This is a genomic window from Candidatus Steffania adelgidicola (genome assembly GCF_020541225.1).
Classification (GTDB): Bacteria; Pseudomonadota; Gammaproteobacteria; order Enterobacterales; family Enterobacteriaceae; genus Steffania; species Steffania adelgidicola.
The window spans coordinates 1-57,671 of the sequence record NZ_CP045889.1 but is presented as its reverse complement, the minus strand read 5'-3'; the positions used below and the strand labels follow the sequence as shown (position 1 = coordinate 57,671).

Genomic DNA, 57,671 nt, shown 5'->3' with positions numbered 1-57,671 from the left:
TTTAAAAATCTTAACTAACTAATTAAGATAACAGACATAAGCGAATACACTAAACGTTCCTGTGTTAACTAATACCGAGAAGTTATCATTATCTTTTGTCTATGTATATGCAGTTTTAAAAACAAAAACATCACTCATTAATTTCTTAATATTCATTGATCGGCATGAGAGGATTTGAACCTCCGACCCCCGACACCCCATGACGGTGCGCTACCAGACTGCGCTACATGCCGACTCTTATAGAGTTTCTATATTACCTGTTCCTGCTATAAATACAACAGCCGATCTCAATGATCACTTTAATTTCCAATGCTTTATTAAAAATCAAATGTTTTCTATCTATAACTGAAGAATAAATTCTAGTTTTTACTAGTAGTAAGTTTTTTTAATTTTATGTAAAATTATATATTAACTTCCTATTTTTTATAGGATAAGGGTTTATGTCACCTATATTATAGCAAGCTAGGATGTGCCGATCCTGATTCATTACCTAACTAATACAGTTGTATGCATCATATAATGGATATATTTCAGCCTAATTACGTATTAGGCATGGATAATATCCTTCTTCCTTCGACGATATTTATAGCGGGAATCTGCTACGTAGACCACTTCAATATATACGAGGTTAACATCCCCATAATCCCTTTTCCTAAATATGGCGAGTATCTTCTTCAGAGTCCAATCCCAAGAGATTGGCGATTATACTGTCATCTTATCTATATGAGTACTATGATCTGGTATGTCGATTTTGTCTATCTTCTTATTAAAATCCAGCGTTTCCTTCTAAGAGTAGTTGCTAATATTTAGGTATTTCGAAAAATAGATACTGATATCGTTTTTATTACACAATATATAAACACACTAATATAAAGTGCTGATATCAACACTGCACTATGACCAATAGTAACTGATAAAGGAAATCTAGAGAAAAATCCAACAATACCCAACATTACTGCAATCCTCGATGAAGAAAAATTGAGTTGATATACATATTGAATCAAGATCTCTCTGTAAAACATTAACTAATGGAAAATAAAGTACTACTTTACATCTAACCTAGTAATGTTAAACTGCTTTCGATACTAAAACTGATAACTCTTCTTCTGAAGAGAATCCCAAACAATCACGATTAATGTTTCGCTTAAATCGAAACTTAATACGAAAAGTAGATCTTGTAAAATTTCAAGAATCCAATGCTCTCCATTTAATATTCTCTATTGTAAGCTTTGACAAAATAAAGAGTGAACTGGAAAAGTACTCAAACGTTAATCTTCGCTTGTCAAAAACGATTTTAGACAGGTTACTTACTCTCTATACCCATTAGAAAACAAATCTAAAGCTAGAGCTTGAACCGAGTTCATTAACCATTTCAAAAAATGCTATACGTCAAATAGACCGTGGCGTTCTAAAAAATGGCGCGCGGTCATTGGATAAGACAGAGGTAAATTAGCACGCTGCATAGTAATTGGGCGATAAAAATTTGCATCCGATAAAATATAAGCCATATGAGAGATACAAAAAGCGGATATAAAGAGTATAGTGACAGGTTTTCCGATCTTATAACGATTAAGACTGCGTAGTTTTTTCCAACTCCAAGTGCCAAATAAAATTTCTACTAAACATGTTAGTGGGATACCAATCAACATGAATTTCCAATCAGGAGCCAGCTCCGGCTGAGCCGGATGTGTAACTAATTGCCACACCATTGAGTTCATATGCATATGTAAACGCGTAAAAACTTCGCTATCTATTAGTAGTAGAGTTAATCCTCCCGTGGCTATAATCGCAGATAAAACACACAACAATCGCTGTGAGATTACTATAAATGTGAGGGGAAAGACAAAGAGAAGGTATAATGTAAAACCAAGAAAACTGAAGTGCCCTAACAAGCTAGTAAAAGCATATACCCGGCCAAGTAGAGAACTAGGCCAATCGGCGGCGAGTAAATAGCGAACACCTATCCCCAAGCTGAGGAGAATGTTAAAAAAGGCAAACCAGTGACCCCAGCTAATCATATCGGATACTTTATCGCGATAGCACTCACTATTTATGACCATAGTTCTGTTTTCACTTATGCTTAATACATGTCAGCAAGCTGCAACGAAACATGTAGTACTCCAATAAATAATTTTTTAGTCTATTATATAAGGAAGTTAATAAGCATTATTAACAATAATTTTTTAAATTTGTCAAAGACATATTGATTATCGCATGGTGTTCTTTCAAGACAACTTAAAAGATAATATGCAATATATTTATTAATTTATCATCGTAAATAATTACGTTATAATAATATTTATATTAGTCTGTTAAAATTAGATCCTAATCGCATTCTGCCACTTTTCTGTGTGTTTACCGCTCCTCATTCCCGTAATACTAGCACTTCTAACAGTCATGATAAATTTTAACTTCTGGCTTGATCACTGATAATCTATCAGTGATTAGACAAAAATTCTTGCTAAATATTCCTGCTCTTACATCAAGAATGTATAACTTTAAGTCGGATGTATTTATTAACTATGAGATCCAAGTTCAGAATATGAAATCTTTTCATTTAGCGTCACCTATCAGAGTAGATAATATCAATTATTATTAAATTAATTGTAAATTGAGGCACTTATCGCTCTATATGACAAAAAAGTAGAATTCCTATGCAGGGGATAGTTCAAAGAACTAGAGCATAACACCGTTTTATTAACAGGAAATATCTTTTCTAAAAAAATAGAGAGATACATCTAACAATAGTAGAATCTATGTATCTTTTAATATGTTTTATAAAGATTTTTAGTTACCATTTTATCATTAGTGAAATTAGTGTTATATTCCTCGATCGTTTATCGAGGATACGATAGATTTTTCTAGGCAACCTAACTAGCATCACTATGAAATATTTTCCATTTCTTCATAATCAGCTGATTTTTTATGCCAATATAAATAAAGCATTCTCTTAATGTAAAACACATATCATCAAAGATGCAATATAAAATCTTCAATGAAATACTAATTCATAGATCAACATAAAATTTATTCCAGAAATACTAATTAAAATCTTATGAAGCAATCTTATTTGAGACATAAGTCATACAAATCGATAAATTCAATTTTTCATTAAAAAATGAAAGGTATTATCTTATGCATAGCAATTTTTTTGAATCTTAAAAAGATAGTGTCATATATATCAATTGATTGCTAAAATCTTGTATAAATAGATTTATAGATCATTGTTAGCATAAAACGCATGGACGTAAGCAAATATAAATACAACCATTTTTCAATAAAAAAATAAAAAGTGTTATCCTTAAACACCATGAGATCTGTTCACATAGGATATGTCAAAATAATTTTGTAATCTATAAAAAGACTTCTACAACGTCATCATTTCTGTTTTAGTAAATAATTTCGGAAACATGAGAGAGATAAATCAAAACCTACCATTGAATATCGTTCAATCAGTATCCAAGACTAAACTGTATTAAAGTATATAAAATACCATATAAGAGTTAAACTTACTTAATTACAAGTAGAAATTTCTATCCCTTAACAACAAGCTTAATAGCCATCGAAGACGCTGAGTTAAAATCGCAAAATAAGTGTAGCAGATTGTTTAACGGTTTGATTTTCTACAAATAAATAAAAACCATAACATCACGTATCAACAATGTACAAAACATACCGTAGTTAGGGTACACTTTATCTTTTTATAAGACACTGTCAATAGACATTGAAATCATGAACACTGTAGATTTAAAAAATTTTATGCGAAAAAATTCGTATTTCTACTTCGTATTATATATATTCTATACTTCTTATGTATAAGAAGTAGAATTAAATTCGAATTAAGATGTAAGGCAGTAATAAATAAACATCTAAGAAACCCAAAAATCATTTAAAGATCGGAAAAATTTTTCTACGTTTTTTTTAACAACCCTCTAAATAGACGATTAACATCGTCTATAAGTAATAGAAATATCTAAAAAAATTTAACAACATCATCATTTCATTATCACACTCTGAAAACCATGCTGCTCTATTACTGGTCTAAAGTACTAAGTCGCTCTTAGCGAATCTTTTTCTTAGAGATAGAGTGTCGTATCAAATTTTACTCGATATTATATGTGGCATCGCTTGATTACTCTCAACCAGACTAATCGAGAAAATTTATATGATTATCTAGAATAGAATTCTAATAAAAAAATAAATAAAAGGCACTAGATATATATTTTAAGATAAAATAATAGTAAAATTTAATAAACAAAAATTCATTAGTTTTATGACTCAATTGATATAGATATTATCTACATCACAACTATTTAATAGAAAACTATATTTCAATATGAATACTAGAAAAATAAAAGTAAAACATATGTACTTTGATATAAATGCAAACAAATAATAAGTAATTCATTACTCACTTTTATTCATATTAATTTCAATATACTCCATGATTGAAAGAATAAATCATCATCTTAGTACTTCTCGAAATCATATAATGATATTAAATCATGTCTATTTTTTTTTGTAAAAACAACTAGTTTTCTCAAAAACCTCATAAAAATATAACAAATATGTTGAAAACATTATTCCCTGTTAATTTAACACCACATTATTCCGATATTGATATATCTACTATATGAAATATCTTTCATAAAGGCCAGACAATAAAGAGTCAACTAGTAATAGTTAAAACCCCAATCGCTTTAAAAAAACAAGTTCTCATTAAAAATACCTGAGTTGTTCACTGAAATGTGAACTCGATACACCATCCTACGCTTATTGGTGTGAGTTGTGAGTTGTGAGTATAAGAGTAACATACCTTGAAGTTATGTGGGAGAGAAGCTGCTACAATACGTAATCCTTTTTCTTCGGCAATTAAGATTGGATGAGTATTCATAAAGAACAAGATAACTACGCCTTTATTTAAAGGCTTTAAAAGATCCAGTACAGAATGTGAAGTGTCACTTAAAAAAAACTTAGCTTATTTAGATTTTTCTAACCAGTGTTTGTTTATATACCTAAAGGTATAAATTACTGTAGGCACATAGAATATGTATACTTTTATTTGAACTTTATTACAATTACTAATGATCTTAGCATACAACTCTAGAACTGTATAAACGATTTTTTATCGATGGATCATAACAACATACCAGTTATTGTTCATGTGATCATGATAAATCACAAGATTAAACGATTCCACTCCTTAGGAAAAAATATATCCATGATGCTAGTAAATACGATATTCATACAATGAGTATTGAAGAAATTCATAGTATCATTTACGATCGGTAGCGTCACTGCTATAAGATCAATGTTTGTATCCCGTTACAACCCTTTATTTTGTTACAGTACTCAAAGGATCTTAAAACCATAAAGTCTTGGTTATTACTCGATTAAAGATACTCTGCGAAATGCAAGAGCACAGCAATATTTTTTAACGATAAATAATAGGACATGCTCGATTAACGCTCCACTACCGGGTATATTACTTTTTTTACTTAAAAAATCAACGTGTTGAATTTATTATACTTGTAACTACAATCAAAAAAAATACCAGAAAACTATCTAATCTAGTAAAAACCTCTATTTCCCTTTATTATAATCGCATCTAAATATATGACATTTAACCCGTTTAATAATTACAATATATCCCTCTTAAGAAGAGGGTGATTTATGGAGCATCATACTGCTTATATCTATAAAAATCCGAGAGCAAACACTGTCTAACATTAATATCTCAAAAAGAATTGCTATAAGATTTAAAGCATGTCTTCACTGATTTCAGTATCTCAAAAATCATCGTCATCCGCTATAAAAACTTTGGCTTACGCCTAGATTAAAATAAACATCGAAATTTTATTTAACGGATATTTATTTTTATATTTTTTCCTTCGACTAATTAATACTGCATTAAGTTAAAATTTCGTCATATATAAGTCAATCTTTAAGAAAATACTTTTCTTGTTGAAGAAGAACATTCTTCGAGCATTGTGAAAAGAAATAATTAGAAAAAATTTTTTCGATAGGAACTCATATAACCCTAACATATTAATTCATAGTAACAGATATTATTATCAATAATCATATTACACAAGATCCCTTATTGATAAGCTTTTGTCTCTGATAAATGTTTTAATACTTAAAATGTATAGACTATTTTTCTAATATAGCATTAACTTCCCAAGAATAAGAGATTTCAATAAATTAATTATTTTCAATAAAAATAATAAAACTTCAGGATGTTTTTAGCAACCATTCTAATATGTTTTGTGTTTTTAAATTTTTATCAATGAATGTTTCATTCTCGTATGTTTTATTACTGTTCATCTATATGTTTTTTAAACAATATATTTTTATATGAAAGCTACTTTTCTGTTTCTCATAATCTAAAACCTTCTGTTTTCTATCTAGCAGATCTCTTTATTATTAAGCTGAATTAGCTAATTTATATACAAGCATATCATTGTAATTCATTAGTAGAGAGACGCCGAGTCAAGAAAATAATATAATGAGATGACTTAGGAAAAGGAAGATTGATTTCAATAAAATTTTATTTTTTCAATCTGTATGCTGTGATTAACATCAATTTTCTTTACTATACAAATTACTGTATCAGTAACAGGGGATAAAAATTTAAATACAGTTCTATTTATAGAGAGAACTGTATTTTCTCATTAGATATCAAGTGAATCTGTATATAAAAACAACGCATTAAAATCCACCACCCCCTAAAGAATTAAAAAAATAGATAACAGAGCTGGAAATCGTCGTTCTCTATAAAAATTAAAGGATAAAAAATTACCTAAATATAAAATTAGCATAATAATGAGACCACTTATAAAATCAATGCACTCTAACATTTAGAACATAGATAAAAAATCAAATAAATACATCACGCTATTTTTATAGCGCTCTTGGTTAGTTTTTCTATATGTTAGCTTATTTAAAATAAGCCGTAATTTTTTTAACAACAGTTGCTCTTAAATACGGTCAAATCCTGGTCTCGATAAATGACGGGGCTAAGAGGAATGACACCGCTATACCCCCCGCTTCTTAGCAGAACGTTGCTATACTAAGAATAATATTAGAATATATAAGTCATACCTAACGCAATAATATTGTCAGTGGAGATTTTTGCCTTATGAATAAAGTCACCCTTAGCTAAAAGATTAACGCGATAATTAACGAAACTTAATATATTTTTATTTAAATTATATGAAGCTCCTACCGCAATATATTTTTTGATATTCTGGGTTTTTCCTTCATTATTATCGGAAATTTGAGACTGCAAATATCCAACGGAAGGACGAAAACCAAAATCAAATTGATATTGTGCAACCACTTCAAGATTCTTTAATTTTTCAGCAAACCCGTAAATCTGTTCGCCGTTTTTATTACCGGAGAAATCACCATAAGGTGTCATATGTTTAGTTTCACTATACAACGCTGCTAGGTACAGATTATAAGCATCATATTTTAAACCAAAAGAATAAGCTTCAGCTTTTTGATTAGGATCAGACGAGATAGTCAGCGTACGCTGAGCGAGCGTACGATTACTGCTGGTATACGCGGAACTAATAGAAAGACCGTTGTTCAAATTATAGGTAAGAGCCAGACCGTATCCATCGCCATTTGCCTTCCGTGACAATTGGCGGATTTTATCTTTATCAACTTTGCTATCACTGTTACCTTGATATTGTAGTGCAAAATTAAAACCATCAAGCATTCCAAAGAAATCACTATTACGATATGTGAAGACCCCATTGGCCTGGCTGCTAAGGAAATTATCATTAATACTAGTATCACCACCAAATTCCGGCATAATATAAGTCCATCTACCTATATCATATAAGACACCAAAATTTCGACCATAATCAATACTACCTAGATCGCCCAGTTTAAAACCAACAAAACCCAGGCGGGAAAAGTGATTGCTCCTTTCTTCTTTTGGAGAGGAGGTTAGTTTAACTTCTTGCTCAAACGTACCAAAACCGATAAGGTTCTCACCAAATTGCGTTTCCCCCCGAAGGCCATAACAAACGAAAGAACCATCACCATTTTTATCTTCGTCAGCAGAGATATAACGAATACCGTTGAGTTCGCCGTATAGATCCAATCGATTACTATCTGTATGATAAACTTCGGCAGCTCCTGTACTACCGACCATAACCATAGCCGAAACAAGCACAGATAGAGACTGTAACTTCATGTTAATACCCTCTATATTTATTATATTTCTCAACTAATAACCAAACATTCACCCAAACATTTACATAGATTTCAATAGAAACGAGTGTTTAACAAATCTTAATATCATTGATAGTTAGATCGGACAATAAACTGACGGAAAAATCATATTAGATGAATTTTTATCTTGCAAGCTATTGCTTGTTACTACTAACTAACACGCATGAGAATACTGGAAATACAACAATATTTTCAGAGCTGATCAAGAACCACAATAAATAAAAAGATTTAAATAATATCTTAAAAAGAATACATCTCATATCAAATGCTATGAAATCATCTCAAACAAAAAAACACAAGAGAAATCAATAACACTAAAGCACTTGAGAGACATTCTCGTTCTATGAGAATCACTAAAGTAATGTTATACTAATGTTTTTATAAATTCTGATATCCATTTACTATTTTCAATTCCTTGTTACCATATATATCCTTTTCCTTAATGTGATTTATGACAATAATGAATAAAAATTCATACATGAATCTACTTTAGCTCATATTACATTTTTATTATTTATTGATGAATATCCCTGGCAATCTCGCTTCCACACACAATGTCTTTTCGCTCATCAATCCAAATTTATAAAAATTGTATGCGAATCTCATTCCCTACCTTACCGTACCTTACCTATATCAGACTTGATTTCGATTGTCCTAAAAAAAGGGGTAGATTTTGAAAAAATAGGAAACATGAATTGAAATTATAGTATAAAACACTTACAAATTACTGCATTAATTATCTGATATAAGATATCAAATATCTTGTAGAATACTTAATAAATATTATTAAACCACTTTCTCGTAAATATAGTTCTATAAAACTTATAATTTTTATCTGTACCTCTACACTAGGTAGAACTTGATATCCGGAAATTTTCTGATAGGTATTCATGGATACTTCCAGAAAGTGTTAACCAGATTCATTCTCTCAAAACATTAGCAATTTACTACGTGAACTCACTGTGCATCCCTTAAATATAGCTTATGAGAGAATACGCATATAAAAATTTATTATATCAGTACTTATAAGATTAAAGATGAATTTGAGTATATCACCATTTTACTCGTAGTACGTTACAATAAGACTACTGAAAATTATACCTATAATTAGTTAAAAAGAAACCATACTTTTTTTCTAAAAAAGATGCTTTTCCCTTCAGGAAGGCAAAGGCATCGACTGTTGAATACTTGGTTTACTGTCTCTAATTAAACGTTTCCATGCTTTTCAACACTTTTTACTTGATGGTCTAATTGTTCTTAAGGACTCATCTTTACATAAAGATGATCCTAAAACTTTATACAAGTTCCGCATACTCACCATGGTATGAAGTTATCGGTAAAAAATGATTAACAATGTTTGATTCTTTTTCTAACCTGTTAGAGACATCTAGTTAATTAATTTCCAGAAAAAAACCGCTTTTAATCAAGAAACCGAGGAAATACTGGAAAATTTTTAGCGAGAGATAGAATAGTGATTATTGAGAAGTGACATCTCTTTATTGCTATATCTACGATATCAAATCTAGTTAATATACGAGAACTCCCAGTTTCTCAGGAAACTATCTCCTTCTCCCTTTTTTGTTCCGTTAAATGTTAAGCTAAAAACCGCCCCTTTAAGACATCGTATACTTTTAACAATCGCTGATTGCGCCAATAATAACACCATCTCTAATAGAGATAGTTTTCCTCTTACTAATCATGCAGTTCTCCCTTACTCGGTAAGTTTTATAGCACTTGAAAACAACTTTAATTCAAGCACATATAGCACCAAAGATCACTTTCAGCATTAAGTCATAAGTATGATTATATTTATATACATACAATAACACGAAATTTATTAGAATTTATAGTGTCTATAGTATCAGTCTATCCAACTAGCCATCATCACCCCGAGAGAAAAGGTATCATCAGTACTTTCCTGACACAATAATCTTACCTAATTACCTAATAACCTAATAACCTAATAACCTAATTACCTAATTACCTAATTACCTATTTCCTAGAGAGTTATAACATGTTAGTCCTTATCAATTTGACTTCGCACAACACCTTGCTGATCGTGGTATTTGGCACTCTCGCGTCGATTATAAGGACGAGCCGCAGAACCACTAAGGGGTTCAAAGCTTAACGCAGCAATCAACATACCAGGACGGAGCGCTAGAGGTAACTTACCTGAATTATAGAATTCCAATACGATTCTACCCTGCCAGCCAGGATCAATCCGGTGAGCAGTAACGTGAACCATTAAACCAAGACGTGCAAGCGAGGAACGTCCATCAAGCCATCCCACTACATAATCAGGCAATGTGACGGATTCAAGGGTGACCGCTAACGCTAGCTCTCCAGGATGGAGGAAAAACGCTTCCCCCTCCGCTAACTGGATTTCATCGCTCATTACGCGCTCTAACGCGGTAGTAACGTCATTTTTTAACCCGCTAAGATCAATATAAGCAGCAGTATGCCCTTGAAAGACTCGAAACTGATTACCTAGTCTCACATCAACCGTCGCTCCGTTAATTCTTTCTATCGATGGGCGCGGTGAGATAGTTAGACGGCCTGTATCTAACCAATTCTCAATATCAGAGTCGCATAGTCTCATCGCGTTTCTCTCCATAAAATCTTGTATATCTAATGATAAATATATTGACACTGACTAGTGAGTTCTTAACTGCTACACGAGAATGATTTTAAAAAATCATAGTATATTCATACTTATCAGTATATAAGTAAGAACGATACTTTAACTATATGCTGTTTATTATACACTGACTTGTATACTACATGATGTAGTGATATTATCACTTACCATGATCTTGCATTGTAAAGGTGATTATCGAAATCAAGTGTTTATCAAAGGCCAACTCTACATATTCACTACATTTAGATTTAAGATACGCATAAAGAAATATAAGTAAAAAGTCAAAAAATAGATATCTATTTCGAAACATATTTCTTATACACCAATCTGTATTTTGAAATCAAAATTAAATTTCTTAGTTATGTTTTTTTAATTACACATGATAAATTTATCCACACCAGTTTCTTAAAACTGCTATAGTGAAGGCGAACATTTATCAATTGGTTGCTTATACTACAATAGTAGTAATTTTTAAGATTAAAATTAATTTTGGATAATTCTTTAGAATTGTATCATTTTTAGATGAAGATTTAAACATCTCTATATACATCAGAGCATATCCATACAATATTCAGAATAGCTAGTATATTTTATCATTTTCAGTGAACTCTTTTCTTGATTTTTTAAAAATCATGTTTTTTTGTAAAACACACTTATGATCTCTAGAAGGTCTACTCGACCATACCAGTAAATACTTAAATCTTGATATATCTCGATCAGAGTAAATTACTGTTTAGCTAAAAAACTAAATGCAGATTTGCTATAAAATAAAGAAGAAAACATTACAAGATGAGCGTATAGCGTTTATACTGCTACTACCACCCCGATTATACGTAATAAATTTAACTGTGATCCATACATACTGCTTATAATTATCAGGATGTATTTCAATAGACATCTTTTTTCTTTCTTCTAATATGAGATTAAAAACAATACTTAAACTCTTACTAGGTTTTATAAATGGAAATCACATTTCTATTTATAGAATAAATACTATATTTCCGTATAGTAGACGACTATATCGATACACTGCTGTCTAAAACTCTTCACTAGAAGAATAATATATCAATTATTCCTTATATATTCATATCATCGCTATATAAGATATATATCTTTCGGATATAAACTTAATCCAAGAGAATATTTTAAATTAAAGCTCTATATGCAATTTTTCTAATATAGAGATCCTTTCTTGGCATATGACTCTGGTTAAAAACCGTTTCGTAAATTCTTGGTGAATATCTATGAGTACTAATCCCATATCCACGAAAAATGATCAGTAACTTTCGAGAAAAAATCCGTATATATCGTTTTTTATTATCTAATAACTCAATCAAATCTATCGGGGTAAGTAATCTATACAGTGATGTTTAGTAATTTTACTGAATACTTCATCATGTACACACGGGAAACCTGGCTGCTAACTTTAAAATAATTGATGCGTTTTTGTAATTTTCTTTCTGATTGATTGGAGGTTATTTTTACGATTTTCCTGTTTTACTAACCTTCTAAGCCTGCTTTATTATTTAATGAAATTATTGATATGCAGATAAGCATGATAGGAACTTCTTGAAATAGATAAAGTATTGAGTACACCCACCAAATAGCCCTATCTAAATAGGACCGTGGTGCCGTTTACACCGCGCTATAATTTTATAAAAAATTTTCTTAGAGATTCTACAATTTTTTAAAGATATAAAAAATTATGACTGGACTTAGAATTTTGATTCTAATTGTTTATATCATTCTTTTGAGTTTAAAGAGAAATTATCTTTGCATTTTTCTGTAAACTATTTCTACCATTTACCATCTTTTATGAAAACTGGTTTGGCACACAACTCGCCCTCCTGGTTCTCAAAAACTTCGTGTTTATAAAAGAAGAGAAAATATTTGGCATTTTTAAAAAATGCTATTTGAGCCTCTTAAAAAACATCTTACTCAATTATAGATCCCAAGTCATCTTAAAGTTAACAGCACGCACTAGCACGCCTTTTAGTAAAAATGACGCATCTTTTTAAGATGGCAGTATCTTAAATAAACGTGTTGTACGTTACAAGAATTTTCATCTCTATTCAATTAGGACACATGCTTTTTATTTCATTTTCTTAAATTTAAAATCACGATTTCTTCTAAATATCTAACGGATCAGGTATCTGTACTATTACTAAATAGTAGACTAAAAAATATATTCCAATATTTACACTCCATTCTATGATTCAATCGTTTTTATATTTATCTTATGCGATTAATTATCTTAATAGAAACTTGTTATTACAGATTAGAAGCATAATTCTACGCTTAAATTTATTTACCGGATTTTTTTTAAAATGCCTAAAATAATATTTTTTTGATAATGGTTATGAACATATCGTTCGATTCATAATCCTCTATTATTAATTGTTATTTTATTTTCTTTTTAGTATTAGATAGCGTAAGAATAGATATACCCATGAATAGCGTTCTATGAAAGGAAGAATACTGTATAAATGCTTCATGTTAGTTTTCAAACTAAGACTGTGCTTCATTATTTAATCAATTACACTTATAGAATATTTCATTATCAGTATCTGATAATGAAGTTGGTCTCTTCATAGCATAAAGGAAAAATTGTTTTAGATAGCATAGAGATGAATTTCTCTGCCCATAAAGTCTTTAAAATCCGATAAGAGTGTGAGTTCTTATATTAAAATTTATTTAATACTATTAAATAAATCTCAAGTAACCTTTTACGTAATTATGATATGGATACTTTATAAAGTTAATTAGACTCAGTAGTTATATAGTGAATCTCCAGAATAGAGATAAATATCACTTGGACTTGTCTAACACTCAACATCTTTCTGATAAATCCGCCTATTTTTTAAAATTAGCCACTATGAAAGATAAGATAATTATCTGGTACAATATCGAAGATCGCGATCAATCCATCTTATATTTCAACTTTTTTGTTAACTTAATCGCCATTTTTTTATCTTTATTTGATACTGTTATGGGGGATGCACCATTGCATCCGATAATACAGGAGAGCCACACTGTGTTTCAAAATGTGGATGCGTATGCAGGAGATCCCATCCTGACGCTCATGGAAACCTATCAACAAGATTCACGCCTTGACAGGGTTAATTTAAGCATCGGTCTTTATTATAACGAACAGGCGATTATTCCACAATTACAAGCGGTAACCGCAGCAAAAACTATGCTACGTGCTAATCCAATACCATGCTCACTCTCTTATCTGCCAATGGAAGGGTTATCCACTTACCGCAGTGCAACTCAGGCATTGCTCTTTGGGGACGACCATCCAATGCGAAATACGCTTCGAATCGCCACAATTCAAACCCTGGGTGGATCGGGAGCATTAAAAATTGGCGCTGATTTTCTTAAACATTACTTCCCGGATTCCACAGTCTGGGTAAGCGACCCCACCTGGGAAAACCATCTGGGTATTTTTTCAGGCGCCGGATTTCAGGTTAATCGTTATCCTTATTTCGATAGTAAAAAACTAGGTGTCAATTTCAGTGCAATGCTCGATTGTTTTAAGCAATTACCACCATATAGCATCGTGCTGTTACATCCGTGCTGTCATAACCCAACTGGTTCTGATCTCATCCGCGCTGAATGGAATCAGATCAATACGGTAATAGCAGAACGCCAACTCATTCCTTTTCTAGATATTGCCTATCAGGGATTTGGGGCGGGAATAGACGAAGATGCCTATGTAGTACGCGACATGGCGCGTTTAGGTCTTCCGTGCCTTATAAGTCATTCTTTTTCAAAGATTTTCTCTCTTTATAATGAACGAGTAGGTGAATTATCGATCGTATGTGATAGCGCAAGTGAAACCGAGCGTGTATTGGGTCAGCTAAAGGCGACCGTTCGGCGAAATTACTCCAGTCCACCAAATTTTGGTGCTCAAATCGTAGCGCAGGTCTTAAATGAACCGAAATTAAATGCCTTATGGAGAGAGGAAGTGGCTGCAATGCGAGAACGTATTGTAGAAATGCGTAAAAGATTAATAGAGGCATTAAAAATCGCGCTACCCACACATCACTTTGACTATTTACTGCATCAGCGAGGTATGTTTAGTTATACTGGATTTACTCCAGCACAAGTAATACATCTACGCAAAACCTTCGGAGTATACTTGATTGAGAGCGGCAGGATGTGTCTGGCTGGCCTAAATACTACTAATATTAGCAAAGTGGCAAAAGCCTTTGCAGCCGTCCAAAATTCGGACTTAAAAATTAACGATACTTAGCAATGAAAATATTCTTCACTTAGTAATCAGTGTTGCATGAAAAACAACACTATATAAATAATACACGGTGACCCCGGTTATTCCACATCCAGCACCTAACAGACACAAGACTGGCAGGAAGTTTTTGAGGAGTGATAGACGGTCCCCGCTTTAAAATCGGGGACAACGTATGATCTTAAATATTCATGTCAACAAGTAGATACAAAGATTGTATCGGGGTATACAAACGATATTATTCAATTTAAATCGCACCATCCATACCGAGTAGTAACTCTCTTTTCGAAACGGATATCTCTTTTTAACTTTCGCATATACTTAATATGTTATATCCAGTGACAAGAATAAAAATACCGTTACTCGTGTATTAATACTTACTGTTTTAAACAGGTTATACGACAGTTTTCCTACGGAAAACACTTCTTTATTTTAACATGTATCTACATTATTATAAATGCTTATTCAACAACTACGCAGTAAGCGAAAATCTTCTGTTATGATCTCGAACTGAGCTTGTATTATAAAAATTTCATTCTCATCACTCTATAAAAGGTGATGTGTGTATCATGAGTAATTTTATCTAACAGTACAAATTGGATGAATTTCTTACTATGAAAAGTGGATTTTTGAAATTAATCCACATAAGTTATGTAATAAAAATTCAGTATTGTTCACTATACAAATTGGGATAAACAAGCCACTAGTTCTGATTTCATCAAGATCGGGAGAGTGATACTAGTACTGATACCAAATCTTTATCATAAAAATTGTTTGAATCAATGTTGACCATCTCAAATGGTTTTTACCCTATCAAAGATTTTCCGAAAACACAACTAAACCAATCTTTTACAAATCCCTTACTCTTCGATTCAACCATGAAATATACATTATTTTCTTATCATTAGAACAGATTCAATATTTACCCCCCCCGATATCTGATAAAAATTCAGTAAGTCAAACGACAGATACCTGCAATCTAGAGTAATAATGGTACTATGGACTTTTCAATTACATACCTGTTTGCATAGAGTCTTTTGAACCTTGAATGATAAAAGAAGAAGCGCACTATGCTATTATCAAATTTCAAATATAAAAAACACCAACAACATCTTTTACAACTTCCTAAAATCCCTCAGATGCTTGAAGACATAACAATACTTTATAGCCCTGTAGATTTTTACCAATCACTGATGCAAGCTATTCGTGGAGCCCAACAGCGGATATATCTCGTTTCTTTATATCTAGAGCAGGATCAAGGGGGGGAACGAGTTCTCAAATCACTTTATGCAGCTAAACGCAAAAATCCAAATCTTGAGATAGCAATTTTAGTTGACTGGCACCGGGCACACCGTAGTCGTATCGGGAGTAATTCCGATACCAATGCAAACTGGTACTGCCGCATGAAACAATCCCATCCCGGAATAGACATCCCAATCTACGGAGTACCGGTAAACACCCGAGAAGCACTCGGTGTTTTACATTTAAAAGGTTTTATCATAGATACTAAGGTTATCTATAGCGGTGCTAGTCTAAACAATGTTTATCTACACCAAAAGGATCAATACCGGTACGATCGCTACCAGATTATCCATAATCCCCTCCTCGCTGACACCCTGCTTAACTATATCAAACAATATTTACTTACATCACCAGCAGTAAACCAACTAGACAACCCAGCTCGACTGAAAAGTCGCGCAATAAAAAAGGACACTCGCCTATTTCGTCGAACACTACGTGAAGCTAGCTATTCTTATCAGGGTGAAGCGAGCGCAACACAATTAGCCATCACCCCACTTGTTGGGTTAGGTAAACAAAATTCACTCAATAAAACAATTCATCATTTATTATGCTCAACCCGCCATACCCTTATCCTATCCACTCCTTACTTTAATTTACCGGCACCGTTAATGTACGATTTAATTAGGTTACTGAGTCAAGGTAAACAATTAGAAATTATTGTTGGTGATAAAACCACAAACGATTTTTACATTCCCGAGAATAAGCCGTTTAAAATTATAAGCACTATACCTTATCTCTACGAAATAAACTTACGCTACTTTGTTAGACGCCTCCAACGTTATTTAGACAATGGGCAACTAACAGTGCGTCTATGGCAAGATCATCACAATACCTATCACTTAAAAGGTCTATGGATAGATAACGAATGGCAATTACTAACCGGCAGTAATTTTAATCTACGAGCATGGCGACTTGATCTAGAAAATGCACTACTGATTCATGATCCCAATCAGGAATTACATCATTCTTGTAAAGAAGAACTCACCCTAATTCGCACCAATACCTCGATTATCAAACATTTCACGGAGCTACAAAGAATCGCCGAATATCCGGTTAAAGTTCGCAAACTAATTCGAAGATTACGCCGTATCCGTATCGACCGTTTAATTAGCCGGATACTCTAAATACAATTGGGAGGTCAAAGATTATATCATATATAAACAATGCTATCTCTTTTAAAAAACGAAGCGAATATACAAAGATTCTTAAATACGCTTTACAGACCATCTTTTATCGCCATGGAGTAAAATGTAAGTACTGGAAAACCATGAGCAAGAATATGGAAATCTTTTCTAGTGTAAAACGCATTACTAAAAAAATATACATTTGAATGATATCAAACGTATCGATATAGAGTGGGTTCTTAACCTTATAGATCAATATGTTATTTAACATCTAACTGAAATTATAGAATTGTAGAATATTATCTTTCTTTTAGAAAAAAGAACTGTTTATCAAGATAGAATCACGTTACCTCTAAGAAAATTTCAATCGCCTAAAGAATACTATGCGAATAGTATGCTAGTGAAGCATTTACCAGAGTCCACTAGTATACCGAGACATACTAATAGATACTGTATGTATAATAATCAAGTTTCCTAAATAGAATAAAAATCATGAAGTATTAATAAAATCTGAAACATCCACAATTTATAAAAACATATGACCTTTCAAGATCACAAGAGTGTTTTATATGCAAGAGATACACTTAAGATCTTCTATATAAAAACCACTCCTATTAAGAGGATCTCTCTCTTAATCTCATGGTCAGACAGTCAACCACCTAGAGAAGATATTAATCTCAAATAAATTTAGCATCGCCTTCTAGAAGGCGATGCTATGGTGTTTTTTATAAAAATAGTTGGATTATATTAAAATGCAGATATTCATTACTTATAAAACATGCTCGACAGACAGAATTTGATTATTCAGGTTATATCTTCATATTCCATGAATCTTTATAACACCATCAATTTGAAAAATAACCGGTAATAAAGGAGAATAGATTTCTCTTTTATATCAAAACATATCATAATTATCTCTTATCTGTTACAAGGTACCTTCCAGTGATCAAGTCTCTTTCCGCAATTTTTTTAGATCGTGACGGCACGATTAACACCAATAACGGCTATCTTTATAAAATTGAGAATTTTCACTTTATTGACGGTGTGATCGAGGCTTTACGGGAATTAAAAAAAACTGGGTTTGCTCTTGTTCTCATAACCAATCAATCTGGGCTAGCACGAGGTTACTTTAACCACAAGCAGTTTATCCGACTCACGCAATGGATGAACTGGTCTCTAATAAACCATGGGATTAACTTTGATGGTATCTATTTTTGCCCTCATCATCCGCATGGGATAATAGAAGAGTTACGACAAACATGCAACTGCCGAAAGCCACAGCCTGGATTGCTACTAGATGCACAGCGTCATCTACGTATTGATATGGCATCGTCTTATATGGTAGGAGATACCCTCAACGATATGCTAGCTGCCAAAGCAGCAGGGGTGGGAACACGGGTCCTAGTACGAACTGGGAAAAGAGTAACTCTCCAGGCTAGTAGAGCAGCAGATTGGGTTATTAATAGCCTCTCCATACTCCCAGTAATTATCAAACAACATCAAAAAAACTAGTTTTATCTCTATAATTAATTGATATTTGTTTTAGAGTAAAATATAATATTTATTATGCGGTATTACCTAACATAACTGAAGAGTATGTAAATAGAAATTCCTCCGTCATAATTAGAAATATCAGCCAAACCATTCTACCAATTGAGTTCTACATAATAACCTTCATCTTTCCCATCAGTCATTATATCCAAATAGCGCACACCTTCTCTCCATAATAATCTTAACAAATATCATAACAATATTTAGACTATTTCTTTGTAGATACATATTAGCTTTGACAATAACAGTCTTTAAAGATTATGGTTAATTAAATTTCGCTCTAGGCATATTCTAATGAACCATATAACAATAAAACTGTTATCTTATTTTCGATAATGAACAAAATACTTTATAAGATATCTTTTCTAAACATTTTTGAATAGAGTACCTTTCTATCTTCTTATTTTTATCTTAGACTCTATAAACGTATATCAATAAAATATACCTCTATAATCTATACATGTTTCTTAATATCCACTACTAGATTTCATAATCGGTCTAGAGTATATCATGGGAAGATAACAATCTTAATTTCAGCATACTAAAACCATTAATAACCTTATGCACAACCCCATGAATAATATATACTATATTAAACATCGAATCTATATTCTACATTTTTATATGTAAAGCGCTAATATTAATAATATGTATATTTTTTCTTTGACACATGGTTTTCTTTTTCGATATATTACTTATAATAATATGTAACTTTCTATAAAAATTCTATTTCCAGAATAAATATGGAATACTATATCTTTCAATAGGAAGCGAAAGATATAAAACAAGAAACAAAAATGCATACAAATCTTAACCTAAATTTTTCAATAAACTTTGCCTAGGATTACCTGTATTTCAATGTCAAACCTCTCCTAAACTTCCACTCAAACATTATTTTATAACAGGAAACTCTTCTTTCCTCAATCTTAACGGAAGATCTTCTATAGTTATCTCCTAATTAGAGGATGATGAAAATCATGAAAAGAGATATACAGACGATCTCTTTTTGAGATAGGAAACACACCATAAAAAAAATAAACCTTAGTTATTTAACCACAGAGAAATAATATATCCTAAAACACACCATTTTTTTTCATTTCAAATAAAAAGGGACAACCAAGCTAATATGTTGAGCTCAAAATCAATGCCGTTTTAATTAGTATTAGATACTAAAGTATTACCAAAATTGAAAAAAATATTTTATATGGTTAACTCCCGAATGTTTTAAAAATATATATTTTCGCTTTATGAGATAACCTTACATCCATAATCGATCTATACTTCACTAAGTTCCGATCGATAAAATAGATAAAAAAACAAAAGAAATATTTCTTGGCATATAAAAACTTTTATTTGGTAAAATTTATTCAAGTTAAATAACTGAACTGTTTTGACTGTGAAATAAAAAACATTCTGTTTACGCATGGTAAGAAACAACTTCTTTTGTTCCTTTAAAATTATACTTGTATAAAAATATAGTGTGATTTATGTTTAAAAAATCTATCAATATAATTAATATAATTATATGAAGTCAAGATATTATCTTTAGATAACTAATCTATTTATCTATATAATCCTATTTAAGTTAACCACCCCTCGATAAGATTCCATTAAAAGCGAGAGTAATATCTTTTACGTTTATCTAGCGAAATTCAATTTTTTCCCTAGAATCATCTATATTCAAAATTAGTAGTGGATAAAGATCCTGAAATAGAACATGATTATTTGTTATAGTTAATCAATCTAAATCATAATCAATGATTTTTGTATTAATTTTCGATAGGAAAAAGTTAAATTTGATATCGATTTTGATATCGTGCGTTTTGTTGTATGTTAATCAGTTCACTTATGAAAATCCCCCATGATAGATATAGCATAAAATAGATAAGTTGCGTACGCGGCGCATTAAAGCATGCATGTCCTCCCCTCCGTGCTTAGCTACTAGCGCCTTTCAATAAATATCCGTTTAAGGAAGAACATTCCTACACATACGTCAGTCTATTAAATATATTCTACACGGCAATGATCCTGGTCTGCTAGTAATTATCAGCCCTTGTTCTCTTCCTGACACATAGAGACAATAGACTATAGCAGTCGACTGAATCCAGTTTAAAAACTACGTATAGTTCGTGCGATGAAAAAAATAATACAGATCCAGAACTTAGATGAAAACTACCGAGTAAATAATGAACTATAAGTTTCCAGTCAGCTATTAATAGCAATTCATCAATTACATCTGACAACCAATACCAAATTTCTTGATTTTGTTATCGGAGAGTATATTTCTAGTCTTATAAGTTAATAAACTATTGGCGATTTCACAACCGATACGCAAATTTGTAGAGAAATGGTGTCATCGCTCTCCTGTCCAATCGAGTTTTAAATAACGGTGTCAATAGCAACAGTGTTGCTATTGCTATTGATGCCGTTCATGCTACCAAAACATCCCATTGACTCCCGTTACTAGTTACTCGATACGCAAGATCAGATCACGCTTTATTCAACTGCTAGTAAAACCTGCGAGGATATTATCCATGCTAGAAAAGCGCGACTAATTATCATACGCAAACTATGTATAGATAATTGAACAAACATCCACAAATCACTCAGATTGCCAGCCCATATATTGATGGATTATAGTCACAGTAATACCCTGAAGTAGCATTTATCTCAGCTCGAGGTATCATATGATCTCTTCTAACAATTGCGCGATGGTAATCATCATATTATAGATATGATCGTTGATAGCAATTTAGTGGCGAGCAATCAGAACCACTGCTAAGAAGATAGTATAAACATTTGCTTATAATGCTAAACAATCCGTTAATACCTACTTCTACAAAAATAAAGCTACTCATGGCATTTTGATAATAGTATAATAATATTATCAAAATGCTTTTTTAGTTCCCAAATGACTCTATTAGTAACTAATAACTTGGTTACTTACTATGCTGATTTTTTTATCAGTGAAGATTCCCAATCTATAAATATGTTAAGATGGAACCTTTCTAGGCATAAATAGTACATAAATGTCTTGCATAATCCTGTTCTCAATCAGGATTGAATGGCTTTATGAAATACTTTTTTTATAAATTATGCAAGCATTCCTTTTTTTCATTGTTTTCATGGAAAGAGAATAAGTAGACAACATCATCAAGCACAACATAGTTAGTTAATTTAGTAAACAAAGTTATTTTGCTAAACCAAATAATATTATTATATATGAATTTATTCGGATCTGAATTATACCTTCATATTTTATATAATATAATTACATTGATTCTATCGCATAACCCCTTTATAAACATATTAGTTTGATAAAGTACTCACCATAAGAGAAATAAAAACAACCATCATTAAACGACAGATATCTTCTACAAGAGCAAGTTATAAATCGATGAAATTCACCTCCCATGAAACATCAATAAATACGTGTAAAAAAATAAATATATTCTTGACCACACGGATACTCTTTGTTCAATCTACATGGTATGGTTAAAATCAAATCGATTAAAAATATTTTTTAAAATCAGCATTCCCTATCACGAGGAGATAGATCGTAAAATTTCACGATAATTTATATGTCTTTAACATAATTAAAGATTTATTGTTCACAAATCATCTTCCCTGTCTGGAATAGATAGATATGGTTATTTAAAAAAATAAACGCCATGATAACCCGATATTCTATTCCTTATTCATCTAAAAGGAACTGAGCGGTAATGGAAGGAACGAAGAATGGGCGTAAGTAAGGTATGGATAAAAGCCACCTCTTACCTATTAATGTTTTTTTTTATGACCATGCTCATCCCGATGCATTTATTTCCCTGCTTTATCGCTGGATTTCTCGCATATGAGGTGATTATTTCGTTAACCCCATGGTTTGAACACCTAGTTGGTAGCGGCCGCGCTCGCTGGGTAGTAGTAACATTGATTGCCGCATTCGTGGTAATTAGCATGACACTAGCCATCGTTAGCTTAATCAGCTTTCTTACATCGGATATTCGGCCCAATATTGATATTACTGCAGAAATTAATCGTATTTTTTCCAATGTACAACATCGAATGCCCCAACATCTCCCTTCATTTCTGCCAGAAAGCGCAGAGGAGCTAAAAGATCAACTCTTTGCTTTAATGGAGTCTAATTTAATTATTATCCGAAATATGGGTCGTTCTTTTTTACACGGGTTACTTACTATTTTTATAGGCCTTATTATAGGTGCAGTAATTTCACTTAACAAGCCATCTTCCCGAAGCACTTACTTTACACAAGAGCTTTTGCAACGATTGTATTATCTCTCCCAGGCTTTTCGCAATATAGTTTTTGCTCAGATCAAAGTATCTTTAATTAATACCTTCTTAACTTCAATAATGATTCTTGTTGTATTCCCGGTATTCAATGTTTATCTTCCACTAAGTAAGATACTTATTGTATTAACTTTTCTCTTTGGTCTCCTTCCAATTATTGGAAATCTTATTTCAAATTTCATCATTATCATTTCAGCATTTTCTCTTTCATTAAGCGCAGGAGGTATTATGCTGATATATCTTATTTTAATTCATAAACTAGAGTATTTTCTTAATGCAGAGATTGTTGGCAACCGAATTAATGCTAAATCTTGGGAGCTACTACTGGCTATGCTTATCTTCGAAGCGATATTTGGTGTAGAAGGATTTATAGTAGCACCAATTTATTATGCTTATCTAAAAACTGAATTAAGAGCGCAAGAGCTCATCTAATATTCCTTTTAGTATTATACTAATATAGTGATTCTTCGAATGCTTATTTCCGCTGTTTTTATTATAGAACTATACCTAAATAATAAAGCATTATGTATAGTTAATAAGGAAATAAATCCTTCAGATACCTGAACCTTTCTTAATTTATGTCTAGGATGTATATCCACTTGTCTAAAAATGGTTACCTTTCCTTGGTAAGCATTTTGAGATAGGGTCTATAACTGTAACATCATTAAGAATCAACATCACTATACCTAATCGAATTAATGGTTATTATTACCTTACAACTATAAACATTTATATTGTGTTGGATGTATTTTCGATTCTTACTGAAGATTAAGCAGGTTAAACTTAAAAACATATAAATAACTATCACATGCAATACTCGCTTCAATAATGAAGGTCTATTATGCATTTAACTGGATAGTTCATATAAAGGATATATTTAAAATCAAATTACTACGCTAGATTTTACATATACATTAAAAAAACTCACTAGCGTTAGCAAGTTCTTCATTTCACTGGTGCTAATTTTATTTATTTAAAATAAACTCTTTATCTATACCTACCTATCAGGTGTAATAATCCACAATTGAAAAATATAAGGATGTTAAACACATACCAGATTATTTATAATAAGAAATAACAAACTTATCTCAAAAAACAAAACACATTATTATAAATATAATTACATTTTAATTTTTAAATGTAATTAGCAAAAAAGAGACGATAATAATTATATATTATATGTATTCCTAATACATAATTCTGGTTTCAGAAGTTTTCTCATTCACTATATTAGTAGTGATTAACAATCTATACTTTAGATATTTATTAGAAATTATTGACAAGATAAATATCTAATACCTTAAGTGTATATATCATGTTTGTGGATAAAACGCAGAACAGAATCAGACAACCACAATAACAAAAATCAATATTCTTCAATTACGAAGTATATATATCAGGGAATAAGTTTTCAGTATACGTTCCTACAATAAACACAGCAGGAATATAACAGATAATTATTTATATTTTCAATTTAAACAAGATTAAATACAAAAAAATAAAAAGACATCCGCACAATCATTAAAAGTCAGGATGAAAATCTCGAATTTCATACTAGGAAAAAATATAGCCTATGCTATAGCTTTAACTATCAAGACGTAATATCGCACTCTCTCAATCTTCTAATCGAACCAAAAACTATGCATTACAGCCTGATATCAAAGATATCATCAACATCTCTATACATTCATTAAACGATTACCAAAACTTATATGATATATTTATATATATTGTTGATAGGGTCATTAATATAGTCACAAACCTTACTGCGGAATATGCTAATAACATAATAAAAAAGCAAAACTTTCTCTGCTAGACAGGATATTATAGCTGCGATTAGCTATATTAATCCCGGAAACTTCACTACTAACATTTAAGTTAAGCTAGTTCTAGCTTTCTCTACTAGCTTCTATAGGTAGAAATCGAGGAAATATTATAACAATACTGATTCAACCACCATCTTTAAAATTAAACATTGCTAGCGGTAAAAATTTAGATGAGCATATCTAAGATATTTTAAAACTAATGTTTTTGAGTTACTAGATGCAATCAGAAACAACTGCGATGGTTAAAGATTTTGCTGCATTTAATGTTTCCACTATCGGCTCTGAAAGAGCCGGTTATCCGTATCACTTATAAAGTGATACACTCATTATGGATATTACTACTTTTTTTTCTATTCTCATGTTACAAAAGTGCGAAAATGTTGGAAAGAGTAATAAAGCCACTACTACTTTTTTATCATTACTGCCTATATCAATGAACTGTTTTTTCGTTTAGTAAACATCCCACTAACTTATGGTATGTTTTTGTCAACACTACCTAATAGAAAAGGCAATTTTTTGGCTACCGGCATTTTTTCGCTACCATCATACCGTATGTAATTTATTTTTACTCATTGCTTACCTAAGATATAAACATAGAACATCTGAGTAAACGTTACGTCTGTACTACACTCGATGTTGCTATTGCCATAATAGTTACTTCCGATTTCGTTGATCTGAGATTAATAGTGATCGCAGGAGTGGCTTTCTATTTCATCGCAAATACCAGCCTTGCTGATTCAGATCAATCTTACCTTACGTTGTCACTTTTACTTCACCGTAACACCACAGTCACTATATTTTATATGACCATCGTTATAGCAGGGCTATTTTCTTTAGTTATAGCCATAATAGCTAGTCAAATAATTATATATAGTATCACATGTTTCTTACTCCCCTCCCTGCTACTACTACGGATTATTGCAATACTACCGTCGTGTGTAGGTATTCTTCTAAGACCAGATCTAACTCGCATACTAATGATTAGTATGATATTACTTATCTTTATAAAACGAATTAGCGATAGGACCCTACTAATCTTTACCGGAAATTGCTAACTGATAAAAGAACAAATCAATACGCCAAGAACCCCAACACTAGACTGAATAAGCGTCGAGGGGACTCTAATGATAAATATTTTCTTACTGAACAGTAATTTTCAAACAAGATATGTGATGACGTTATATATGTATGTTAAATACCCTAAAATATCGCTATATTAACTATTTTCATACTTAACGAATAGAAATAGAGGTTAATGCGATTTAATAATGCAAATCAAAATGATTATCTATCTTTTTGAATCTAGCGGATAATCATCTCTAGCATAAATCAAACCATACCGATTACTGAATTTTGACTGTGTGTTTAATATCTTCATTGATCTGATTATAGCTTTCAGCTATCAGACAGAACGATTTTACTTGTACAAGACATTAATTCTCATGATATCTTCATTCTAAAAACAAATAAATCCATTAGGTGTTAATTAATTTTTCACATGTATAACATATTATCTTAATTGTTATTTTAAATATATCTCTTGAAGTTCTTAAATAACGGAAGAACTAGTTTTTTTTGTAAAAAATCACCATAAATCTCAAAGTACATAATCAATACTAAATAAACAGTACTTTAGATTTTCATAGCTTTTATCCTAATCATTAGGATAAATAAAAGTGATATGTCTACACTGTGTTTTAAATATACATCGTTATTTTTAATAAACCTAAACTTTTATCACCTTTCAACCGTTGTTAAAATGCTGCGATAAAATTATCCTGACATACAGCTTACCACCTAAATTCACTGAATCCAATGCCGAATCTAGAAGCCATATTCCCTGAAATTCAAATAGCTATCCAATGGTAAACAAGCATTGATTTCACTAATGCGAATGAGTCATTGATGCCATCTCTAATCTAACTTTATTTTAAAACGACTCTCGCTGAACAAAATAAATATTTTCATATAGTCACAGTATTTATTCAGGTATCAAGTAAAAATTTTTATATATTTTTTACACTCAAATAATCAGATGAAACACGAAAAACACATTAAATATATCCTTTCGATACCAAAACTCTATTCTTAATCTTAATTTCACAATTAAGATTTAATCGTTTAGCATACCCAAAAACATTAAGGAATATTTAACAATCGATTACAGCTAATGGTAATATTCAAAGCAACAACACATGCCTTGGCTTCATTTAAGATTTCCTCCCGAATCCAGTTCCCGTATTTTCATCATTAGATTCCTCATGATAGACCTAGATATACTCTCTGCCACTATTTTACCTTTAAGCATAGCATTTAATCATAATTTACTACTAACTAATTAGTCCCATAATAATCTTACAACACCCGGTAAATAGAGAACAACGACACGTTTTAGCCTGCCCGAACGACAGCTGCCAAAAACGATTTATCTCTTTAACTAAAGAAACCGTCTTCCTAAATATTAGGAAGTGAAGTTTTTTCTTCGAGTCAAGATAAAGCTGCTGTAACATGATACAGAACAAGGGAGTTTAAAATGGCTCATATAGGTATTTTTGTCGGTACGGTATACGGTAATGCGCTATGCTTTGCTGAAAAAGTAGAGGAACTTCTGAGACAACAAAGTTATCAAGTCACTCTTTTTCAAGACGGCTGTTTTAACCAATGGCAAATGTATGCAGATCAAGTAATTCTTATTGTTACCTCTACTACCGGTCAGGGAGAATTACCGGAGAATATCCAATTACTCTTTCAGGAGGTGAAATATAAATTCACAAATCAATCAACGCTTCGCTATGGAATTATTGCACTAGGTGATAGCAGTTATAATATCTTTTGCGGTGCGGGATATACCTTTGATACGCTATTGCAAGAGAAAGGGGCCACACGGATAGGCAATATATTAACAATTGATTGCTTAAAACAAATTGATCCGGAAATGATAGCCTGTCGCTGGGCGATAGAATGGGGTGCCTGTTTATACAAAACCTATTAGATTATAAATATCTATAGCCATCGACGATTTATATATCGCTCAGTGGCTGTTTCTGCTAACTCGATTTATATATATCTATTTTAAACTTTAGGATTGTATCCGACAATATATTTCCTAAACGCGATATAATATCCATTATCTATTCCATTGATGTTGACTTACAAATAAACATTGCTTAAGTGATTTTGTTGTCATATATAAACCACTTAATTTTTCAACAAAACAATTGATTTATTAGCTTTTTTAGATAAATGTCTAAATTTACGTGCTCTTATTAAATGTTATAATAATATTTTTATTATCATTAAATAATTAGCTATACTCAATAAAACCGTTACTATCTTTTCAGATACCGCTGTGTATCTTTATAGCAAGGCTCACTGTATATTAATCTGTTATTCATTTCCATGAATTAAAATAATTCATCCCTCTTAAAATTTCTCGTATATAGCATATATATACATAGATTCACTTTAACTCAAAACATTAAACAAAAAACCAGTATCATATTTTTTATCTATTCGCTACTTATTAATCTAGATTTCAGCGCATAATTCTATATATAATAAAAGAGTTACCCATACACTTCAGCAAAACAAAAACATCATATGAGTTTTTCCTTACTCTCAAGCAAAAACTCCTTTGAAACAAAATTTAACCATAGGAAATAATATGGGCTTAACATTATAATATCTCTTTTTAAATTATTGACGATCAAAAATCGTGCAACACGATTTAAATCGATAAAAAATTCTCTGTTCTTTTCATAAAAAATTATCCCTTCAGAAAATCTTTAAGAGTTCTCTCTAAAAACATATTCTTTTCTTTTATGATAATTTTTAAGAAATTTACAAATCTCTGCATTCCAATAAACTTTAAACAAGCACATCCCTCTATGTATATAAAGAAAGAAAATATATATTATAAAATAGAAAGCAGTATAACTGAAAAATAAAGTACCTAAAAATAAAATACATGTTAGATACATATCTCATATGGATCTTTACCATGCAATGGTTATTTTGGTAGACTAAATACCGTCTATCTCTATAAGAGATGTTATAGATTCACATCTAATACTGCTTATACGATCAAGATCGTATATCTTATATGACCATATCTTTTGATATTAATCATGAATATCAAAAGTTTTTCAAAAGAGCTCTTTGAGTTTCAAAAAAACACCAACAAAAAAACAAACACACTTCATTATATAATGAACCTTAACAAGGTTATAGAAAGCATATACCAAAAATCTATTTTATAGATGACATAAAAAGTCAAATTGTAAAATTAATACATTTTTTTATAGTCCTATACTACCTTAGTATACTCTTGAAAATTTCAGATATAGTCGACTTAAAAATCTTTGAAAACCATGCCACGGTAAAAAACGTGCAATAAATTTCACCCTAAACTTCAGTTCGGTCATGAAATTTATATGAGAAAGAAATTAAAATATATGCTGCCTCTAATATATTAAAGATAATAATATTTAGAATAGAAACCACATATGTGAAATCTAGCAACACATGCTCTCACGCATGAATTATATTAACTGTCAAATCCAGCTATTAATAATAACATATTACAGATTATCAGTTAACACTGCGCAAAAATTCCTGGCGTGTATTTTGGCTAGATTTGAACAATCCGCCCAGCGATGTAGTTGTTGTTGTGCTTGTAACGTCACGTATTCCTCGCGCCTTTACGCAATAATGCACAGCATCAATTGAAACTGCTACGTTATTACTCCCAATCAGGGTTTGTATCGCTAAGAGAATTTGCTGTGTCATACGCTCCTGTACCTGCGGTCGATGAGCAAAAAATTGTACAATACGGTTAATCTTTGAAAGCCCAAGAACCCATTGTTTGGGGATATAAGACACCGTCGCCGTACCATCTATAATGACAAAATGATGTTCACAAGTACTAGTTAATGTAATGTCACGTACCGTAATCATTTCATCTACTTTCATTTTATTTTCAATGAGTTTTATTTTAGGAAAATTTCTGTAATCTAGTCCGGAAAAAATCTCCTCCATGTACATATTACTAATACGATCTGGGGTTTCTAAAAGACTATCATCAGTCAAATCAAGGTTCAGTAATGTCATAATTGCTGTTATATGCTCAGTAATAAGATTTTTTCTTACTTTACTATCGAGAACTTGGAATTGTAATGGTGTTTCTAATCCACAATTCCTTAAAGCTTCGTGCACCTTTAAAGCTTCTTTTGTCAGCATTACCATATTTTTTCTCCAACAGGAAATACATTTCTTCAGGTTTCAGAACAGAATAAAGAACACTTTGATACATCTTAAGTGAATAATATAGTAAATCCGTTTCATAACAGATAAATCAAAAGTATTTACCTTGCTATCGAAATAATTTTCTAATCATATCAATCTTGGATAATACCTGTATCGATGCTGGTTAATCTTCTTGTGAGATTATCTGAAACAGGATATCTGTATCCTACAGAGCACGTTATTAGGTATCAACAACCTTTTCTCTCTCTGAGATATATTCCATACTCTCTCATGCAGAGTATATATCGCACGCTAATTTCAGTGCCATATCCATAATGGGAATGTCATTTCTTTTTAAACAAATCAGTTAAATTATGTAATAATTTTCATAGACTATGAATTGTATTTTTTATTCAACATTATTAACAATAATATCTAATGATAGAACACTGTAAAATAGGTAATGTATGTGCTGTATATCTAAACAAAACACTCATATGTTGTGAATATTGCTATTACACAATTTTATGATTCCCTATATCTTTTCAGATAAACGCTTCCATTTACATGGATGTATGAAAGATTTTCAGATCTTATTAAGTTCTTGAAATATTCAAAATATAGATGAGAGTACATGAAAACCATATGGAAAATAAAAATATTTTTGTGGATACACGGATCTCATCCCTGGAAAAATTTCCATTTTATTTATAAAAATGTAGAAAATATAACCTTTATCTTCAAAATCAAGATATTTTCTATCAATTAACAGTTATTTCAAAGATTGTACATCTCTATAGCTCAGAGAGCTATTGATGCATATTTGATAGCCAATATCTACAAACTTGTAAGGTGATTTCCTAGCTATAAAACCAAAACACATATACGATCATTCTTTTGAGATTATTCTGAGAGTTATTTCCTTAGATAAATTGTTAACAATCATAACACGACGTGTATTAACTAATGCTAATACATAGAGGCAAGAAAAAAGAGGAAAAATATATTAGGATAATTATATTTTAACGTTAAGATGGATTGGCATGTTACTCCATTGTTAAATCCATAAAGACATGATAGCTTAAAGTTATTAAATACATATAGATAAAATGTTTTAAATATATCCCCTATCACCACCCGTGATAAGCAATTGGAATCGCATACAATGAATAACATTTACATCAAATGTAATATCATACATCTAATAAAAATTTACTAAAAAACTATATTCAATCATGTATATATTTTCAAAAATATAATATATAAACTTTTTAGGGATTAAATCACTCTAAGCAATACTCTTTAAAATAAAAACTATATATTATATCCGAAGAATTAATATATTCAATATTTTACAAATAATGTTTTAGTAAAGTGGTTGCCTAGATGTTTCTTTGTTATTAATTAACTCCATCGTCAATAGATAAAGATATCAATTCTAATGGGAACTTACTATTGCTTATAGTAAGCAAGACAAATATAATTCGAACAATTAATACATTAGCTTATTAAGCTAGCCATGAAAAATATAGTAAAATAGCGTAGAAAAAACTTTTTTAATCTATAGACAAAAATGAAAAATTTGTTTGATATCCATACTGAACTAAATATGAGTTAATATACACAGGATAATCTCTAACATTCTATTTCTGATTCCATTTAAATCAATACTTCTCACTAAAAAATCCCATGATAATCTTTGGCTTACCTAACAATAACAGAGTTTAGTTTACATACTATTATCACATACTTTCAAATATGCATTGTCTTAAAAAAAAATCAACCCTCCCTCTAAATCTGGAACGGTTTTTATTTAAACATTGATGCAAACCATAAAAGATTACTATATATTGTATAGTTGATCCCATTTCTATCTAGATATGGTATTCATCACATGTCAAGCAACACAACATAGTGGCACGCATCGCTTTCCTGAAAAAATATCGACAATATAGAAGGTGTATACGAAGTATGACTATTATTATCTACACTAAAGCAAATTGTATCCAATGTTATGCAACCTGTCGGGCGATGGACCGTAAAGGTATTGATTATCAGCTAGTCGATCTACTAGAAGACAGGGAGGCTGTACATCATGTAAAAATGCTCGGTTATCAGCAAGTACCTGTTATACAGACACCTAATGAACACTGGAGTGGATTCCGCCCAGACAAAATCAGTCTCTTATCTTCCAATGGAAGAGTAGTGTGAGATACATTAATGAGCACATTAATCTATTTCTCCAGTACTTCGGAGAATACTCATCGTTTTATTAGAAAACTAGACCTGCCATCACTACGCATTTCGCTTAAGATGTGTGAAAATACAAAAACGGATACACCTTATATTCTTATCTTACCAAGTTATGGTGGAGGATCACCGCAAGGCGCGATACCACGTCAGGTTATCCGTTTTCTTAACGATCCATTCAACCGTTCCTTATTGTGCGGTGTGATTAGTGCCGGAAACCGGAACTTCGGTGCTGGCTTTTGTCTAGCGGGCAATATCGTCGCTAAAAAATGTCAGGTCCCCCTGCTATATCGTTTTGAGCTGCTAGGAACCCCGAAAGATGTCAAACAGGTTCGAAAGGGAGTAACCGAATTTTGGCAAAAACTGAATTTACTATAATTGAAACTACCTTGCAGCGGCAGGATTACTACGCCTTGAATGCTATGCTTAACCTATATGACGCAGCAGGTAACATCCAGTTTAACAAAGACCACTTAGCAGTGAAAGCTTATCAGCAACAGCATGTCATTCCAAATAGCCGAAACTTCTCTTCACTAAATCAAAAACTGCAACGCCTTGTCGAAGAGGGTTATTATGAAGAAAAAGTGTTGACTCCATACAATCAAGTGTTTCTTTCTAAACTATTTAAAGAAGCTTACTGTCAGAAATTTGAGTTCCAGACTTTTATGGGCGCATTGAAATTCTACACTAGTTATGCACTAAAAAGCTTTGACGGAAAGCAATATCTAGAAAATTTTGAAGACCGAGTATGCATGGTAGCACTCACCCTAGCCCGCGGTGATGAGACTTTTGCTTTAGCGATGATGACGGAAATACTTGCCGGCCGTTTTCAACCAGCTACACCAACCTTTCTTAACTGCGGTAAAGCACAGAGAGGAGAATACATATCCTGCTTTTTACTACGTATTGAAGATAATATGGAGTCAATCGGACGAGCGATCAATGCTGCACTTCAGCTGTCAAAACGTGGCGGAGGCGTGGCTTTTATGTTAACAAATCTCCGTGAAGCAGGCGCTCCTATTAAACGCATCAAAAATCAATCCTCAGGAGTGATACCGGTGATGAAAATGCTTGAGGATGCGTTTTCCTACGCTAATCAACTCGGTTCACGTCAGGGGGCCGGAGCAGTCTATCTACATGCTCACCATCCTGATATCTTGGATTATTTAGATACAAAACGAGAAAATGCCGACGAAAAAATTCGAATTAAAACTCTATCGCTAGGTGTAGTGATCCCAGATATCACTTTTCAGTTAGCACGAGATAACCAGCCGATGCATCTTTTTTCACCGTATGACATAGAACGTATTTATGGCCAACCATTCTCACAGTTAGCGATCGATGATCAATATCACGAAATGGTAGAAAATCGCTATATTAACAAAACCACTATTAACGCACGTGCTTTTTTTCAAAAGTTAGCCGAAATCCAGTTTGAATCCGGCTATCCCTATATAATGTTTGAAAATACAGTAAACCTTACCAATCCTATTTCTGGTCGCATCAACATGAGCAATTTATGCTCAGAGATCCTCCAGGTAAACAGCGCTACTGAGTATCATGAGGATCTAAGCTACCGCCAGGTAGGTCGCGATATCTCCTGTAACCTAGGATCACTTAATATTGCAAAAACAATGGATTATGGTCATGTCGGCCATACAGTCGAAACGGCCATACGCGCCTTAACTGCAGTATCTGATATAAGCAATATCTCTGCTGTCCCCTCAATAGCTGAGGGGAATCACTATTCCCACGCTATTGGTCTAGGGCAAATGAATTTACATGGTTATCTAGCACGTGAACATATTCATTACGGCAGTCCAGAAGCAATCGAGTTTACCGATCTCTATTTTTATACCGTTACTTATCATGCAATACGGGCTTCTAATCAGTTAGCGATAGAACGCGGACGCACTTTTGGGGGGTTCTCGAAATCCCGCTATGCCAGCGGGGAGTATTTCAAAAAATATATTACTCAATGTTGGACACCGAAAAACGACTCCGTCTGTTCTCTTTTTCTTAAGAGTCATATCCAGTTACCAACTCAAAAAGATTGGGAGCTGTTAGCAGATAGCGTTAAACGTTATGGACTGTATAATCAAAATCTACAGGCTGTTCCGCCCACCGGATCTATCTCATATATTAATCATTCAACATCGAGTATACATCCAATCGTTTCCCGGATTGAAATTCGTAAAGAAGGAAAAACAGGTCGAATTTACTACCCCGCGCCATACATGACAAATACAAACCTAGAATATTACCAGGATGCCTATGAGATAGGCGCAGAAAAAATTATTGATACTTATGCCGTAGCTACTCAACATGTTGATCAGGGGCTATCACTGACCCTTTTTTTTCGTGATACCGCAACCACACGCGATATCAACCGAGCACAAATTTATGCCTGGAAAAAGGGTATAAAAACCCTTTATTACATTAGAATTAGACAGTTGGCATTAGAAGGCACAGAAGTGACTGGCTGTGTATCCTGCGCCTTATAGTAATAGGAGAATCCTATGATACTCAAATCTGCACATACTCCCCTTCAAGCAGTAAACTGGAACCGCATCCAGGATCCAAAAGATCTAGAAGTTTGGAACCGTTTAACTGCTAACTTCTGGCTGCCTGAAAAACTGCCATTGTCTAATGATCTTCCGTCATGGAATGCTTTATCAGTACAGGAGAAACAGATTACGATTCGGGTCTTCACCGGTCTGACATTATTAGATACTGTACAAAATACTCTCGGTGCGCCGATAATGATGATGGATGCTCTAACACCCCATGAACAAGCGGTATTTTCTAATATTGGGTTTATGGAAGCAGTACATGCTCGTTCCTATAGCTCAATCTTCTCAACATTTTGTACTATGGAGGATATAGATGCCGCCTATCATTGGAGTGAGAAAAATATAGCTCTTCAAAACAAATCGACTATTATTCGACTTAATTATCAAAATGATGAAGCACTGAAGAAAAAAGTGGCCAGTGTTTTTCTTGAATCATTTTTATTTTATTCTGGATTCTATTTGCCTATGTATTACTCTAGTCGGGGTGTGTTGACTAACACAGCAGATTTAATTCGTCTTATCATCCGTGATGAGGCGGTTCATGGCTATTATATCGGTTATAAATTCCAGCGAAGTCTTGCAACAACAGAACCTAATCGGCGAACAGCTATTAAGCGATTCGCTTATGATTTGTTAGAAGAACTTTACGAAAATGAGCTTGTTTATTCTGCTGCTCTCTATGACGAAATAGGTTGGACAGCAGATGTCATCACTTTCTTAAATTACAATGCTAATAAAGCGCTTATGAATCTTGGTTATGAAGCATTGTTCCCAGCCGATATAACGATAGTCAACCCTGCCATTCTTGCAGCGCTATCGCCCAATGCAGATGAAAATCACGATTTTTTTTCCGGATCTGGATCATCCTATGTAATAGGGAGAGCCATCAATACAGAAGATGAAGACTGGGAATTTTAGAATTATATTCTCATCGTTTTTAGGTAGTGAAAATTGTCAAAATCTTATGAAATGAATTTTCTTCATATATTACTTACCTATATTAGGTATATACAGATGTAAAAGATATCTTGATCTCAAGGTTTTTATTTAACAGAAGTAGATAAAAAAAATCACGCGATCTATCATCTGCTAAAATACACTGATCTGAGGTAACTAATAGTAAAACACTATTTCATCATGAATATCGATATGATATTTCGGAACTTCATCACATTGTTTCACTCTAATACCGCTTTAGTCAACCAAGTAACCTGGGCGACTATTCTAGCTCGAGCTCACTCATGCCAGTAATATTAAAGCCACCATCAACATGCACTACCTCTCCGGTAATCCCACTAGATAATTCAGAGCAGAGGAAAGCTGCAGTATTACCGATATCCTCAATCGTCACCAAACGGCGGAGCGGTGTAAGTAACTTATAGCGAGCTTGCATCTTTTTAAAATTTTTAATTCCAGAAGCAGCCAATGTTTGGATAGGACCCGCTGAAATCGCGTTGACACGAACACCTTGCTGACCCATGGCATTCGCCATATACCGAGTATTAGCTTCTAATGAAGCTTTCGCCAAGCCCATCACGTTATAATTACAGATAGCACGTTCAGCGCCAAGATAGGTCAATGTAAGAAGAGTTGCCTGAGGTGTAAGCATTTTTCGGCTAGCTTTAGCCATAGCAACAAAACTGTAGGCACTAATGTCGTGTGAAATAGCAAAACCTTCACGAGTCACGGTATTCACATAGTCCCCTTCTAATTGGTCGCGAGGAGCATAACCAATAGCATGCACAAAACCATCGAATGTTGGCCAGATCTCTCCTAGACGCTTGAATAACTCTGCAATGCTACTATCTTCTGCTACATTACACGGCAGAACAATGCTGGAATTGAAATTAGCAGCAAACCCTTCAACTCGGGATTTTAATCTATCGTTCTGATGAGTAAAAGCTAACTCTGCACTTTCGCGATACATGGCTTGAGCGATTCCATATGCAATGGAACGATTGCTGGCTATACCAGTCACCAGAATGCGTCTTCCACTAAGGAAACCCATAGCATTTATCCTCTATAAGAGTCATCTTATGACCTTGATTTTATAAAAGCTGATCCAGCAATGATATTGCTTTACACGCTTTTTTAGATTATAGCATGAATCTTATATCAGCATGTAACACTGTATACATTCTCCATGGAAGATGTATAATTAAAAATTAATCCTATCTATCTAACCGATTAGCATTAGAAATTAGAGTTTACTAAAGTTGCTGGTGATGAGTTGGCGTGTTATATCACATAACGGTGCTGATACTATATCAATGGTACTACCATGTTCTACGACTTCCCCGTTTTTCATAACGATAACTTGATCACTAACATGCTTCAACATGCCAAAATGTTGGGTTACATAAATAAACGAAATCTTTTTTTTACCTGTAGTTCAAGCATAAGATTTATGATATGCGATCGCATCGATATATCCAATGAAGCTAATGCTTCGTCTGCTACAATTACCTTCGGCTGTAGAATAAGTGCGCGAGCTAAACCAACCCGTTGTTGCTGTCCAGGTGACAGCATATATGGATAATAATAAGCATGATCCGGCCGTAAACCAACTTGACGCAACGTCATATTCATAGTCTGAACACGTTCATGATCGGTTAATATAGTATTTAGGCGCAGGGGAACATCCAGTAATTGTCCAATACGTTGTCTCGGATTGAGCGCATTTCCTGAATCTTGAAAAACCATACGGATACGCCGACTTCGATAACGATAATCGCCAAAATATAATGGATGATTATTTATTAAGATTTCGCCCGAAGTAGGTTCAACACTACCAGCAAGCATTTTTACTAACGTTGATTTTCCAGAACCGTTTTCACCAAAAATACCTAATATCCTCCCTTCAGGGAGAATAAAACTCACATTTTTTACTGCTCTAACTTGATGCTGATGGAATAGCCCCGTACGATACCGGAAAGTCTTACTTAAGTTTCGAGCTTCTAATAAAATTTCCATATTTATTATCCCTCCAGATTAAGCGGATAATGGCAAGCAAAAAAATGATTTTTAACCGGAAGAAGTAACGGTGCTTGAATACAGGTTTTTTGTGCATAGGGGCAACGCGGGCCAAGACGGCATCCAATAGGTAAATGCTTGAGTGAAGGGATACCCCCTGGTAGTGTATTTAAACGACTTTTTAAAGGGATGCTTCGACCAAAATCGGGAATAGCTCTAATTAACGCTTGGGTATAAGGATGGTGAGGAGTCGCTATTAAAGTCTCGCTTTGAGCACTCTCTACTGTCTGACCACAATACAGCACGTTGATACGATCACACCATTGACTCATCATTTGTAAGTCATGGCTAATTAATAAAATAGTAGTGTTGTGATTTTGATTAAGACTCGCTAATAATCGGAAAATTTGCGCCTGGGTAGTCCACTCCATAGCGTTCGTAGGGTCGTCAGCAATTAACAACCTCGGCTGGTTAGCCAGTGCCATCCCTATCATAACTTTTTGACACTCTCCCTCAGTTAGCGAATAAGGATAAGCAGCCATGATTTCTTTATGGGCTTTAAACCCAACCCGATGCAACAGTTCAATTGCACGCCGCTTTCGCCAGCTGAATCTCTGAAACCATGGCCCTTTATAAATCCAACCAGGAATAGCCTGGATTATCTGCCGACCGATCCGAGCAGCCGGATCAAGATAAGATTGCGATTCTTGAAAAATCATCGAAACATTATGACCCACTACTTTTCGCCGTTGACGAGGCGTCAATACGATAAGATCGATATCATCGAAGCGAAATCGATCAGCCGTTACGCGCCAATTATCTCGAGTCACCCCGCAAATAGCTTTTACAATTAAACTTTTTCCTGAGCCAGATTCCCCAACAAGACCACGGATTTCCCCTTCACTTAAAGTAATGCTAACACGATCAACTGCTTTCACTGGACCATCGGGGGTCATAAACTCAATGGTAAGATTGCGAATATCTAATAATGACATTACTCTACCTCCGTAACGATAGCGCGACATAAACCTTCACTAAAAATATTCACAATCATTACACTTAACATAATAGCGAAACCTGGTAACATAACTGACCAAGGGGCTATACATACAAATTCAAACTGATCGTTCATCATAGCTCCCCATTCCGGAGATGATGTTTGCGCACCTAAATTAAGGAATCCCAGCGCAGAAATATCAAGAATCGCTATAGACAAAGCGCGAGAGAACTCAGAAATCAACTGACTAGTGATATTTGGAAGAACCGCATAACGCAAAATATATAGCATTGATGCACCATCCATCCGTACCGCTAAAACATAATCTTTTTCTAATTCTTTTTTAATTAAGGTATAGATGCTGTGCATAATACCCAGAAGGAGTGGTAGACACACCGCTAGCATAGCGTGATCCAGTCGCGGGCCAAGAAATGCCACCACGATAATAGCTAGCAACAACGAAGGTATAGATAGTACTGTATCTAGCATATGATTAAGGAGCATCGCTCGAAAACAATGGGTTACACTGCTAGCTAGCACACCTAGCACTAGCCCAATGAGAGATGCTAAAATAGTCACTAATAAAGCTGAGCCAAAAGTAAGCGTTGTTCCGGCTAGCAAACGACTCAAGATATCACGTCCCAAATTATCAGTACCGAGAAAAAAAGAAACATCACCATAGTGCGACCATGACGGAGGGAGTTGCTGGTAACCAAGGAATTTCTGTTCCATTGGATGGGGTAAAAACCACTTACCGAATAGGCATAAAATAATCAATAGGAGAAAACCGTAAAGACCGATCACCGATATAGGGTTATGGTGAAAAATATGCCATTTCTGTGTTAGAGAGCTAGGTTTTTGATTTTCTCGATAAACATTATCTGATAGCATACCACTCCTTATAACGAAGTGGATTTACCAAAGTTCCAACTACATCCGACAAAATGTTAATGAAAATTACTAATGTCCCTAACAGCATCACACCAGCAGAAATAGCGGAATAATCTTTCTGTTGAATAGCTATAATAATCCAACGCCCTAAACCTGGCAAACTGAAAACCACTTCAGTAATCATAGCCAGGGTCAGCATACTGGAAAGCTGTATCCCCAGTTGAGGAATAATCGGGGGTAATGCATTATGTAACAAATGACGATGAATAATAGTCCAACGCGACAAACCACGAGTCTCAGCTGCCCGGATATAATTTTGACTCATAACCTCAACCGTACTTATTCGCATTAATCTTACCACTGTAGTAGTCGGCGCCACTGCCAGTGAGACAATCGGTAATATCATATGCTTTAATATACTGATAATTATTGCCTTTCTATAAAAACAATCCGATAGCCAAGCATCTAACACGACGACATCAGTAATATGCCGAACCGGATACAGCGAGTCGCAGAAACCATCGACTGGAAGCCAATCTAGATAAAGAGAAAAATACAAAATGAGAAGAAGGGGAAGCCAAAATACTGGCATCGAGAAACCTATCATGGAAAAGATACTAATACTAATATCCTGCCACTTACCGCGTTCCATACCAGAAATGATACCAAGGGGGATACCAACTAGTAGCGCGACTAAAAACGCTAGCAAACATAACTCTATCGTCTCTGGAAACACTTCCACAATCTGAAGGCTATTAGCCATGCCATTGATACTAGAGATACCAAGGTCTCCATGGATCAGACTCCAGAAATAATGACTATATGCGTCAAACGGAGATAAACTCCTTAACGAGGCCTTTTTAGTATAGTAAGTAAGACAAAAACTTACTAAAGTTAATAGAAATACCCTTACTATTAACCAAATAAGTCGGTGAAAGAGAAAGATTATCATGATATTTTTCTTGAGAACAGTCTAAAATTCAGAAAAGTCTTTTATGGATAACGATATGATATCGCATAGTTTATCTAAAAGATCATACCAACCACACTCAATCATGGGAAGAAAAAGATCTCTAGAGCATGAGATTCGGAAGAAAAGCCAGAGAGGTTATATCATAATTTACCGTGATTAATCGCGCTTCTTCAATACGCTTCTCCACTAGAATTATTTTAAGGTCTATACCGATTTTCATCAAACCTATCTAAAGTCATTCCTTTATTTTAGCAAATTGCCATAATAGAGTTCAAAACAATCGATAATTATAGATTAACTCCTAATCAAAACCACCTAAATTTTAGAACATTACTGGTAACTTTTCTAATTGAAATGTCGTTACCCATAAATCTTATGATTATCCAAGAACATTTATAGTCATCATATGGTATAGTGTTAACTGCAATGAGAGATTATCACATTGAGAATTTAGATAACTGACTAATACTTTGACCGCCTCATTCTCTGTATCCCCCTCCTATAAAATCCAATCAGGGTACAATACTCCTATCACCAATAATTAAAATAATCATATATTAAAGAATATAATGGTGTTTATTAACCATGAAAAAACACTTACCGAGTAATAAGTAACCTAACAGCTCTTGGCGACTGAAAGTTGTTAAGGAATAAGAATATGTCTGAGACAACAATAACACTTAATAAGTTACTGACCTATACAACATAACAAGTTTAAATTTTCGGTATTGCTATTAATATTTTTTTGGAATTCTCGCGGTTTTAGGAAATAAAAACTCATGGAAATAGTACTAATTAGTACTATTTCCATGACATCTAGAATAAGAGGTATAGATATATATAAAGATAAATACAATATCATCCATATTCAAAAAGGGTTCTCCTGAAAATCAGGCAATTAGCTAAACACCTGTTTTTCTAGAAAACATGGTAGAGCGTACTATTATCTAATACCTCCAGATCATTCCCTAACTGAAGAATTAACTGATAGGTATAAATATTCATCTAAATTAACTAATGGTCAATCTATGTAAATAAGATATTTGAACTAATGTTTTAACTTGCTATTAGAGAACAAAAAAAGTATTCATAACGCCGTTATAGAAACAGAAGAAATTTGTCTAGAGAATTATTATCGGGGAAGTTAATCAGATAGAAATCGTCTCCACCTGCTTTTAGATTATGTTAATTAGAAGACTAATAAAAAGTGACTTATAGTATACCACTTGCACTTATCTTATTTTTTACAACGCTCTTTTCACATGTACTCTCTATTATTTGTCATCTATTGAGTCACGATTTATTATGCGAATCCTAATCGATAAGGGTAATTGATATAAAAATAGCGATTTCAGGATATAGCCCAGGAAAAGTACCACTATTATGCTAATATCTTACAATCATATTCTATTTCTCTGTCGCAGCGCTTCAAACAAGCATACTCCAGCAGCTACTGATACATTAAGAGATAAAAGTGTCCCCGACATAGGAATATTAATCAGTTGATCACACTGGTCACGAACGAGGCGACGTAAACCCAAACCCTCCCCCCCCATAACCAACGCCAATGATCCAGTTAATTTACTCTTATAAAGAGAATGTGCTGCTCTAGCAACAGTGCCCACGATCCATACATGATTTTCTTGTAGTAATCGTAGTGTTCTTGTTAGATTCGTTACACGAATTAACGGTATTTCTTCCGAAGCACCGCTTGCTACTTTTTGGGCAATAGCATTCATCGGCGCTGCGCGATCACGTGGTACAATCACTGCATGCACACCAGCGGCATTAGCGGTACGTAGACACGCACCAAGGTTATGTGGATCGGTCACACCATCGAGAACCAACAGTAACGGCATGCTTTGATATGTCAATAACTTTATTAAATCCTTTTCCTGACACTGTCTTCTATTACTTTTTACACAAGCAATAACACCCTGGTGTACCCCACCTTTAGCTTTTTCATCTAACCACTGACGACTAGGTCTCTGGATGATGATACCAATCTTTTCACAACGCTGATCTAATTGCTGCAAACGTCGGTTTATATAACCTTTTAATAAATATACATGCAAAATGCATTCGGGCTCACGCTCCAACGTGGCCCGAACGGTATGAATACCGTAAATTATTTTCCTCATCATTCTCTTTTATTTCAACAGGTCTTAAAAGACTGGTTTAAGTTGTAAAGATAAATATTACAGTTTAGTAAAACTAAACTTGAAAGTTTAACCAGTTCAGAGAGTCCGTGCTCACCTTGTCAGAACATACTCTCCGGTTCAAAACAAGCAAGCTTTTTCTCACAGTGACGACGCCGTACTCTTCTGTTATAGATGCCTTTTTTTTGATTCTGCCGTTCAATTTTTCCGGCACAGGAAGGCTGTTGACGACTAAAAACTAACGAAAAATCGATTTTGCGTTCATCCATACGTACTGCTTCAACACGGATCTGTACTGTATCACCGATACGATACACTCTCCCACCAGATTCCCCTATTAAACGCTGCGCAATACTATCGTAACGATAGTAGTCGTTATCTAGAGATGATACATGAACCAAACCATCAACAAATAGTTCATGGAGACGCACAAAAAAACCAAAACTGGTTACGCTTGTAATAATTCCAGTAAATACTTCGCTGACGTGATCCTGCATAAAATCACACTTTAACCAGTCCCCTACATCACGGGTTGCTTCATCGGCGCGACGTTCACTCATGGAACATTGCTGACCAAACTTTAGCATTTCTTCTGCATCTGCATGCCAACCTCCAGTTAGGGATTGACGCCCATTGATATTACCTTTTTCTTTCGCAAGAAGATATTTGATGCTTCGATGCAATATAAGATCTGGATAACGACGGATAGGAGAAGTAAAGTGGACATACGCCTGTAATGCCAGACCAAAATGCCCACGGTTTTCAGGATCATAAATAGCCTGCTTCATTGATCGCAGTAACATGGTGGTGAGCATTTCGTGATCGGGCCGATTAGAAATTAATTTCATTATATCTACATAATCTTTAGGCTCAGGCCTATCCCCGCCACCCAAGAAAAGACCCAGTTTATGTAATACTGTGCGTAAAGATGTAATATGCTCATTACTTGGACGATCATGCACGCGATAAAGCGCCGGCTCTTTAGATTTTTCCACGAAGCGAGCTGCAGCGATATTCGCTAAAATCATACATTCTTCAATCAACCTGTGAGCTTGATTTCGCTTTACCGGTTCGATACGTTCGATACGCTGCTCTGAATTAAAAATGAACTTTGCTTCTTCGGTTTCAAAAGAAATACCACCACGCTGCACCCTAGCTTTTTCCAGAATTTGATACATGCTATACAACTGCATTAAAGAATGGATAATCGGTGTATCATGAGTATACAATAATTCACGCTCACCCTGTAAAATCTTCCAGACTTCACTATATGTTAGGCGAGCATGAGAATTAATTACTGCTTCATAAAATCTATAGGAAGAAAGACGTCCTTGCATAGAGATGGTCATTTCGCAGACCATACATAGCCTATCCACTTTTGGATTTAGTGAAGAGAGACCGTTTGATAGAATATCAGGCAGCATCGGTATCACCTGCGAGGGAAAATAAACTGAAGTAGTACGGCGACTAGCTTCTTGATCTAAGGGAGTATTCGGCCTTACGTAATAGCTTACGTCAGCAATCGCTACCCATAGACGCCAACCTCCGCTTCGTTTTTTCTCACAATAAATCGCATCATCAAAATCGCGTGCATCTTCGCCATCAATAGTAACAAACGGTAATGAACATAAATTAATACGTCCTCGTTTCTCCTCTTCTGAGACCTCGTTTTTTAAAGTACTCACCTGCTGATCGACTTCTTTTGACCAGATGTGGGGAATATCATGAGTTCGTAGAGCGATATTGACTGCCATATCAGTACCCATATTATCCCCAAGCACTTCGACTACTTTACCAACAGCTTTTGTGCGTCGGGTTGGTCGCTGGGTCAGTTCTACTACTACGACATATCCCGTTCGTGCGTCCTTCGTAGCGTCCTGTGGGATCAAGATGTCAAAACTAAGACGGCTATCATCTGGCACGCCGAAAGCGCTACCAGCATCAATGAAAAATCGACATACGATTTGACTTGTTTTCGGCACCAGAACCCGAACAATACGCGCCTCCCGGCGACCTTTACGTTCCGGACCTTGAGGCTGCGCCATAACAACATCACCATGAATAGTTGTTTTCATCTGTTCGGCAGATAAATAATAGTCATCTTTACTACCTTCAACACGCAGAAAACCGAAGCCGTCACGGTGACCGATAACGGTACCTCGCAAAAGATCTAAACGTTCCGGAAGCGCATAGCACTGCCTGCGAGTAAAAATTAATTGGCCATCACGCTCCATCGCTCTCAAACGACGGCGAAAACCTTCCAAATGATCTTCTCCGAAGATATCTAACTCTTTGGCTAACTCCTCTCGGTTAACTGGTTTTTCCCGCTTACCCAAAAAAGCAAGAATAAATTCTCGGCTTGGAACCGGAAATAAGTATTTTTCTGCCTCTCTTTCCAGAAACGGATCTTGTGACATTGAGCAATCTCCATAATGTCAAAATAGATTGCCGTGCCGCTAGCGGACACGTGCACATATTTGTAGAGCGGCAGTTTAGAGCAATCATCTTGACGCAAAGGTAGAGATTAATGCAATGAACTATATAGACCTCTACTAAGAAAACCTGTTCTAAAATAGAAGGTGTTATATTCCGCTCTACAACCGGATGGCACATAGAAGACCAGTTTCGATATTGCTATCATTGGAAGATCCGTCAAATTTTGACAGAAGCATGTGTACCGGTAAACAAAAAACAGGCATGATAAGAGTAACCTTTGAGAATCAAATAGGCTATAACGTTATTAGTTAGCAATGAGGATATTTACGATAATGACATAAAAATCAACCGGGCATATCCCGGTTGTCTCTTTTTTTGTTTTTAAATCTCTAATAATCTCTACACATCAAATGGATCGCGTAAGATTATAGTTTCATCACGATCAGGTCCGGTTGAAATTATATCAACCGGTATTCCAGTTAATTCTTCAATACGTTTAATATAACAACGTGCCTCATTAGGAAATTGATCGAATTCTTTTATTCCGGCAATGCTTCCTATCCAACCCGGATACGTTTCATAAACGGGTTGGATACCTTCCCAATTTTCTAGTGTCAGCGGAGTATTTTCCACTACGCGACCATCCACTAACCGATAAGCAGTGCATATTTTCAACTCCGCTAAACCGTCAAGAACATCTAGTTTTGTAAGGCAAAAACCAGAAAGAGAGTTTATTTGCACTGCACGACGTACTGCCACAGTATCCAACCAACCTATACGACGGCGACGCCCCGTAGTAGCACCGAATTCATTACCGTTTTTACATAAAAAATCAGCCGTTTCATCAAAGAGCTCTGTAGGAAACGGACCACTACCAACACGAGTTGAATAAGCTTTGACAATACCAAGAATATATTCCAAATAACGAGGACCAAGGCCAGAACTAGTAGCAACCCCACCGGCTGTAGTATTTGATGAAGTCACGTACGGATAAGTACCGTGATCAATGTCTAGCAGAGTTCCTTGAGCTCCTTCAAATATTATCAGATCACCACGTTTTCGGGCGGTGTCTAACAAGACACCAACATCAACTACCATGCCGGTTAATACATCCATCACCTCTTGAATATCATTCCATACCTTTTGATAATCCACCGAAGGAAATTGATAGTAATTGACCAACTGGTAGTTATAATAGTCCATAATATCTTTCAATTTGGTAGCAAAGGTATTTTTATGAAATAAATCTCCAACACGTAGCGCGCGACGCGCTATCTTGTCTTCATAAGCAGGGCCGATACCCCTACCAGTAGTACCAATAGCTTTAAGGCCACGAACCTTTTCACGTGCGATGTCCATCGCAACATGATAATCAAGAATCAGCGGACATGCTTCAGAAATCAATATACGTCCAAATACCGATATTCCTTTCTCTTCTAAATCCCGCATTTCTTTTATCAATGCAGCTGGCGATATTACAACGCCATTTGTAATGATGCTGATAACATGTTCACGCAGAATACCGGAGGGTATTAAATGCAGTACGGTTTTTTTACCATTGATCACTAAAGTATGACCAGCGTTATGTCCACCCTGATAACGCACAACATATTTAGCTCGTTCAGTCAGCAGGTCAACGACCTTTCCTTTACCTTCGTCACCCCACTGGGTACCAAGTACGACAACGTTTTTACCCATCTCAACTGTACCAGATTATTTAAAAATGGATTTTATCATTTCAATTTACAATTTACAATTTCCAGTATTTTTTATCATCAATTCAAATCATTAAATTACTATGTGATTATACACCAATTTTGCTACGTAACATATAATAAATAACGCAACCAGCAACAACTAACCCTCCGCCAAAACGACGTAATAGAGTGTCTGGTAGCGTTGCTAGGGCACTTATCATCTTCCGCCAGACGGCAGGAAACAGCATCGGGCCTAATCCCTCGAGTACCAGCATCAAACCGATTACCATCCAAATCGTTGGATTCATTAGATAACCTCAACCCAAAAGGCCCTTGTTATCAGACCTAGTGAAACATGCAACATCACTATTCAGAATGGTGCCTGTCCACTGGATCTTTGGGCGATTTCATAAAGCGAAAAAAATCGCTTTCCCCACTTAACACCATCAGATCATTATTACCGTTAAAACTGTGTTCATAAGCATGTAAGCTACGAATAAAAGCATAAAAATCCGGATCCTCACTGAATGTGTTAGCATATAATTTAGCAGTTTCCGCATCCGCTTCACCACGGATAATTAACGCTTGACGCTCAGCTTCCGCTAAGGTACAGATTACTTTGTAATCCGCAGTAGCACGTAGCTTTTCTGCTTCCTCCTGACCTTGTGAACGATGATGACGGGCAACGGCTTCACGCTCCGCTCGCATACGTTGATAAATAGCATCTGATACCTCCGTCGGCAAGTTAATCTGTTTGATACGCACATCTACCACTTTAATTCCTAAAGTCTCCATACTATTTGGATTGATCGTCATACCTACGCCATTAGTATCACGTTCTACCCGCGCAACAGCAGAAGCTGTAGCATTATCCACCGGTATCTCTTGTATCTCTTCACCTTCGCCAGAAGTTCCATGATTTAGTGCAGCGCGCACATCAGTCATGAGGCGATTACGAGAGTCCGTTACGATCTCCTTGACATCTAGACGCCCAAATTCTGAGCGAAGACGGTCAGAAAATTTTCGTTTCAATAATACCTCTGCTTGAGAAACATCCCCCCCACCGGTTGCCAAATAGTAACGGCTAAAATCACTAATTAGCCATTTGATATATGAATCAACAATAAGATCTTTTTTCTCCATGGTTACAAACCGATCTGCCTGATTTTCCATGGTTTGAATTCGCGCATCAAGTTTCTTCACTGTTTCGAGAAACGGTATTTTCATATGTAGGCCAGGAGGATAAATCAATGCTGCATCATGATTATCGCGCAAAACTTTACCAAAACGCAGGACAATACCGCGTTGGCCTTCCTGAACGACAAATAATGATCCAGACAGAACTACAGCTATCATCACTAAAATCAGCATGAAAGATTTATACATTGCTTACTCCCTCGCTTCGCGTATGATCTTATCACGCTGTGCATTAGCGCGCCGTTGATCTATAATCGTTAAACGCGAAGCAGATGTACTTGCGGTAGTACCGCTAATAGGATGCTGCTTTAGATTAAAGTTAGCGTTTTTAGCGTGTTGTTTAGTCTTATCTTCTGGAAAGTGGCGTATCATCTTATCGAGCGGGAGTACTATTAAGTTGTTACTACCCTTTTCGTTAATGAGGATTTTTCGGGTATTACCCAATACACGCTCCATCATGTCAATATATAAACGTTTTCGGGTGATTTCTGGCGCTTTTTTATACTGTGGTAACACTTTAGCAAAACGTTGAACTTCCCCTTGAGCTTCTAGCACAGTGCGGGTTTTATAGGCTAGTCCTTCTTCTAAAATACGTTGAGCCTGGCCATTAGCACGGGGTTGCACTTCGTTGGAATAAGCTTCAGCTTCTCGGATATACTGTTGTTCATTTTCCCGTGCGGCGATAGCATCGTCAAAAGCTGCCTTCACTTCTTCCGGTGGACGTGCAGCCTGGAAGTTGACGTCTAACAGAGTTACCCCCATATTATAAGGCTGAATTGTTTCTTCCAAGACACGCTGGGTATCACTACGAACTACAGTGCGACCTTCCGTTAAGATGCGATCCATAGTATATTTTCCGATTACGCCGCGCAGAGCGCTATCGGTAGCTTGACGCAAGCTGTCATCAGCATTATTCACCTTGAATAAATAGTGATTAGGATCAGTTACGCGATATTGTACATTCATTTCAACGCGCACCACATTTTCATCGGCGGTTAGCATTACGCCAGAAGCTGCTAGTTCCCGGACTGTCTCTACATTAACGGGGATCACAGTATCGATAAATGTCGCTTTCCAATTTAAGCCCGGTTGAACTAAAGAATTAAATTTCCCAAAACGCAATACTACACCACGTTCGGCCTCTTTAATCGTGTAAAACCCATTACCAATCCAGATGAGTAAAAGGGCAAAAAAAACTAGACCAATATAACCACCAGTTCTTCTTGAAGAACGCATCCCGCTATTTTTTTTATAAAAACCGCGCAGTTTTCGGGTCAGTTTTCGACATATATCATCTAAATCAAGTGGCCCTTGTTCAGAGTCACCTTGATTATTGCCGCCAGCGTTGCCGCTATTAGTATTGCCGCTTCCCCACGGGTCGCGGTCATGTCCGTTATCTCCGGGCTGATTCCACGCCATGTTTTAGCTCCCTTTTACTTTAATTAGTATTCTTTAGGCTAAAGATTTCTACAAAACGGTTAGACCACATAGTTGAAATCTCACTGTCCACCTAGAGAAACATGACAGTCAATAACAATGAACTTTACTAATTCCTTCATACTGACAGCCCATTTTTCTCTAACCTGAAACTGGTACAACTAATTATATATCTCTTAGCAAAAAAACCACCTCCAAACTAGACGGTTTTTTTCATTGCGATTTGTATCTTTTCTAAAGATTGTCTACTAGACCGATTTTATTTATAACGAACAACGTTATCAGTGTTCTTGGTTTTAATTTCAATACATATATTTTTGTTAAATAATTGTCATGCAAAGTCGTATCGGTAGGATCAATTGCTGCTTCTCCTGGAATAACGATTATAAAGGGTAACTAAACCGAATAGAAACAGAGGATAAAAATTTACTATGTTCTCCAGAAGAAGAATCCGGTATAGTACCTAACTAACGCACCAAAGGTAGTAGACATCTAATGGGTTAGATATACTATATTTCGAGTTATTTAACTAAATAACATAGATTTATCGATATTAATATGGTTCACCACTCATAGTGCATACCTAATTTTATTAGGTATGCTTGTGTTTCCTTCAGCTCTTTTCAAAAAGAGTATTTAGCTGATGTCATGTATTAGCATAGGGAGTCAAGCTTAATCGGGGTTTGATTTTACTTATACAGTTTAATGCCGTATTTTAAGATATATCCAACGATGAAATCTGACCAAGACAAGACAAGACAAGACAAGACAACATTACGAACTATGTTAGTAGTAAAGTTTCATCCTTTTAGGTATATATATAAAAATAACTAGCATTACCCTGGAATATCATCTTGATTAAATATACAGACGCGTCAGTGATTTTAACCCATTTTTCTTTATAATCCATTCTTTCTTTGTCGAAAGATAGATTGCCTTTCATGAGAATATGACTCGGATTGATATCAATCTTGATTAAATACGCAATATTGTCTTCGATACTGAAGAAGTTCAAGACTTGTACTTGTGCTTTATTGATCCCTCTTTTTCTAACCTAGAAAAAGAGGGACATTAATATATGTTAACTTAGCAGTTAAGTAGGTTAACTACCAAAGTTACATATAACCTCTCCTTGTAATATACAGCAGTTATCATAATATTTTCACAAACATTGTTCACTTAAGTATCGCTTAATAGCAAAAATTAATATGACTCATGTAGTATTAACGTTGTTTGGTGGAGAGGATGGTGCAAGAGGGTTTCTGCTATGATGACAGTAACCAGAACCACCTAGTATATTACTATGATGTGATACAGAGCGAGATGGTACGACGGTAGATATAGCGTGCTTATAAACCATCTGGCTCACCGTGTTTTTCAACAAAATAACAAACTGGTCAAAAGATTCAATCTGACCCTGTAATTTAATACCATTCACTAAATAAATTGAAACTGGAACACGTTCACGACGCAACGTATTCAAGAATGGATCTTGCAAAGATTGCCCCTTAGCCATACTGTCTTTTCCTTAATGAAAGTGCTTATTGTTTATCATAAAACAATATATAGTTTTAAATATTTTTTTTAAAAGCACGCTTAATATTTTTGATATTACACAATTATTAAACCTATGCATGAACAACCTGTAATATCTTCTCAAGGGAAAGAGTAGGTTTCTCACTATCTAACCAGTGAAGATTGCGCCATCCCCGCAACCAGGTCATCTGATGTTTTGCGAGCTGTCGTGTCGCGCAGATTCCACGAAACACCATTTCATTATAATTAATTTCATTAGCAAGATATGCCCACATTTGGTTATATCCGACACAACGAATAGACGCCATTTCTCGATCGAGGTCATCTCGGGAAAAAAGCGTAGTAACTTCTCTCTCAAAACCGTCGGCTAACATTTGGTAAAAACGTTTTGCGATACGCTGATGGAGTAGTATGCGATCAAATGGAGCAATAGCGAATTGATGTGATTGATATGTGAATCTTTCACCTGGATTCTTTATTAATGCCGTTAGAGTATTACCTGAAATTAGAAAAACCTCTAATGCCCGTGAAAGCCTCTGAAGATCATTAGGATGAATGCGATTTGCAGCAATCGGATCAATTTGTTGTAGTTGACGGTATAACACTTTCCATCCTAACTTTTTTGCCGTTTGTTTAATATGTGCGCGTACTCCATAATCGGCTGGGGGCAAAGGGGATAATCCGTCTAGCAGAGCCTTAAAATACAACATAGTCCCACCTACCAGTAACGGGATACGATCAGCCTCGATAATTCGTGAGATTTTATTAAGCGCATCATGACGGAACTCTGCCACTGAATAAGACTCTGTTGGATCGCGAATATCTATCAGATGATGTGGTGCCCATTCAAGTTCCTTGGTAATAGGTTTACCTGTACCTATATTCATGCCTCGATAGATCATTGCAGAATCCACGCTGATAATATCTATCGGTAAATGCTGACTTAGCTCCATTGCGAGTGCAGTTTTGCCAGAAGCCGTGGGCCCCATGAGAAAAATGGTTTGGGCGCTGTGAAATGTCGACTTAATCATGATCTAGATTGTTTAGAAGAGAATCAAAATTTAATTTTACCAAAAGTTTGGAAGGGGGAAATTTTATTTTTTCCGGGCAAAACTGCTCCAGATCAGCAAGCAATTGTACTGTGGAGGAATAGCTCCAGGCCACCGTTTTTTTTTGCATCAGGCAAGCAGAAAACCAGGGTATCATTTCTTGATACGTGATTGACTTTTGACTCTGTAGATAGTCTAACAGGTTTGAGAATGAGTTTTGCAAATTTTGTTCGTGTAATGATAAAGGCAGCACTTTTAGTATAACTTGAAGAAGATTTGTTTGAAATGCAATTTCCATTGCTTGAAAAAGCGTCTGATTTCGTTTAATGACTATAGATTCTCGATCATATAAAGAAGACTGACTTTTTAACCGGTCGTTAGTTAACATCAGCTGGTGTTCCGCCTCTACTAAAGATAGGAGTGCGAAACTTTCTGTTGACTCGATTAGTGCATAATATGGTGTTATCAGGGTGAGTACTCGCCAAAAACCATCTCGATTTCTAGCGCCCGGCGAATCATTAGTTATAGGGACCGGATTGGCTGATTCTGTGGGGGAAATGATATTCATCTGTGCTCTTTGTCCCCCCGCTATTTTCAGGGTGGATTTTATAAGCTCTCTGTAAAGCAGGCTTTCTTTATGTAAATGGTCTGTGTTACTTCTATGCTCTATCTCTGGAGAAATATGAGATAAGGCTGTACCATCTCTTCTGTCTCTCTGAGACCATCGGTTAAAAGCGGTATTCTTTCCAGTCTCTCTGATTTCCCAACTCTTTAGAGAAGATGAAAGAATGCTAGGGGTTTCCACTGTTGAAGTAGAAGTACCAGAATATTTAAGGATAGGAAATGACGTTTTTCTTACGGGTAGAGAAAAGGTATTACATCCAGATGCTGGGTGAGGCTTAAGCGAAAAGAGCTCCGTTCGCCTCTCGCTTCTTGACAAGCAGGAAACCCCGATTTTCGAGAGAACTGCCAGTACAGCCTGGTAAGTAAAGTCATGGACTAATCGTGCCTGATAAAACCGAACCTCATGTTTCGTGGGGTGCACATTAATATCCATGTGATGCGGATTCACATGAAGAAATAATACAAAAATAGGTTGATAAGCTTTTATCAATTTTTCCTGATACGCTTGTCTAATGGCATGATGAATTACTTTATCGTGTATAATACGCCCATTAACATAACTATACTGAATTTCAGGCACTCTAGCGTTCCTTGGATCGACTATCCAACCTGAGATGGCTAGATCACTGTGCTGCCAAGATACGCCAAGAGCATGTTCAACAAACGCTGAACCGCAAATTCCCCCCAATCTTCGCAAATACTGATTTTTTTGGCTGACACCACGGTAGTGGTGTACGATTTTACCGTTATGCTTTAAAACAAATGTCACATCAAGTCGCGCAATCGCGAGTCGACGAATTACTTCATCGATATGAGTAAACTCAGTTTTTTCCATACGCATAAATCTGCGGCGTACTGGTGTATTATAAAACAAATCAAGGACTTCTACTGTTGTTCCTGTTGGGTGAGGAGCGGGTTTTAAAGCTACTGTTAGTTCCCTCCCTTCACTATAAGCTTGCCAACCTTCTTTCTTTGTCTCAGTGCACGAAGTTAAGGTTAGACGAGAGACAGCGCTAACGCTGGCTAACGCCTCACCGCGGAAACCCATGCTAGTGATATTTTCAAGATCAGTAAAGCTAGTGATTTTGCTGGTTGCATGGGGGGTTAGGGCAAGTATCAGTTCCTCCTTAGGAATACCGCACCCATTATCTCGGATATGAATACGTTTAGCACCACCGTGTTCAATATGAACTTCAATATGAGATGCTCCGGCGTCAAGGCTATTTTCCACTAACTCCTTTACCACTGAGGCGGGGCGCCCGACCACTTCACCAGCGGCGATTTGATTAACAATCTGTGGTGGCAAAACCTGAATCGGCATAATAATTAGATTCCTTCTTCGGCTATCAATGTAGAGCGGGGGATCGTCCGATTTTGTGCATAGGAATCCATAGTCGTTGACCAACCAGGAGGCGATTGGTTTTTAACTCATTCAGTATATGAATTGCTTTTATACTTACTCGGTATCGACGAGAAATGCAGGAAAGGGTTTCACCACGTTTAACAATATGGCCAACAATATCGGTATTGACACCATCTGGCCGGTTTTTAACCTGTAGATTACTTTGTAAAGCATGTTCCAAGAAATAATCGCGTAACCCTAGAAATAAAGCATTAGCGATCTTAGTTTGGTAAGCATTACTACCTAGTAAACGCTCTTCTTGGATGTTACTGATAAAACCAGTTTCGACCAATAGCGAGGGAATATCCGGAGAACATAGTACTCCAAAACTCGCGTGTTCCGGCCGACGTTTATGCAACACACCTACTTTTTGCATTTGCCTTAGAATCTTTACGGCAATATCATGTCCTACCCGCTGAGCATAACCGAACTGTAGATCTAGCATGGTCTGACGAAGATAAGGATCGGATTGGTTTTTAATGAGTACATCACCGGCACCGCCTAAGAGTTTCCATTCTTTTTTATGTTTCTCTAACCAGTTCCCTAATTCATTTTTAGCACGTTTATTGGATAGAATCCAAACTGACATACCTCTCGCATTACGGTTAGGGGCGGCATCAGCGTGGATCGACACCAATATATTTGCGCCTTTTTTACGTGCGACATCGGAACGGCTCATCACCGACATAAAAAAATCCGAATCGCGGGTCAGAACTGGTTTAAACATTGATTTGGCATTAAGTAGAGCTTTTAGCTTGCGGGCGATGGCAATAGTTACATTTTTTTCATTGAGGCCTTTAAAACCAATGGCTCCTGGGTCTTGACCGCCATGGCCAGCATCGATAGCCACTATTGTCACTTGATTGTTAAGTAAATTATTTCTTACTGACTCTAATGGTGGTCGAGTCAGCATAGGGGGGCTCTGAGTGATCATGTTGAGTTTAATATTATATCGTTGACCAATTTTTCGCATTTTTACAGTGACGTGGCTTTTTTGCGTTAACTCGAATACCAAACGTATATTGTGGTGTTTGAGCGGATGACTGGTTCGAATATGTTTTATTATATTTTTACTGCCAAAATTAAGAGACAATTCTTTTACGGAATCGCTCTTGCGAATATCTAGAACCACCCTTTCTGGATTATGTAGCGAGAAAAAGCTATAAGTTGGCAGATGATCAAATTCAAGAATCACCGTTGATTGAGTCATGTTATTTGAAAAATGAATGACATCAAATGACGCCGCCACTGTGCGTCCAACAATCAAACATACTCCTAATATCAACAGTACTTTGAACTTTAACATTATAGAAATGTTCCTTGCCGTCGTAACGGGACTAGAATTTGGTTACCAACCGTGCTCAAACCCGTTACATATGTTTGCCGACTATCTTTTTGATACTGCAACGTTAAAGAGATATCACCTGCAGGTAAGACGTCGCCTCCACGCTGAGGCCATTCCACTAAACATAGTGTTGCCTCATTAAAATAGTCACGCACCCCTATAAATTCAAGCTCCTCAGGAGCAGATAAACGATAAAGATCAAAGTGATATACTGTCCAGTAAGGCAGGAAATAAGATTCAACTAAAGTGTAAGTTGGACTTTTGTATACCCTGAATATCCTAGTGCATTTAGAAAACCACGGCAAAGCATAGTTTTTTCCGGTACCAAGATCTCCATAAAGATAAATTATAGAAGCGCGCTGACAAGCAATCGCTAACGCTGCGCCTAAACTGATAGTTTCCAGTTTATTTGATAAGGATGTTATACAATTTTCCATGTGTAGTTTCTATGCTGTAATTTTGCGCTTTCAACATATATAAAATACCAGCAACTAATCCGAAGCCAACATATTCACGTATTTTTATCCTACAGGGTATTCAGTAATAGTTCTGCTAACCATTTAGTTGACATAAATTTCATCGTGCTATCACGGATCATCGTCGAGTAACCCGATAGGTTTACCCCATTAGATGTGCTTTGTTTATCGTTATACACTCAGTAAGCAATAAAATAAATTAAGTAAATGTGTTTTACAATAAACGACTAATATCACAAACAAAACGTCTAAGTCACCTCAGATATCTTTTGTTGTTTCTTGTGATTGTTCTTAAGTAGTTTACCTATACTAATCACATAACAAATTGTCTTATATGATGTTCATTTGTTTTTTCATTACCCCATTATATTCAATCAAAGTTATTTATGAATTTGATTTCATCTAAGGTGAAGAACGAAATACGAGTATAAGTATGGTTACTTTTCTGTTTAGGGTTCAATGATTCGTTTTAATAAGTTTCGATTATTAATTTTAGTAAAACGTTGTAATTAAATTCTCATGTAAACAATATATATCTTACGATATATGTATTCCCTGCATAATCAGGAGAATATTTCATGAATCAGCATTGATATGCTGTGTATCTGTATCCGCTACTTGTCAACATATTTATGAATTCTAAGTGCAATTATAAACCAGAGGATACAATTGAAATTAAATAGCTTACGTATAATCGAGGTATACTCTAGGAGTATAGGCAGCGTATTGCATTTATACATATGAAATTTAATGCAATATTTACATATTATGCTTGATGAATACTTATACCTTATAAGTAATGTTTATGCTGCGTTGTTAAAGCCGCTTCAGTCTTAATAATATGGTTGGCTCTCGGATGTATTTGGCAAAGAATGAGGACTATTTATCTACTAATCATACTTTTCATTCCCTATAGTTTTTTTGATATCTAAAGGCGTCATATAATATGTGATGTTTTTACTTCAAGTATTTAGAGTATTGGCATGGATATAGAAGAGCATAGTATGTGCCTTATTACAGATAGTGGCGATGTTTCAATTACTGCAGGTGATAACAGTCTACTAAATACTGGTATTTTAATTATTTCATTATTTGCACCATTAATAAGCACTATAGTTCATAACTGGTTTTGTTAAACACCATCCCAGCCTAGGATGTCGATAT

Annotated in this window: 27 protein-coding genes, 1 tRNA gene and 2 pseudogenes; 9 read left to right on the top strand and 21 right to left on the bottom strand. The window is 34.8% G+C overall.

Features of this window, described 5'->3' with window-relative positions; all coding sequences use genetic code 11:
* Positions 1–159 precede the first annotated feature (159 nt).
* The 4 genes and pseudogenes from GFK82_RS00155 to dcd form a co-directional block, all read right to left on the bottom strand.
* Positions 160–233, bottom strand: a tRNA-Pro gene (locus tag GFK82_RS00155).
* A gap of 1,155 nt (positions 234–1,388) precedes the next feature.
* A pseudogene (locus GFK82_RS00150) lies at positions 1,389–2,060 on the bottom strand (DUF3413 domain-containing protein); the annotation flags it as partial.
* 5,024 nt (positions 2,061–7,084) lie between these two features.
* A complete protein-coding gene (locus tag GFK82_RS00145; protein ID WP_226810938.1) occupies positions 7,085–8,209 on the bottom strand; it encodes a porin in 1,125 nt (374 codons plus the stop codon).
* A 2,055-nt stretch (positions 8,210–10,264) separates the two neighbouring features.
* The gene (gene dcd, locus GFK82_RS00140) at positions 10,265–10,846 is read right to left on the bottom strand and encodes a dCTP deaminase (RefSeq protein WP_226811311.1); all 582 of its coding nucleotides are present in this window, start codon (positions 10,844–10,846) and stop codon (positions 10,265–10,267) included.
* A gap of 3,073 nt (positions 10,847–13,919) precedes the next feature.
* Here dcd and GFK82_RS00135 point away from each other — a divergent pair.
* From GFK82_RS00135 to GFK82_RS00110, 5 genes are all read left to right on the top strand, one after another.
* On the top strand, positions 13,920–15,143 hold the full coding sequence (locus GFK82_RS00135; protein WP_226811310.1) for an amino acid aminotransferase: 1,224 nt from the start codon (positions 13,920–13,922) through the stop codon (positions 15,141–15,143).
* Positions 15,144–16,207: 1,064 nt separating this feature from the next.
* A complete protein-coding gene (gene pssA, locus GFK82_RS00130; RefSeq protein ID WP_226810937.1) occupies positions 16,208–17,563 on the top strand; it encodes a CDP-diacylglycerol--serine O-phosphatidyltransferase in 1,356 nt (451 codons plus the stop codon).
* 942 nt (positions 17,564–18,505) lie between these two features.
* The gene (gmhB, locus tag GFK82_RS00125) at positions 18,506–19,075 is read left to right on the top strand and encodes a D-glycero-beta-D-manno-heptose 1,7-bisphosphate 7-phosphatase (RefSeq protein WP_226810936.1); all 570 of its coding nucleotides are present in this window, start codon (positions 18,506–18,508) and stop codon (positions 19,073–19,075) included.
* A 3,777-nt stretch (positions 19,076–22,852) separates the two neighbouring features.
* Positions 22,853–23,854: an AI-2E family transporter gene (locus GFK82_RS00120; protein ID WP_226810935.1), complete on the top strand. Its 1,002-nt coding sequence runs from the start codon at positions 22,853–22,855 to the stop codon at positions 23,852–23,854.
* Positions 23,855–27,781: 3,927 nt separating this feature from the next.
* Positions 27,782–28,240 (top strand): flavodoxin, encoded by a 459-nt coding sequence (locus GFK82_RS00110; protein WP_226810934.1) that lies wholly within the window; start codon positions 27,782–27,784, stop codon positions 28,238–28,240.
* A 1,598-nt stretch (positions 28,241–29,838) separates the two neighbouring features.
* Here the strand turns inward: GFK82_RS00110 and folE are convergent.
* A complete protein-coding gene (gene folE, locus GFK82_RS00105; RefSeq protein ID WP_226810933.1) occupies positions 29,839–30,492 on the bottom strand; it encodes a GTP cyclohydrolase I FolE in 654 nt (217 codons plus the stop codon).
* Positions 30,493–32,463: 1,971 nt separating this feature from the next.
* Between folE and nrdH the strand changes: the two genes are divergently transcribed.
* The 4 genes from nrdH to nrdF are packed head-to-tail and all read left to right on the top strand — an operon-like array spanning position 32,464 to position 36,233.
* Positions 32,464–32,703, top strand: coding sequence for a glutaredoxin-like protein NrdH (gene nrdH, locus GFK82_RS00100; RefSeq protein WP_226810932.1), 240 nt, complete (start codon positions 32,464–32,466; stop codon positions 32,701–32,703).
* 9 nt (positions 32,704–32,712) lie between these two features.
* On the top strand, positions 32,713–33,120 hold the full coding sequence (nrdI, locus tag GFK82_RS00095) for a class Ib ribonucleoside-diphosphate reductase assembly flavoprotein NrdI (RefSeq protein ID WP_226810931.1): 408 nt from the start codon (positions 32,713–32,715) through the stop codon (positions 33,118–33,120).
* Complete coding sequence (nrdE, locus tag GFK82_RS00090; protein ID WP_226810930.1) at positions 33,096–35,246, top strand: class 1b ribonucleoside-diphosphate reductase subunit alpha; 2,151 nt, start codon at positions 33,096–33,098, stop codon at positions 35,244–35,246. Before nrdI ends, nrdE begins: the two co-directional genes overlap by 25 nt.
* A gap of 15 nt (positions 35,247–35,261) precedes the next feature.
* The gene (gene nrdF / locus GFK82_RS00085) at positions 35,262–36,233 is read left to right on the top strand and encodes a class 1b ribonucleoside-diphosphate reductase subunit beta (protein WP_226810929.1); all 972 of its coding nucleotides are present in this window, start codon (positions 35,262–35,264) and stop codon (positions 36,231–36,233) included.
* Between the two features lie 301 nt (positions 36,234–36,534).
* On the opposite strand, the gene fabI is transcribed toward nrdF, so the two are convergent.
* The 16 genes and pseudogenes from fabI to tsaE form a co-directional block, all read right to left on the bottom strand.
* Entirely contained in the window at positions 36,535–37,323 is a 789-nt protein-coding gene (fabI, locus tag GFK82_RS00080) for an enoyl-ACP reductase FabI (protein WP_226810928.1), read from the bottom strand.
* Between the two features lie 192 nt (positions 37,324–37,515).
* Positions 37,516–38,288 (bottom strand): annotated as a pseudogene (locus tag GFK82_RS00075) (peptide ABC transporter ATP-binding protein).
* Between the two features lie 5 nt (positions 38,289–38,293).
* A complete protein-coding gene (sapD, locus tag GFK82_RS00070) occupies positions 38,294–39,283 on the bottom strand; it encodes a putrescine export ABC transporter ATP-binding protein SapD (protein WP_226810927.1) in 990 nt (329 codons plus the stop codon).
* Entirely contained in the window at positions 39,283–40,176 is an 894-nt protein-coding gene (sapC, locus tag GFK82_RS00065) for a putrescine export ABC transporter permease SapC (protein ID WP_226810926.1), read from the bottom strand. The genes sapD and sapC overlap by 1 nt, the downstream gene beginning before the upstream one ends.
* A complete protein-coding gene (gene sapB / locus GFK82_RS00060; RefSeq protein ID WP_226810925.1) occupies positions 40,163–41,128 on the bottom strand; it encodes a putrescine export ABC transporter permease SapB in 966 nt (321 codons plus the stop codon). The genes sapC and sapB overlap by 14 nt, the downstream gene beginning before the upstream one ends.
* A 1,421-nt stretch (positions 41,129–42,549) precedes the next feature.
* Positions 42,550–43,290 (bottom strand): 23S rRNA (guanosine(2251)-2'-O)-methyltransferase RlmB, encoded by a 741-nt coding sequence (gene rlmB / locus GFK82_RS00055; protein WP_226811308.1) that lies wholly within the window; start codon positions 43,288–43,290, stop codon positions 42,550–42,552.
* A gap of 119 nt (positions 43,291–43,409) precedes the next feature.
* Positions 43,410–45,725 carry a ribonuclease R gene (gene rnr / locus GFK82_RS00050; RefSeq protein ID WP_226810924.1) on the bottom strand — a complete coding sequence of 772 codons (2,316 nt, stop codon included), beginning with the start codon at positions 45,723–45,725 and terminating at the stop codon, positions 43,410–43,412.
* 418 nt (positions 45,726–46,143) lie between these two features.
* Positions 46,144–47,442, bottom strand: coding sequence for an adenylosuccinate synthase (locus tag GFK82_RS00045; RefSeq protein WP_226810923.1), 1,299 nt, complete (start codon positions 47,440–47,442; stop codon positions 46,144–46,146).
* Positions 47,443–47,548: 106 nt separating this feature from the next.
* Positions 47,549–47,749: a DUF2065 domain-containing protein gene (locus GFK82_RS00040; protein ID WP_226810922.1), complete on the bottom strand. Its 201-nt coding sequence runs from the start codon at positions 47,747–47,749 to the stop codon at positions 47,549–47,551.
* A 58-nt stretch (positions 47,750–47,807) separates the two neighbouring features.
* Positions 47,808–48,827 (bottom strand): protease modulator HflC, encoded by a 1,020-nt coding sequence (gene hflC / locus GFK82_RS00035; protein WP_226810921.1) that lies wholly within the window; start codon positions 48,825–48,827, stop codon positions 47,808–47,810.
* A 3-nt stretch (positions 48,828–48,830) separates the two neighbouring features.
* The gene (gene hflK / locus GFK82_RS00030) at positions 48,831–50,057 is read right to left on the bottom strand and encodes an FtsH protease activity modulator HflK (protein WP_226810920.1); all 1,227 of its coding nucleotides are present in this window, start codon (positions 50,055–50,057) and stop codon (positions 48,831–48,833) included.
* Positions 50,058–51,288: 1,231 nt separating this feature from the next.
* Entirely contained in the window at positions 51,289–51,591 is a 303-nt protein-coding gene (gene hfq, locus GFK82_RS00025; protein ID WP_226810919.1) for an RNA chaperone Hfq, read from the bottom strand.
* Positions 51,592–51,703: 112 nt separating this feature from the next.
* On the bottom strand, positions 51,704–52,642 hold the full coding sequence (gene miaA, locus GFK82_RS00020) for a tRNA (adenosine(37)-N6)-dimethylallyltransferase MiaA (protein WP_226810918.1): 939 nt from the start codon (positions 52,640–52,642) through the stop codon (positions 51,704–51,706).
* The gene (mutL, locus tag GFK82_RS00015) at positions 52,635–54,605 is read right to left on the bottom strand and encodes a DNA mismatch repair endonuclease MutL (RefSeq protein WP_226810917.1); all 1,971 of its coding nucleotides are present in this window, start codon (positions 54,603–54,605) and stop codon (positions 52,635–52,637) included. Before mutL ends, miaA begins: the two co-directional genes overlap by 8 nt.
* A 25-nt stretch (positions 54,606–54,630) precedes the next feature.
* Positions 54,631–55,992 (bottom strand): N-acetylmuramoyl-L-alanine amidase, encoded by a 1,362-nt coding sequence (locus tag GFK82_RS00010; protein WP_226810916.1) that lies wholly within the window; start codon positions 55,990–55,992, stop codon positions 54,631–54,633.
* A complete protein-coding gene (gene tsaE, locus GFK82_RS00005; RefSeq protein WP_226810915.1) occupies positions 55,992–56,468 on the bottom strand; it encodes a tRNA (adenosine(37)-N6)-threonylcarbamoyltransferase complex ATPase subunit type 1 TsaE in 477 nt (158 codons plus the stop codon). Before tsaE ends, GFK82_RS00010 begins: the two co-directional genes overlap by 1 nt.
* Between the last annotated feature and the right edge of the window lie 1,203 nt (positions 56,469–57,671).

What these genes read in the sequence shown, in the direction of transcription:
- miaA (WP_226810918.1), bottom strand. Translation starts at nt 52,642, where the DNA reads ATGATTAAGTCGACATTTCACAGCGCCCAAACCATTTTTCTCATGGGG.
- tsaE (WP_226810915.1), bottom strand. Translation starts at nt 56,468, where the DNA reads ATGGAAAATTGTATAACATCCTTATCAAATAAACTGGAAACTATCAGT.
- GFK82_RS00045 (WP_226810923.1), bottom strand. Translation starts at nt 47,442, where the DNA reads ATGGGTAAAAACGTTGTCGTACTTGGTACCCAGTGGGGTGACGAAGGT.
- hflK (WP_226810920.1), bottom strand. Translation starts at nt 50,057, where the DNA reads ATGGCGTGGAATCAGCCCGGAGATAACGGACATGACCGCGACCCGTGG.
- fabI (WP_226810928.1), bottom strand. Translation starts at nt 37,323, where the DNA reads ATGGGTTTCCTTAGTGGAAGACGCATTCTGGTGACTGGTATAGCCAGC.
- GFK82_RS00010 (WP_226810916.1), bottom strand. Translation starts at nt 55,992, where the DNA reads ATGTTAAAGTTCAAAGTACTGTTGATATTAGGAGTATGTTTGATTGTT.
- GFK82_RS00110 (WP_226810934.1), top strand. Translation starts at nt 27,782, where the DNA reads ATGGCTCATATAGGTATTTTTGTCGGTACGGTATACGGTAATGCGCTA.
- nrdH (WP_226810932.1), top strand. Translation starts at nt 32,464, where the DNA reads ATGACTATTATTATCTACACTAAAGCAAATTGTATCCAATGTTATGCA.
- rnr (WP_226810924.1), bottom strand. Translation starts at nt 45,725, where the DNA reads ATGTCACAAGATCCGTTTCTGGAAAGAGAGGCAGAAAAATACTTATTT.
- dcd (WP_226811311.1), bottom strand. Translation starts at nt 10,846, where the DNA reads ATGAGACTATGCGACTCTGATATTGAGAATTGGTTAGATACAGGCCGT.
- hflC (WP_226810921.1), bottom strand. Translation starts at nt 48,827, where the DNA reads ATGTATAAATCTTTCATGCTGATTTTAGTGATGATAGCTGTAGTTCTG.
- sapB (WP_226810925.1), bottom strand. Translation starts at nt 41,128, where the DNA reads ATGATAATCTTTCTCTTTCACCGACTTATTTGGTTAATAGTAAGGGTA.
- GFK82_RS00145 (WP_226810938.1), bottom strand. Translation starts at nt 8,209, where the DNA reads ATGAAGTTACAGTCTCTATCTGTGCTTGTTTCGGCTATGGTTATGGTC.
- GFK82_RS00120 (WP_226810935.1), top strand. Translation starts at nt 22,853, where the DNA reads ATGGGCGTAAGTAAGGTATGGATAAAAGCCACCTCTTACCTATTAATG.
- rlmB (WP_226811308.1), bottom strand. Translation starts at nt 43,290, where the DNA reads ATGAGGAAAATAATTTACGGTATTCATACCGTTCGGGCCACGTTGGAG.
- folE (WP_226810933.1), bottom strand. Translation starts at nt 30,492, where the DNA reads ATGGTAATGCTGACAAAAGAAGCTTTAAAGGTGCACGAAGCTTTAAGG.
- sapC (WP_226810926.1), bottom strand. Translation starts at nt 40,176, where the DNA reads ATGCTATCAGATAATGTTTATCGAGAAAATCAAAAACCTAGCTCTCTA.
- sapD (WP_226810927.1), bottom strand. Translation starts at nt 39,283, where the DNA reads ATGTCATTATTAGATATTCGCAATCTTACCATTGAGTTTATGACCCCC.
- GFK82_RS00040 (WP_226810922.1), bottom strand. Translation starts at nt 47,749, where the DNA reads ATGAATCCAACGATTTGGATGGTAATCGGTTTGATGCTGGTACTCGAG.
- nrdI (WP_226810931.1), top strand. Translation starts at nt 32,713, where the DNA reads ATGAGCACATTAATCTATTTCTCCAGTACTTCGGAGAATACTCATCGT.
- pssA (WP_226810937.1), top strand. Translation starts at nt 16,208, where the DNA reads ATGCTATTATCAAATTTCAAATATAAAAAACACCAACAACATCTTTTA.
- nrdF (WP_226810929.1), top strand. Translation starts at nt 35,262, where the DNA reads ATGATACTCAAATCTGCACATACTCCCCTTCAAGCAGTAAACTGGAAC.
- hfq (WP_226810919.1), bottom strand. Translation starts at nt 51,591, where the DNA reads ATGGCTAAGGGGCAATCTTTGCAAGATCCATTCTTGAATACGTTGCGT.
- mutL (WP_226810917.1), bottom strand. Translation starts at nt 54,605, where the DNA reads ATGCCGATTCAGGTTTTGCCACCACAGATTGTTAATCAAATCGCCGCT.